Annotated in this window: 54 protein-coding genes and 1 other RNA gene (2 of these 55 running past the window's edge); 29 read left to right on the plus strand and 26 right to left on the minus strand. The window is 52.7% G+C overall.

Annotated features, from left to right (window positions below; all coding sequences use genetic code 11):
* From BBW69_RS09045 to BBW69_RS09060, 4 genes are all read right to left on the minus strand, one after another.
* Window positions 1–141 carry the start of a DUF2063 domain-containing protein gene (locus BBW69_RS09045; RefSeq protein WP_188211086.1) on the minus strand. It extends 606 nt beyond the left edge of the window, so the window shows 141 of its 747 coding nt (coding positions 1–141); it begins with the start codon at window positions 139–141; the stop codon falls past the left edge of the window.
* Window positions 131–973, minus strand: coding sequence for a DUF692 domain-containing protein (locus BBW69_RS09050; protein WP_188211087.1), 843 nt, complete (start codon window positions 971–973; stop codon window positions 131–133). The genes BBW69_RS09045 and BBW69_RS09050 overlap by 11 nt, the downstream gene beginning before the upstream one ends.
* A 240-nt stretch (window positions 974–1,213) precedes the next feature.
* Window positions 1,214–1,462, minus strand: a complete 249-nt coding sequence (locus BBW69_RS09055) for a hypothetical protein (RefSeq protein WP_188211088.1) — start codon at window positions 1,460–1,462, stop codon at window positions 1,214–1,216.
* A gap of 70 nt (window positions 1,463–1,532) precedes the next feature.
* Window positions 1,533–1,982, minus strand: a complete 450-nt coding sequence (locus BBW69_RS09060; RefSeq protein ID WP_188211089.1) for a DoxX family protein — start codon at window positions 1,980–1,982, stop codon at window positions 1,533–1,535.
* 226 nt (window positions 1,983–2,208) lie between these two features.
* Between BBW69_RS09060 and BBW69_RS09065 the strand changes: the two genes are divergently transcribed.
* The 3 genes from BBW69_RS09065 (at window position 2,209) to rnpB (ending at window position 4,747) form a co-directional block, all read left to right on the plus strand.
* Window positions 2,209–3,102: a patatin-like phospholipase family protein gene (locus BBW69_RS09065; RefSeq protein WP_188211090.1), complete on the plus strand. Its 894-nt coding sequence runs from the start codon at window positions 2,209–2,211 to the stop codon at window positions 3,100–3,102.
* A 103-nt stretch (window positions 3,103–3,205) separates the two neighbouring features.
* On the plus strand, window positions 3,206–4,309 hold the full coding sequence (gene prfB, locus BBW69_RS09070; RefSeq protein ID WP_188211091.1) for a peptide chain release factor 2: 1,104 nt from the start codon (window positions 3,206–3,208) through the stop codon (window positions 4,307–4,309).
* A gap of 78 nt (window positions 4,310–4,387) precedes the next feature.
* Window positions 4,388–4,747, plus strand: an RNA gene (rnpB, locus tag BBW69_RS09075) — RNase P RNA component class A.
* 181 nt (window positions 4,748–4,928) lie between these two features.
* Here rnpB and BBW69_RS09080 read toward each other — a convergent pair.
* The 3 genes from BBW69_RS09080 to BBW69_RS09090 form a co-directional block, all read right to left on the minus strand.
* Window positions 4,929–6,386: an oligopeptide:H+ symporter gene (locus BBW69_RS09080; protein ID WP_107860359.1), complete on the minus strand. Its 1,458-nt coding sequence runs from the start codon at window positions 6,384–6,386 to the stop codon at window positions 4,929–4,931.
* A 254-nt stretch (window positions 6,387–6,640) separates the two neighbouring features.
* The gene (locus tag BBW69_RS09085; RefSeq protein ID WP_188211092.1) at window positions 6,641–10,795 is read right to left on the minus strand and encodes a translocation/assembly module TamB domain-containing protein; all 4,155 of its coding nucleotides are present in this window, start codon (window positions 10,793–10,795) and stop codon (window positions 6,641–6,643) included.
* A 53-nt stretch (window positions 10,796–10,848) separates the two neighbouring features.
* Entirely contained in the window at window positions 10,849–12,675 is a 1,827-nt protein-coding gene (locus BBW69_RS09090; protein WP_223170001.1) for an autotransporter assembly complex family protein, read from the minus strand.
* 279 nt (window positions 12,676–12,954) lie between these two features.
* Here BBW69_RS09090 and sstT point away from each other — a divergent pair, with 279 nt between their 5' ends.
* Complete coding sequence (gene sstT / locus BBW69_RS09095) at window positions 12,955–14,175, plus strand: serine/threonine transporter SstT (RefSeq protein WP_188211094.1); 1,221 nt, start codon at window positions 12,955–12,957, stop codon at window positions 14,173–14,175.
* Between the two features lie 124 nt (window positions 14,176–14,299).
* Here the strand turns inward: sstT and BBW69_RS09100 are convergent, their stop codons facing one another.
* From BBW69_RS09100 to argG, 3 genes are all read right to left on the minus strand, one after another.
* On the minus strand, window positions 14,300–14,929 hold the full coding sequence (locus BBW69_RS09100) for a DUF421 domain-containing protein (protein WP_111727475.1): 630 nt from the start codon (window positions 14,927–14,929) through the stop codon (window positions 14,300–14,302).
* A gap of 12 nt (window positions 14,930–14,941) precedes the next feature.
* Entirely contained in the window at window positions 14,942–15,391 is a 450-nt protein-coding gene (locus tag BBW69_RS09105) for a DUF3290 domain-containing protein (RefSeq protein WP_107960979.1), read from the minus strand.
* A gap of 98 nt (window positions 15,392–15,489) precedes the next feature.
* Window positions 15,490–16,833 (minus strand): argininosuccinate synthase, encoded by a 1,344-nt coding sequence (gene argG, locus BBW69_RS09110; protein ID WP_188211095.1) that lies wholly within the window; start codon window positions 16,831–16,833, stop codon window positions 15,490–15,492.
* Window positions 16,834–16,957: 124 nt separating this feature from the next.
* Between argG and BBW69_RS09115 the strand changes: the two genes are divergently transcribed.
* From BBW69_RS09115 to BBW69_RS09205, 19 genes are all read left to right on the plus strand, one after another.
* Entirely contained in the window at window positions 16,958–17,758 is an 801-nt protein-coding gene (locus BBW69_RS09115) for a competence/damage-inducible protein A (protein ID WP_188211096.1), read from the plus strand.
* A 39-nt stretch (window positions 17,759–17,797) separates the two neighbouring features.
* A complete protein-coding gene (locus BBW69_RS09120; protein ID WP_188211097.1) occupies window positions 17,798–18,784 on the plus strand; it encodes a S49 family peptidase in 987 nt (328 codons plus the stop codon).
* A gap of 251 nt (window positions 18,785–19,035) precedes the next feature.
* Window positions 19,036–19,392, plus strand: coding sequence for an NADH-quinone oxidoreductase subunit A (locus BBW69_RS09125; RefSeq protein ID WP_002215607.1), 357 nt, complete (start codon window positions 19,036–19,038; stop codon window positions 19,390–19,392).
* On the plus strand, window positions 19,383–19,865 hold the full coding sequence (locus BBW69_RS09130) for an NADH-quinone oxidoreductase subunit B family protein (protein WP_002215610.1): 483 nt from the start codon (window positions 19,383–19,385) through the stop codon (window positions 19,863–19,865). The genes BBW69_RS09125 and BBW69_RS09130 overlap by 10 nt, the downstream gene beginning before the upstream one ends.
* Before the next feature lie 12 nt (window positions 19,866–19,877).
* Window positions 19,878–20,471: an NADH-quinone oxidoreductase subunit C gene (locus tag BBW69_RS09135; RefSeq protein WP_107860368.1), complete on the plus strand. Its 594-nt coding sequence runs from the start codon at window positions 19,878–19,880 to the stop codon at window positions 20,469–20,471.
* A complete protein-coding gene (nuoD, locus tag BBW69_RS09140; protein WP_188211098.1) occupies window positions 20,461–21,717 on the plus strand; it encodes an NADH dehydrogenase (quinone) subunit D in 1,257 nt (418 codons plus the stop codon). The genes BBW69_RS09135 and nuoD overlap by 11 nt, the downstream gene beginning before the upstream one ends.
* On the plus strand, window positions 21,717–22,190 hold the full coding sequence (gene nuoE / locus BBW69_RS09145; RefSeq protein WP_049332996.1) for an NADH-quinone oxidoreductase subunit NuoE: 474 nt from the start codon (window positions 21,717–21,719) through the stop codon (window positions 22,188–22,190). The genes nuoD and nuoE overlap by 1 nt, the downstream gene beginning before the upstream one ends.
* A 57-nt stretch (window positions 22,191–22,247) precedes the next feature.
* Complete coding sequence (gene nuoF, locus BBW69_RS09150; protein WP_188208939.1) at window positions 22,248–23,543, plus strand: NADH-quinone oxidoreductase subunit NuoF; 1,296 nt, start codon at window positions 22,248–22,250, stop codon at window positions 23,541–23,543.
* A gap of 58 nt (window positions 23,544–23,601) precedes the next feature.
* A complete protein-coding gene (gene nuoG / locus BBW69_RS09155; RefSeq protein ID WP_188211099.1) occupies window positions 23,602–25,863 on the plus strand; it encodes an NADH-quinone oxidoreductase subunit NuoG in 2,262 nt (753 codons plus the stop codon).
* A gap of 2 nt (window positions 25,864–25,865) precedes the next feature.
* Entirely contained in the window at window positions 25,866–26,942 is a 1,077-nt protein-coding gene (gene nuoH, locus BBW69_RS09160; protein ID WP_070829753.1) for an NADH-quinone oxidoreductase subunit NuoH, read from the plus strand.
* 75 nt (window positions 26,943–27,017) lie between these two features.
* A complete protein-coding gene (locus BBW69_RS09165) occupies window positions 27,018–27,413 on the plus strand; it encodes a GFA family protein (protein ID WP_003676990.1) in 396 nt (131 codons plus the stop codon).
* Between the two features lie 55 nt (window positions 27,414–27,468).
* Entirely contained in the window at window positions 27,469–27,948 is a 480-nt protein-coding gene (gene nuoI, locus BBW69_RS09170) for an NADH-quinone oxidoreductase subunit NuoI (protein WP_003747878.1), read from the plus strand.
* Between the two features lie 11 nt (window positions 27,949–27,959).
* A complete protein-coding gene (locus BBW69_RS09175; RefSeq protein ID WP_188211100.1) occupies window positions 27,960–28,631 on the plus strand; it encodes an NADH-quinone oxidoreductase subunit J in 672 nt (223 codons plus the stop codon).
* Complete coding sequence (gene nuoK / locus BBW69_RS09180) at window positions 28,628–28,933, plus strand: NADH-quinone oxidoreductase subunit NuoK (protein ID WP_003747881.1); 306 nt, start codon at window positions 28,628–28,630, stop codon at window positions 28,931–28,933. The genes BBW69_RS09175 and nuoK overlap by 4 nt, the downstream gene beginning before the upstream one ends.
* 2 nt (window positions 28,934–28,935) lie before the next feature.
* A complete protein-coding gene (gene nuoL, locus BBW69_RS09185; RefSeq protein WP_188211101.1) occupies window positions 28,936–30,960 on the plus strand; it encodes an NADH-quinone oxidoreductase subunit L in 2,025 nt (674 codons plus the stop codon).
* Between the two features lie 98 nt (window positions 30,961–31,058).
* Window positions 31,059–32,222, plus strand: a complete 1,164-nt coding sequence (locus tag BBW69_RS09190; protein WP_150540567.1) for a phospholipase D family protein — start codon at window positions 31,059–31,061, stop codon at window positions 32,220–32,222.
* Window positions 32,223–32,334: 112 nt separating this feature from the next.
* Window positions 32,335–33,831, plus strand: a complete 1,497-nt coding sequence (locus tag BBW69_RS09195) for an NADH-quinone oxidoreductase subunit M (protein ID WP_188211102.1) — start codon at window positions 32,335–32,337, stop codon at window positions 33,829–33,831.
* A 9-nt stretch (window positions 33,832–33,840) separates the two neighbouring features.
* On the plus strand, window positions 33,841–35,283 hold the full coding sequence (gene nuoN / locus BBW69_RS09200; protein WP_188211103.1) for an NADH-quinone oxidoreductase subunit NuoN: 1,443 nt from the start codon (window positions 33,841–33,843) through the stop codon (window positions 35,281–35,283).
* 115 nt (window positions 35,284–35,398) lie between these two features.
* Window positions 35,399–35,698, plus strand: coding sequence for a DUF2818 family protein (locus tag BBW69_RS09205; RefSeq protein ID WP_188211104.1), 300 nt, complete (start codon window positions 35,399–35,401; stop codon window positions 35,696–35,698).
* Window positions 35,699–35,750: 52 nt separating this feature from the next.
* Here the strand turns inward: BBW69_RS09205 and BBW69_RS09210 are convergent, their stop codons facing one another.
* From BBW69_RS09210 to BBW69_RS09250, 9 genes are all read right to left on the minus strand, one after another.
* Window positions 35,751–36,647 carry a polyprenyl synthetase family protein gene (locus tag BBW69_RS09210; RefSeq protein WP_188211105.1) on the minus strand — a complete coding sequence of 299 codons (897 nt, stop codon included), beginning with the start codon at window positions 36,645–36,647 and terminating at the stop codon, window positions 35,751–35,753.
* Window positions 36,631–36,939 (minus strand): exodeoxyribonuclease VII small subunit, encoded by a 309-nt coding sequence (locus BBW69_RS09215; protein ID WP_308019497.1) that lies wholly within the window; start codon window positions 36,937–36,939, stop codon window positions 36,631–36,633. The genes BBW69_RS09210 and BBW69_RS09215 overlap by 17 nt, the downstream gene beginning before the upstream one ends.
* Before the next feature lie 27 nt (window positions 36,940–36,966).
* The gene (gene rsgA / locus BBW69_RS09220; protein ID WP_223169994.1) at window positions 36,967–37,833 is read right to left on the minus strand and encodes a ribosome small subunit-dependent GTPase A; all 867 of its coding nucleotides are present in this window, start codon (window positions 37,831–37,833) and stop codon (window positions 36,967–36,969) included.
* 63 nt (window positions 37,834–37,896) lie between these two features.
* A complete protein-coding gene (locus BBW69_RS09225; protein WP_188211106.1) occupies window positions 37,897–39,753 on the minus strand; it encodes an ABC transporter ATP-binding protein in 1,857 nt (618 codons plus the stop codon).
* A 35-nt stretch (window positions 39,754–39,788) separates the two neighbouring features.
* Window positions 39,789–40,373 (minus strand): Holliday junction branch migration protein RuvA, encoded by a 585-nt coding sequence (ruvA, locus tag BBW69_RS09230; protein ID WP_188211107.1) that lies wholly within the window; start codon window positions 40,371–40,373, stop codon window positions 39,789–39,791.
* Window positions 40,374–40,454: 81 nt separating this feature from the next.
* On the minus strand, window positions 40,455–40,781 hold the full coding sequence (locus BBW69_RS09235) for a PepSY domain-containing protein (protein WP_107961028.1): 327 nt from the start codon (window positions 40,779–40,781) through the stop codon (window positions 40,455–40,457).
* Between the two features lie 65 nt (window positions 40,782–40,846).
* Window positions 40,847–41,566: a septal ring lytic transglycosylase RlpA family protein gene (locus tag BBW69_RS09240; RefSeq protein WP_188211108.1), complete on the minus strand. Its 720-nt coding sequence runs from the start codon at window positions 41,564–41,566 to the stop codon at window positions 40,847–40,849.
* 129 nt (window positions 41,567–41,695) lie between these two features.
* On the minus strand, window positions 41,696–42,160 hold the full coding sequence (gene trmL, locus BBW69_RS09245) for a tRNA (uridine(34)/cytosine(34)/5-carboxymethylaminomethyluridine(34)-2'-O)-methyltransferase TrmL (RefSeq protein WP_107960961.1): 465 nt from the start codon (window positions 42,158–42,160) through the stop codon (window positions 41,696–41,698).
* A gap of 64 nt (window positions 42,161–42,224) precedes the next feature.
* Window positions 42,225–42,950, minus strand: coding sequence for a ComF family protein (locus BBW69_RS09250; protein WP_223169995.1), 726 nt, complete (start codon window positions 42,948–42,950; stop codon window positions 42,225–42,227).
* On the opposite strand from BBW69_RS09250, the gene bioH reads away from it, so the two are divergent.
* The 3 genes from bioH (at window position 42,949) to BBW69_RS09265 (ending at window position 45,066) form a co-directional block, all read left to right on the plus strand.
* Window positions 42,949–43,692: a pimeloyl-ACP methyl ester esterase BioH gene (gene bioH, locus BBW69_RS09255; protein ID WP_305080173.1), complete on the plus strand. Its 744-nt coding sequence runs from the start codon at window positions 42,949–42,951 to the stop codon at window positions 43,690–43,692. The genes BBW69_RS09250 and bioH overlap by 2 nt on opposite strands.
* Window position 43,693: 1 nt before the next feature.
* Complete coding sequence (locus tag BBW69_RS09260; RefSeq protein WP_188211111.1) at window positions 43,694–44,482, plus strand: class I SAM-dependent methyltransferase; 789 nt, start codon at window positions 43,694–43,696, stop codon at window positions 44,480–44,482.
* A 164-nt stretch (window positions 44,483–44,646) separates the two neighbouring features.
* On the plus strand, window positions 44,647–45,066 hold the full coding sequence (locus BBW69_RS09265) for a hypothetical protein (RefSeq protein ID WP_188211112.1): 420 nt from the start codon (window positions 44,647–44,649) through the stop codon (window positions 45,064–45,066).
* A 47-nt stretch (window positions 45,067–45,113) separates the two neighbouring features.
* Here the strand turns inward: BBW69_RS09265 and recQ are convergent, their stop codons facing one another.
* The 5 genes from recQ to murJ all read right to left on the minus strand — a co-directional run bounded on the left by recQ (window position 45,114) and on the right by murJ (window position 51,454).
* Window positions 45,114–47,414 (minus strand): DNA helicase RecQ, encoded by a 2,301-nt coding sequence (gene recQ, locus BBW69_RS09270; RefSeq protein ID WP_188211113.1) that lies wholly within the window; start codon window positions 47,412–47,414, stop codon window positions 45,114–45,116.
* A 64-nt stretch (window positions 47,415–47,478) separates the two neighbouring features.
* The gene (trpC, locus tag BBW69_RS09275; RefSeq protein WP_050894788.1) at window positions 47,479–48,261 is read right to left on the minus strand and encodes an indole-3-glycerol phosphate synthase TrpC; all 783 of its coding nucleotides are present in this window, start codon (window positions 48,259–48,261) and stop codon (window positions 47,479–47,481) included.
* A gap of 50 nt (window positions 48,262–48,311) precedes the next feature.
* Window positions 48,312–49,268 (minus strand): YheT family hydrolase, encoded by a 957-nt coding sequence (locus BBW69_RS09280; RefSeq protein WP_188211114.1) that lies wholly within the window; start codon window positions 49,266–49,268, stop codon window positions 48,312–48,314.
* Window positions 49,265–49,912, minus strand: coding sequence for a phosphatase PAP2 family protein (locus BBW69_RS09285; protein WP_223169997.1), 648 nt, complete (start codon window positions 49,910–49,912; stop codon window positions 49,265–49,267). Before BBW69_RS09285 ends, BBW69_RS09280 begins: the two co-directional genes overlap by 4 nt.
* 3 nt (window positions 49,913–49,915) lie before the next feature.
* Entirely contained in the window at window positions 49,916–51,454 is a 1,539-nt protein-coding gene (gene murJ / locus BBW69_RS09290; protein ID WP_188211138.1) for a murein biosynthesis integral membrane protein MurJ, read from the minus strand.
* A 203-nt stretch (window positions 51,455–51,657) separates the two neighbouring features.
* Here murJ and BBW69_RS09295 point away from each other — a divergent pair, with 203 nt between their 5' ends.
* Window positions 51,658–52,356, plus strand: coding sequence for a thiol:disulfide interchange protein DsbA/DsbL (locus tag BBW69_RS09295; RefSeq protein WP_188211115.1), 699 nt, complete (start codon window positions 51,658–51,660; stop codon window positions 52,354–52,356).
* A 56-nt stretch (window positions 52,357–52,412) separates the two neighbouring features.
* On the opposite strand, the gene amgK is transcribed toward BBW69_RS09295, so the two are convergent.
* Window positions 52,413–53,417 (minus strand): N-acetylmuramate/N-acetylglucosamine kinase AmgK, encoded by a 1,005-nt coding sequence (amgK, locus tag BBW69_RS09300; RefSeq protein ID WP_188211116.1) that lies wholly within the window; start codon window positions 53,415–53,417, stop codon window positions 52,413–52,415.
* A 69-nt stretch (window positions 53,418–53,486) separates the two neighbouring features.
* Between amgK and BBW69_RS09305 the strand changes: the two genes are divergently transcribed.
* Window positions 53,487–55,895 carry an LPS-assembly protein LptD gene (locus BBW69_RS09305; protein WP_188211117.1) on the plus strand — a complete coding sequence of 803 codons (2,409 nt, stop codon included), beginning with the start codon at window positions 53,487–53,489 and terminating at the stop codon, window positions 55,893–55,895.
* Between the two features lie 101 nt (window positions 55,896–55,996).
* Window positions 55,997–56,992: a peptidylprolyl isomerase gene (locus BBW69_RS09310; RefSeq protein WP_188211118.1), complete on the plus strand. Its 996-nt coding sequence runs from the start codon at window positions 55,997–55,999 to the stop codon at window positions 56,990–56,992.
* Between the two features lie 367 nt (window positions 56,993–57,359).
* On the opposite strand, the gene BBW69_RS09315 is transcribed toward BBW69_RS09310, so the two are convergent.
* Window positions 57,360–57,671, minus strand: partial view of a ribonuclease catalytic domain-containing protein gene (locus BBW69_RS09315; RefSeq protein ID WP_188211119.1) — the 3' end only. The gene runs 1,569 nt beyond the window's last position; the window shows 312 of its 1,881 coding nt (coding positions 1,570–1,881); the start codon falls outside the window, past its right edge — the gene reads right to left on this strand; its stop codon occupies window positions 57,360–57,362.

The raw sequence follows: 57,671 nt of genomic DNA on the forward strand, positions 1-57,671 counted from the left end.
GTCGATAAAGCTGTGAATGTTGTTTCGTATCAGTCGGATATAGACGTTCAAGCGGTCTTGTGGCAATCCGTCGGCGGCTTCGCCTTCGCGTATGGCTTGGGCAAAGCGTTGTTGGTATTGGGCGGAGGTTTCAGGCTGCACGGCGGTATTCCTTTCCGGCACGCATTTGATAGTCGGCGATTTTGGCGACTTCGGCTTCGAGTTCGGCAAAAGGCGGGAAGTTGAAATCGCGTTCCAACAGAGTGGGCGGTATGGTCGGCAGCTTGATGTAGGCAAGTTCGAGCAAGTCCCAAACGGTTGGCAAAACTGCTGCGCCGTGGGTATCAATCAACAATTCGGGCGTTTCAACATCGTGTCCGGCAATATGGATATAGCACACGCGCTCTGCGTCCACATTTTCTAAAAAGGCTTCAGGCGACAACAGGCCGTGATTGACGGCGTTGACGTAAATATTGTTCACGTCCAAATGAATGCCGCAGTCGGCTTCACGGGCAACGGCGTTGAGGAATTCAACCTCGTTCATCTCGGCAAGCGGAGAATGCAGGTAGTAGGACGTGTTTTCCACACCAATACGGCAGCCCAACCGATCCTGTACTTCGCGGATACGGCGTGCCGTGTGTTTCACCATCTCATCAGTGAAAGGCAGCGGTAACAAATCGTAAAGGTGACCGCCGTCGTGGCAGTAACTCAAATGGTCGGAGAAAAACGTGCAGTCATAACGGCGCATCATTTCTTTGATGCCGTCTATCAAATCGGTATCTAGCGGGGCTTGTCCGCCCAACGACATGGATAATCCGTGCAACGCCAGCGGCAGCCGTTCCGCCACGCGGTCAAACTGTTTGCGCGCCCTGCCGCCCATTTTCAGCCAGTTTTCGGGGGCGGCTTCGATAAAGTGTATCGGGCTGTCGTCTGAAAGTGAAAGAAAGTCTTCCGCCAAGTCGCGGCGGTATCCTAAGCCTGCATGTTGAATCATGATTTCATCCGGAGGCAGTATAAAGAAATTTGATGATGATGAAAAAAGCAATGTTTTAAAATGCTGTCGATTTGGTAACCTAAACTTAATAAATCAGCTGTAATTATTTTAAATTACAAAACAATTACTTTGCATCATAATGCAAAATCAACAGAATATTAAAAAATAGCCTGTAACAACCTTTATTTGTTGTTAAAAAGCCGCATTTATCGTTAAAATGCGGCTTTTCAGAATACGGTGTTATTTAGAACCGCATTTACCTTCGCCGCATTTACCTTCTGCTGCTTTGGTAGCTTTTGCTTGCTTGGCAGACGCTTTTTTTGCACTTGCCCCGCATTTGCCTTCAGTAGCTTTTGCAGATCCGCAAGTACCTTCTGCTGCTTTAGCAGCAGGTTTTTCTGCTGTAGCAGGTTTGTCGGCGGCAACTGCCCCGGATGCTAAAGACAGGGATAATGCGCCGGCCAGGGCTGCTGCTACGGTTTTTTTCATGGTAATTCCTTTCTAAATAAAAAATAGGCAGTTAAGTTGGAAGTTTTTAAAGTCGCCTTCCTCGACCGAATCAATTGTTTTTCAGACGGCATTTGGCGTGAAAACGGTGTTTGATCAGTTGGTCAAGCGACCAAGTACCCGCTCCTTGAAGCAGTAGGGGAATCAAAACCACGATATAGATTAAAGCCATTTTATAGCCGTTGTCGCAGACATTGTAGCCCAAACCGGCATGAACTGCAGCCCATGCGACAGCAGTAACTATTATCAGTCCTAATGCTGAAAGGCGTGTTGCCAGTCCTAAGAGTAATAAGACAGGTAACAAGAGCTCTGCATACATGGCGAGATTCCAGTTTAAGCTGTCAGGAAAGATGTTAAATGGGAAAGGGAATTGGCTGTTAATTTCTGAAAACCAGTTTTCCCCGTTCCATTTTTGCAAACCTGATTCTAAAAATTCATATGCGGCAAACAAACGTAAAATCAGCATGGACAATGCCGTCTGCCAGATTGTTCCGTTTTTCATAAAATTTCCTGTTTCTATTGATATGTTATTAGACGATACTTATATGTAAAACTTACACTGAATCATTAAAATTTTAGTAACATATTGAATATATATAATAAATATTCTACTAATAGAGTAAAGGGAATGAGGTTGATGTTTAGGGAATGGGGCCGTTATGAGATAATTCCTAATATTGGAAAATGTGTAGAATGCAGTGACTGTATCAGGTAAAGGAATAATAAATATGTTAAATTTTTCAAAAATAAAACAGTTTTGGGCTGTGCCGGCAATTTTGCTGTTTACTGCATGCGGTACGACAGGGAGCCAAACTGCACGCAAACCCGTACAAACCTCTAAACCTACTGCAGTGGTCGGTTTGGCTCTCGGTGGTGGGGCATCCAAAGGATTTGCCCATATAGGGATTATTAAGGTTTTGAAAGAAAATGGTATTCCTGTTAAGGTTGTAACCGGTACATCGGCAGGTTCGATAGTCGGCAGTCTTTATGCATCAGGAATGTCTCCAGACCGCCTTGAATTGGAAGCCGAGATTTTAGGTAAAACGGATTTAGTCGATTTAACCTTGTCCACCAGTGGTTTTATCAAAGGTGAAAAACTGCAGGCTTATATCAACCAAAAGGTCGGCGGATTGCAAATCCAGCAGTTTCCCATTAAATTTGCCGCCGTTGCCACTGATTTTGAAACCGGCAAAGCCGTCGCTTTCAATCAGGGGAATGTCGGACAGGCGGTTCGTGCTTCCGCAGCAATTCCCAATGTGTTCCAGCCAGTCATCATCGGCAGGCACAAATATGTTGACGGCGGTCTGTCTCAGCCAGTACCTGTCAGTTCGGCCAGGCGGCAGGGGGCGAATTTTGTCATTGCCGTCGATATTTCCGCACGTCCGAGCAAAAATGTCAATCAAGGGTTCTTCTCTTATCTCGATCAGACACTGAACGTAATGAGCGTTTCCGCACTGCAAAACGAATTGGGGCAGGCAAATGTCGTCATCAAACCGCAGGTGTTGGATTTGGGGTCTGTTGGCGGATTCGATCAGAAAAAACGCGCCATCCGGTTGGGTGAAGAGGCCGCACGTGCCGCATTGCCTGAAATTAAACGTAAACTGGCGGCATACCGTTATTGACAGTCATGCCGTCTGAACGTGTTTCCAGAAGGCTTTATCCATAGAAAAAAATACCCGAATCCCGTACAATACGCCCCTAAAATTTTGAAAGAACAAAAGAATCATGGAAGCCGAAGTAATCAACCAGCTCAACAATACCTTGAACGATTTGGAAAAGCGCAGCGAAGACATCCGCGTTTATATGGATTATCAGGGTAAGAAAGACCGATTGGAAGAAGTCATCGGCCTTTCTGAAGACCCTGAGCTGTGGAACGACCCGAAACGCGCCCAAGAAATCGGCAAAGAGCGCAAAATCCTCGAAGGCATCGTGTTGACGCTCGATAACATCGCGTCGGGCATCGAAGACAACCGCATGCTGATTGAAATGACCGTCGAAGAAAACGACGAAGAAGGTTTCGCCGCCGTGCAGGAAGACGTGTCGGAACTGGAAAAACAGATGGCGGATTTGGAGTTCAAACGGATGTTCAACCAGCCCGCCGACCCGAACAACTGCTTTATCGACATCACCGCAGGCGCGGGCGGTACGGAAGCGGAAGACTGGGCGGGTATGCTGTTCCGCATGTACAGCCGCTACGCCGAGCGCAAAGGCTTCAAAATCGAAATCCTCGAAGAAGACGACGGCGAAATCGCGGGCATCAACCGCGCGACTATCCGAGTGGAAGGCGAATACGCCTACGGTTTGCTGCGTACCGAAACTGGCGTTCACCGCTTGGTGCGTTACTCGCCGTTTGACTCGAACAACAAACGCCATACTTCGTTTGCTTCCGTGTTTGCCTATCCCGAAGTCGATGATTCCATCGAAATCGAAATCAACCCCGCCGATTTGCGTATCGACACCTACCGCGCATCGGGTGCGGGCGGCCAGCACATCAATAAAACCGACTCCGCCGTGCGCATCACCCACGAGCCGACGGGGATTGTGGTGCAGTGTCAAAACGACCGTTCGCAACACGCCAACAAAGCCGCCGCGATGGAAATGTTGAAATCCAAACTGTACGAATTGGAAATGCGCAAACGCAACGAAGAGAAACAGGCATTGGAAGAAGGTAAATCCGATGTAGGTTGGGGCAGCCAAATCCGCTCATACGTTTTGGATTCCTCACGCATTAAAGACTTGCGCACAGGCTACGAAGTCGGCAACACCAAAGCCGTATTGGACGGCGACTTGGACGGCTTTATCGAAGCCAGCCTGAAACAAGGCGTGTAGTTTAGACTGTATGCCGTCTGAAACCTGTACCGTTTCAGACGGCATTTTTGCGTTTCGTGTTATAATCCGCGCCGCACACGGGATGGGCAGACAGTCGCCGCGTATCGCGTAAGGCATACGGGGAGGAAAGTCCGGGCTCCGCAGGGTAGAATGCCGGTTAACGGCCGGGCGCGGTAACGCGACGGAAAGTGGAACAGAAAGCAAAACCGCCGATGGCTGCTTTGGCAGCACAGGTAAGGGTGAAAAGGTGCGGTAAGGGCGCACCGCGCATTTGGTAACAATATGCGGCAGGCCAAACCCCATTCGGAGCAAGACCAAACAGAACGCAATGACGCTGCCCGCCGAGCGTTCGGGTAGGTTGCTTGAGCATACCGGCAACGGTATGCCTAGAGGAATGACTGTCCGAGACAGAACCCGGCTTACCGCCTGTCCGGTGTGCATCCGACATAAAAGTGCCGTCTGATACAACGAATGTTTCAGACGGCATTTTATTTCGGTATATCGGAAAGGAAATAGGCATCCTAAATAATGTCGGGTTGCAATACGAATGGTATTGGGGATTATATGAAGAATGCCGTCTGAAGGTTTTCAGACGGCATTTTTGTGGCAAAAACAGGCTTCAGTCTATACCTTTCAGCATTTTATTTAAAACAGGGATAAGCAGCAGGAGTAATGTGCCTGTTGCTGCACCGATGTAGAAGAGCAGTTGGTAAAATCCGATGTCGTTACCGGCATGATAACCTTTTTCAAACAATACTCCTCCCAAAGTAAAACCTAATGAAAAAGCAAGAAAGTTGAGGGCGACCATTTGTGTTTTGAATAAAGGAGGGGCAATTTTGGTGGAAATGGATAGCGCAATCGGGGAAATCATCAATTCGCCTATCGTGATGGCAAGGATAATCAGTGAGAAAACCATAATAGGCATCGGGGTGCCTGATGAGATAAAGGGAATGAAACAGAGAAAGGATGCGCCGGTTACAAATACCGCCATAGCAAATTTAAGGGGGGTTTTAGGCTGTTTACGCCCCATTTTGGTCCAAATAGCCGCCATTACGCCGGAAAAGAGGATAACCCACATGCTTTGTATGGAGTCTTTCCATGAGACCGGTATGGTAAATGATCCTATGGTGCGGTTAACGGTTTCGTCAAAATAGACTGTGGCGACCGTATAGACTTGAAACCAGACCGCCCAAAACATACAGATGGTCAGGAAAAGGGGCATATAGGCGATGATGTGCCGTTTGTTGTCGGAACTAACGTGGGGATTGGTTAGCAACCGGGTAAAATAGACGATTACGGCAAGGATGATGGTAGACAGTAGGACGGTGGAGAAATTGTCGACGTTGATAAGCCCGGTTTTGATAGCGGTTGCAAGTGCGGCAATAAAGGCAATGCCGATGGCGGCCGCAGTTTTGCCTTGTCCTTTTGAAAGCGGATGGGGAACTGTGGGATGTGGGAGGTTTTTACGGCCCAAGGAATAACGCCACAAGCCGAATGCCATACCGACCGCTGCTGCGCCAAATCCATAATGGAAACCGATGTTTTCTTGAAGCAGTCCGGTCAATAAGGGGCCTAAGAAGCCGCCGATGTTGATGGCAATGTAGAAGATGGAGAAACCTGCATCGCGTAGCGGGCGCATTTCGTCTTGTTCGTATAATGCGCCCACCATTGAACTGGCCGTAGATTTCACGCCGCCGCTGCCCAATGCGATGAATATCAGCCCGATTAAAAGGCCGTACAGGCCCGGTGCTGCGGCAAGGACGATGTGTCCGAGCATCACGACGATGCCCGAGAGGAAGAGGGTTTTTTCCGCACCCCATACTCGGTCGGCAAACCACGCGCCCAAAATGGTGGACAGGTACACGCTGCCGCTGTATGCGCCGACAATACCGCCTGCAAGGGTTTTGTCTATCCCCAAACCTCCTTTGTCGGCAGTGTAGTAGAGGTAAATCAGCAGGATGCCCTGCATTCCGTAGAAGGAAAAACGTTCCCACAATTCAATATGGAAGAGGGTGGAAAGCTGGAAGGGATGCCCAAAGAATTTTTTTTCTTCGGAGCAGGAGGAGTGTTGGGACATGTGGATTCTCCTAAAAGATTTTCTCGTAATGCCGTCTGAAACGGTTGCAGACGGCATCGGTATTTTTCTTGTATCAAATCCGGTTGTAACCGATATTTTTATGTATTGTCAAATAGATTATTACGGTTTTTTGTACTAAATTCATTTAATAATCGTTTAAATTCAATAAATTGTATTTAAGTAAAAGCTCTTTTTGACGGTGTGATTTGCAGACGGCGCAGCTTGAATCGTTGGCTTTGCCGTCTGAAATCCGACTATTTTTCTTTGCCGTTTTCCGCGGAGTCTTTTTTGTCTGAACCGAAGAAACGGTCGAAACGTATGGTGTATTTCAGCTCGCCGCCCGACGAACGGCTGCCGATACGGGCAACCGCCTGTATGGCACGAGTCAACTGGTAAACCATTTTGATGGACTGTTCTGCACTGGAAATGCCGTATTCGTATCCGATGTAGAGATCGCCGGTGAGTTGTTTGCCGATAGTCAGTACCTGTTCGGCGGGATTAAGTTCGCCGGTTTGCGCGTTTCTGCTGCGTTTGCTGGTAAATCCCAAATCATCCACCAGTCCGATTCGGTCGTTGATTTGTCCGGCAAGTAGTGCGCCTGCGGCGGCAGACAGGGTATCGTTGTCGCTGCTGCTGCCGCTGCTGGCACGGTTGAGGACGAGCCATGAGAGCTTGTCTTTTTCACTCATCGGTTCGTTTGCAGTCAGGGTAACGCGCGGACTGTTGAGGCTGCCTAAAATTTCTACACCCGCCCCCACAGGGGAAAGGCGGCGTTCGGCACGAATGTTGAGGTTGGGGGCATTGAGCGGTCCGACAAAGGAAACCCTGCCTTTGGTGATGTCCAAATCCTGCCCGTATGCTTTATAACGTCCTTTGACAATGTGCACCGTACCTATTCCCTGTACGCTCTCTCCAGGATGCGAGGTCAGGGTCAGCTTGCCGCCTGCGGTAACGTCTGCACCATAACCGACGAAGCGGATATTGTCGTTTAAATCCAAGGTAAGGTTCATGCTGACGGGGAGGGTTGTGGCAGCTTCTTTTTTGGGTTCTCCTAATACGACGACATCATCCCCGACAGACGGCATTGAGGATTTTTGTGAGCCGAACAATCCTTGATCTGTTTTAATCATACCGGTAACGGATATGCCTTTTTGCGGAGAATAGAGCAGGCGCGTATTGCCGGAAACCAGAAGGCGGCGGTTAGGGCGGGACAGGATGCGGTATTTGTCGAATACCGCGCTGATATCGACATCGGGTTCGCTGTTTTCCATACTGACCGTGCCGGAGAGTTCCGCCGTCCCTTCATGACGGAATTTCAAGCTGTCAATTATCCATTTCCTACCCTCTATATGGGAGCGCAGTGAACCGTTATCCAAGATGATGCCTTGGGATTGGTTGCGGTAGTAGAGTTTTTCGCCGTTGATGCTGCCGCCCAAGTGCGGATTGGCAATGTTACCGCCAAGGGTTACGGCGGCATTCAGGCTGCCTTTGACGGTTTGTCCGACCGGTAGGAAGTTGCGGAATACTTCGGCATCGGCAACAGTCAGGTTGAGTTTCCCGCCCAGGGGCGAGGTACTGAAAGAATTACTTTGCCCGATTGTGATGTTGCCGTTGATTTTCCCGTAGTTGCTGCTACCGTTGACAGCGGCGTTGACGGACGGAGAGCTTACCCGTCCGCCGATATGCGCGTCGGCGTTCAGGTTGCCGGTGATATTTTGTACGGTAGCGGGCAGAAAGGGTTTGAATGCACCGAAATCGGGAAGAGAAACGGTAATCCTCCCGCCAATCGGGGCGGCAGCCATATTACCGCCGAAGGCGTTGCCGATATCCAAATCGGCATTAATCCGTCCGAAACGCGTGCCGCTGTCAAGCAGGGTTTCGATGCGGTTGTTTTGGAAACGGGTTTTTAAGGAAAGCGCATTCAAGCCCAAAGCATGTTTCCCGTCTAATACGACATCCCCGCTTTGGCGGCTGATGTTGAGGTAGCCGTGCGCATTATGCCCGTAGGCGACATCCCAATCTCCGTCCAAAACCAGATTATGTTCGACAGGCGGTTTGTAGAAATTGTGCAGCTCGGCAATGTGCAGGCTGTGTGCGTTGCCTTTTGCCGATATGCCGCTTTTTTTATCCCAAGAAAAGTGTTGCAGATTCAGGCTGCCGCCCATAGCTCGCCAGTTTGCCGTACTCATGGCCACACGTTCCGCGCCGGCTTCAAGCATCATACGGTTTTGTAACTTGAGGTTGAATGCGCCGCCGATGTCGAAAACACTAATACTGCCTTTCCATAGGGTAAGTGCCTTGTTGATACCGCCTGAAGCGTCCAAGTCAAATTTGAACGGTTTGCCGTTCAGTGTCATGGAGGCATGCGTACGGATACGGTGTTGCGCGCCCGTGCCGTCCAGTGTCAGGTCGGCAGTGTCGATAACTGCCGACCCGCCGGATACGGAGAGGCTGCTGCCTTTTATGTCGGCATGGAGCGGACGGTTTATATCGGGCGAACCTTTGAGCGTGAAATCGAGGGAACGGATGTTTGCCGCTTTGCCGATATGCAGGCCGCGTGCCGTACCGGAAAGGTTGGTTTCAAATGTTTTGATGCCTTCGGACGGGTCCCCGGAAAGATGGCCGTGTATGTTTAACAAGCCTTCCAGTCCGAAACCGAAACGGGATAAATCGGGGGCGGTGATATTGAGGTTGAGACGGTCTCCTTTTTTACCGAAGCTGCCGTCTGTTTTAATAATGTTCTGCCCCAGACGCAAATCAATCAGGGCACGCGGAAGGTGGCGGGATTCGTAAATAATATCGGCATGGCCGTTAAGCGGTACACCGTTGAGTATGCTGGGAGAAAACCGCATTTTGCCTGAAAACTGCTCTTTTGCGAGTTCTCCTGCAAGGTTTATTGAGCCGTTGATATTACCTGATGGAAACTTCGGGTCGATATGTGCGGGGTTGAATGCTTGGGAGCGGATATCGAGTTTGAGCAGGCGGTCTTTAAACAGTTCGAGGTAGCCTTGCGCGGTCAAGCTGCCTTGCCCTGCTTCAATGCTAACGGTGTCGAACACCAGTTTTTGCTGTCCGTTTGCGGGGTCGCTTTCAATACCCAGACTGCCGTGCGTGCGTGCCGTACCGTTGCTGAGTTTCCAAGTGATGCCGGGTGAGGCGGTTGGGCCTTTGATGCCGATATTTCCGTTCAACCTGCCGTTGATTGCGGTTTGAATCACATCATCCGAGCCGACAGAGTCTATGCCTATATCCAGTTGCAGGATGTTTTTTCCGGTATCGATATCGCCGGACAGGTTGATATTTCCCCGTTCGAGCAGGGCAATGCCCGCATCATCAATATGTACCACACCATCCTGACCGATGACGAAGTCTCCCAAAATCTGTCGGACGGGGATGCTGTTGCGGTCGGCAAAACCGGCCTCGGTATTTTCCAGGTCGAGAGAACCATCCAGTGCGATGCCGTCTGAAAAAGACGGAATGGCGGTCAGGTCAAAGTTAAGCCTTGCTTTGGGTAGGGAGGGCAGGAAGGCGGACGGATTGATGTTGAATCCTTTAATCAGCACTTCTTCCAATGTTTTATCCAATGATTCGGCAAACGGGTGGATGATGGATTTCCCCGATAAATGGATATTGTCGCCATCCAGTATCAGGTCGGTGTGCATATCCTGCAAACTACCCCACAGGCGCGCCGTACCGTGTATGGTTTCGCCTTCCAGTTCGCCTTTGGTGTAGATGGCGGTGTTGAGGACAAAAGGTTTTTTCAGACCGATTACGACTGCACCGGTCGATTTGCTCCACGGGGTGTCGGCGGTTTTCAGGTCGAGGCGGTGTCCTTTGATGTCATAACGGTATGAAGCATCCAGCCTTTCGAGATAGACGGTTTGTTTGTCAAAGGCTTTGCCCACGCTGATTTTACCTGTTTCAAAGCGGTCGACGGATACGGCGGCAGGCAGGTCTATACTGTCCGGCAGCCCTTGTGCCGGACGCTCTTCTTTAGGCGGGGTCGGTTTGGTAACGATGGAAATGTCGCCGGCGGATATTTCGGTAATGTGCAGGCGGCGGCGTATCAGCTCGGACGGTTTCCAATCGAATCGGAAACGGCTGACGGTGATGTCGGCACCTTCGGTTTCTATCGACCAGTTGTCGCCGTCAAATCCGGCTATCAGCGTACCTTTGAGGTTTTTGGAAGAGATGTTTACGCCGAACCATGACGGAATCTTGTACAGACCGAAGCGTAAACCGGATTCCGTACCGGCAAGCCAGCCGGCAAACGACGTTATCAGGATGAGGATGCACAGCAATACCGCTGCCGATTTACGGAACAGTTTGCGTTTTTTTACCGGCGGGGTAGGGCGGTTTTCAGACGGCATTTGTCGTGTGTCGTTGACGGTCGGTGAAGTATCGGTCATGGTGTCTGTTTCAAAATAGTTGCGTCGGTGCCGTCTGAAACGGCTATACCGGTTTAGAAGCGTGTTCCCAGGCTGATGTGCCAACGGATTTTTCTATCGCTGTGCCCGTAGGCAATATCGAAGGAAAACGGTGCGAGCGGACTGAACCAGCGCACACCCAAACCGGAGCCGTGTTTCAGCGTCATGTGTTTGAAATTGGTGGAGACATCGCCCATATCGTGGAACACCGCGCCGGAAAGGGTGCGCGTAAACGGCAGTTGGTATTCCAGGCTGCCCACAAAGACGGCACGCTCGGGCAGAACCGATCCGTTCGGACCTGCAAGTCCGATACTGTCGAGTTCGTAACCGCGTACGGAGGACGCGCCGCCGCTGCGGAACATCAACCCTGAAGGAACTTCGGCATCTTTGCGGGCAACGGTGTACCCTGCCTGACCGCGTATGATGAACGTACCGATTTTTTTGTTTTCGGGCGTGAAGAAATAGCCGGCACGGGCGGAGGCACGCGTCAGAACGGTAGAGGACAGGAATTTGCCCAAAGTCGTACCGATTTTGCCGTCCAGGTAATAGCCGTTTTCAGGGTGCAGTTCGCTGTTGAGCAACTGTCGTTTCCATGATGCGGTCAGCATGGTGGCATGGCTTTTTCCCAAATCGTAATCCGTATCGGGAATTTTTCGGTCTTCTACAAGGAATTCCACACCCAGCCGCGCATCGATGCCGTTACGGTCGCGTACATGCCATATGCCGCTGGAGAGGGAGCGTTTTTCGAGGTTTTGAGTGGTCGAACGGTTGTAGGAAACGTTGGTTGTCCAGTATTTGCCCCTGTAGTTGCGGGGTTGGCTGATACCGGCGGCAAGCGTGGTTTCGTATTTGTCCATATCCCAAACGACCGAACCGATATAGCCTTTGTTGAAGAGGTTGTAATGGTCGTAGGCGATCCTGCCGCCCAAACCGTATTCCGAATCAAGCCGTACGCCGGTTTCGAGTTTGTGGCGTTTGACTTCGGTTACGTTGACTTTGACGGGAACGCGGTCGTCTTGAAGGTGGTCGAAGTCTGCTTGTACGGATGCGCCGGAATAATGTCCGTTTTGTTCGAGGGCCTGTTGGAGGTCGAGTAACAGGTCTAGGTCGTACGGCATACCGGGCTGGAAACGCGCAAGGCCGGAAACGATTTGTTCAGGGTAACGCTGTGTGCCGGTGATTTCAAAGTTGCCGAATAATATGGGGCGGTTGCTGTCTACAATGACGTTCAAATCGGCGGTGGCGGTATCCGGGTTGACGGTAGCCTGCGTATTGCCGAGTTTGGCCAGGGGATAACCTTTGCGCGTTACCGCGCTGAGAACGGATGTTTTGCTGCTTTCCCAGTCGTCCTGATTAAAATCGCTGCCCACCGGCTGCTGCCAGTTTGACATGGCGTTGCGGTAGTATTCGGCAAGGTTGCCGTCTGAAAGGATGTCGCCGAGGATGGCGACGCTGACATTGCTGATTTTGGTGCGCGGGCCGGGTATGATATGTACTGTGTAGCCGCCGTTTTTTTCCGTCAGGCTGACTTTGCTGTTGAAATAGCCTTTGCTGCGGAGCATGGTTTTGACGTTGTCCGGTGCTTCTTCGGCAAGGAAGCCCACCTGTTCCTTATCCAAAACCTCTTCCTGCTGCTGTGTGATGAGCGGCAGGTGTTCTTCTATCATATCTTTAATTTCACTGTCTTGCGTATCGATACTGATGGGAAATTTGGGTTTTAATTTGACCGATTCAGTGTCTGTATTTTTATTTTTCGTCAGTATCGAACCCTTTGCCTTATCTTCGGTATGGTCGGCAGCAAGCGCATGTGCGGATGGGAAGAAAGATAGAGCCAGAAGGAGCGGGGTGGTCAGTTTGATCATAATGGTATGCGTGTCGGGCGGTAGTGTCGGTCTTTTTGATTCTAACATCGTTTCTACTGGGTTTTGAACGGCTGCCTTATATTGTTTGAAAGGGATAAGGTATTTCAGACGGCATATAAATTTCGGGCATTTTAACGGTTGTGGTTTGTTGTGTCTTTATTTATTTGTTTGATGGTATTTTGTTTTAAATCGGCATGCGGAAAAAATAAAAAAACACGGGAGATGAGATTTCTTTTAAAATACAACGTTTCTTAACATATAACAACATAAGGAAGAATAATGGCATTCGGCAGATCCTTACTTAATGCGATTAACAGTGTCAGCCTGGTCAAACAGATTGCCGTCGGTTTGGTGTTGGGTATTGTAATCGGTTCGGTTTCACCGCAACTGGGTTTGGCGGCAGGTCTTTTTGGCAGCCTGTTTGTCGGTGCGCTTAAAGCCGTTGCCCCTGTTTTGGTTTTTGTTTTGGTCGCAGCAGCCGTTGCGCAGCATCAAAAAGGCAATGAGGCGTTTATCAAGCCTATTATCATTTTATATTTGATTGGAACATTTGCCGCCGCCGTCGTGGCGGTAGTGGCCAGCATGGTGTTTCCCGTACACATCGTATTGGCGGGTGCAGGCGAGGTATCCAATGCGCCTCCTTCCGGTATTGTGGAGGTTTTGAAATCCCTGCTGATGAGTTTGGTTGCCAACCCGGTTAATGCGATTGCCAATGCCAACTATATCGGTATTTTGGCTTGGGCTTTGGTTTTGGGTGCGGCATTGCGCAATCATGGTTCGGACGTAACGCGGCAGGTCGTCGCCGATTTGGCGGAAGCGGTTTCTACTGTTGTGAAATGGATTATCCGCTTTGCCCCTCTGGGTATTTTTGGTTTGGTATCGTCCACGATTGCGGAAACAGGTTTCGGCGCGCTTTCCGGTTATGTGAAGCTGCTTGCTGTCTTGCTTGGCTGTATGGTGTTTATCGCATTGGTGGTCAATCCGGTCATCGTGTGGTGGAAAATCCGCAGCAATCCTTATCCACTGGTGTTTACCTGTTTGCGCGAAAGCGGCGTATATGCTTTCTTTACCCGTTCTTCTGCTGCCAATATTCCTGTCAATATGGCTTTGGCGAAAAAGTTGGGTTTGCATGAAGATACTTATTCGATTTCCATTCCTTTGGGTGCAACCATCAATATGGCGGGTGCGGCGATTACGATTACCGTATTGGCAATGTCGGCCGCGTACACTCAAGGGATTCATGTTGATTTTGCCACTGCGTTGCTTTTGAGCCTGGTGGCAACCGTCAGTGCGTGCGGCGCATCCGGCGTGGCAGGCGGTTCCCTTCTGCTGGTTCCTTTAGCGTGCAGCCTGTTCGGTATCAATAACGATGTCGCCATGCAGGTGGTTGCAGTCGGCTTTATCATCGGCGTGATTCAGGATTCGGCAGAAACGGCGTTGAATTCCTCAACCGATGTTTTGTTTACTGCCGCCGCCGATATGGGCAGACAGAGGAAATAGGCTTGGATATGGAATGCCGTCTGAAACAGTAAAGTTTCAGACGGCATTTTTTTAGGTGTTTGACGGTTGTCCGCACTACTTGCTTGGGAAAGCGGGAGATAAATCCGTTATGGATTCCCGGAGGTTACGGATAAGGATGTGCCACCAGTTTCCCGTCGATGTATTCGCCGATATAGACTTGCACGGCAGTGAGCTTGAGGCGGTCGAGTTCCTGTTGCAGCCACGCTTCATCGCGGTTGATGATTTCGAGGATGTCGGGATCGACTTGACCGTCTGTAATCAGCGGATAGCGCAGGCTTTCGTCGCCGTATTGGATGACGGTAAGTTGCCCGTTTTGTTCCATCACGGCGCGTTTGACGGCTGAGATTTCGTAGATGCCGGCGGCGCGGAGTTTGAACATGAGATCGTGTGCGCTGATGCCGTTTTTCATACATTCTTCTGCTTGGATTTTACCGTTGATGATGACCCAAACAGATTTGCCGTCAATTACGGATTTGATCCAGCGGTTGTGGTTTTTGATGAATTTCAGGCTCAAGACCAACAGCGTCCACAAAATCAGCACGAGGAAAAATTGCAACAGCCCGACGCTGTCGCTGTAAATCACGCCGCCGATGATGCCGCCAAGCACATAGTTTTGTACTTGGTCCATAGCGGAAGTGGGGGCGAGGTTTCCTTTTCCTAAGATATTAATTTGAAAGACCAAACCTAAAATACCCATGAGGAGTTTGAGGGCAAGGAGGGAGTATGCTTCCATGAGTGTGTCCTGTTATTCTTTGTCGATGAGTTCGATGTTGTTGTTGACCAGATTGGTGGGGGTCAGGGTGTAGGCGGAGAAGTCTTGATTGAAATGGACTTCGTAATATTGGCTTTTGATGCCGATAATCATGCCGTTGTATAGGTGCGTGCTGTTGACAATGATGTCGCGTTTTTCCACTTTTTGGTTTTCAATCAGGGCATTGAGAAAACCGACCATGCGCGAGGTGTCGGCGGCGAAGTTTTGGCGTTCGCTGTATGAGAGGTATTGGATGCCGCTGATGAGGATGAGCAGCAGTAAGGCGATAATGCTCAGGTCGCGGTATTTGGTATCCATGCGGTGGCGCAGGTATTGTGATACGGCGAGCAGTAGGATGACAAGAGCGGCGAAAATCAGGACGTATTTCAAGTAGTCGTTGAAATACATATGGTTTTCAAGATAAAAGTGGGAAAAGAATTTCATGATTTCAAATGATTTGAGGAAAAAATAGAAAGGTCGTCTGAAAACTGAATTTTAGACGACCTTTCCCGTTTGCAACAGTCTCAAATGACAGGGCTGCTTTATTTCTTATTGCCCAACTGCGGTAATACCGAACCTTCACCCAATGCCAACAAACCGCTTTGAGAGTAGATACCCAGTTTGGCGCGGGTGTCGGTGATGTCGAGGTTGCGCATGGTCAGTTGGCCGATGCGGTCGAGCGGAGTGAACGCGGCGTCTTCGACTTTTTCCATGCTCAGGCGTTCCGGTTGGTAGGTCAGGTTAGGCGATTCGGTGTTCAGAATCGAGTAGTCGTTGCCGCGACGCAGTTCGAGGGTGACTTCGCCGGTGATGGCTTTGGCGACCCAGCGTTGGGCGGTTTCGCGCAACATGAGGGCTTGGCTGTCGAACCAGCGGCCTTGGTAGAGCAGGCGGCCGAGGCGCAGGCCGTTGATGCGGTATTGTTCGATGGTGTCTTCGTTGTGGATGCCGGTAACCAAGCGTTCGTAGGCGATGTGGAACAACGCCATGCCCGGGGCTTCGTAGATGCCGCGCGATTTGGCTTCGATGATGCGGTTTTCGATTTGGTCGCTCATGCCCAAGCCGTGACGGCCGCCGATGCGGTTGGCTTCGAGGAAGAGTTCGACAGGATCGGCGTATTCTTTGCCGTTTAATGCAACCGGCACGCCTTCTTCAAAGCGTACGCTGACTTCTTCGGGTTTGACTTCGACGTTTTCGTCCCAGAAGGCAACGCCCATGATGGGCTTAACGATTTTGATGCCGCTGTTGAGGAATTCCAAGTCTTTGGCTTCGTGGGTGGCGCCGAGCATGTTGGAGTCGGTAGAATAGGCTTTCTCAACCGACATTTTGTAGTTGAAACCGTTGGCAATCAGAAATTCGCTCATTTCGTGACGGCCGCCGAGTTCGTCGATAAATTGTTGATCGAGCCAAGGTTTGTAGATTTTCAGTGCGGGATTGGTGAGCAAACCGTAGCGGTAGAAACGCTCGATGTCGTTGCCTTTGTAGGTGCTGCCGTCGCCCCAGATATTGACGTCGTCTTCTTTCATGGCGGAAACGAGCATGGTGCCGGTCACGGCGCGGCCCAGAGGCGTGGTGTTGAAATAGGCGATGCCGCCGGTGGAAACGTGGAACGCGCCGCATTGGATGGCGGCGATACCTTCGTGTGCCAACTGCGCGCGGCAGTCAATTAGGCGGGCGTTTTCCGCACCGTACTCCATCGCTTTTTTGGGAATGGCATTGTAGTCGTCTTCGTCGGGCTGGCCGAGGTTGGCAGTGTAGGCATAAGGCAGCGCGCCTTTGAGTTTCATCCACAACAGCGCGGCAGAGGTATCAAGACCGCCGGAGAAGGCGATGCCGACTTTTTGACCGACGGGGAGATTTTGTAAAATGGTATGGTTTTGGCTCATGAAAAAATCCTCGATAGCTTGAAAAATCAAAGCCATTATCTTATAAATAGAAAATATTGTCAGCCATCATGCCGTCTGAACGGGTATTCTGCCGTTTCAGGCGGTATTTAAAACCGAAAACATTATGAATGCGTTCAACCTTATCATCATCGGCGACGAAATCCTGCACGGCAGCCGTCAAGACAAGCATTTCGCCTTTTTTAAATCCTTATTGGAATCGCACGGACTGAAGCTCAATCAGGTGCAATATCTGCCAGACGAACCTGATTTGTTGGTCAAACAACTGCGCCGCAGCTTTTCAGACGGCATGCCGACTTTCGTTACCGGCGGTATCGGCGCCACGCCCGACGATCACACCCGCCAAGCCGCAGCCGCCGCTTTGGATTTGCCCATCGTCCGCCATCCTGAAGCCGCCAAGTTCATCGAAGGCGTGACCCTTAAACGCGGCGAGCCGCTCGATTCGCCCGAACACGCCCAACGCCTGAAGATGGCGGATTTTCCTGAAGGCGCGGAATTGGTGCCCAATCCGTTTAATAATATCGCCGGATTTTCCATCTGCGAGCATTATTTCTTCCCCGGCTTCCCTGTGATGGCGCACCCGATGGCCGAATGGGTTTTGAATACTTATTATGCCGACCGCTTCAACCAAACCGAACGCGGCAGCCGCAGCGTGTATGTGTTCGAGCAGCCGGAATCACGGTTGACGCCGCTTATGGAGTATATCGAACAAACTTATCCCGGCGTGCGTTCTTACAGCCTGCCCAGCGTCGGCTGGAGCAATGCGGACGGAACGGCAGTCAGGCCGCATATCGAGTTCGGCATTAAGGCAGAGGGTGAGGCGGTGCAGCTTCTGGATGCGGCGTGGAAAGAGGTGTCCGACAACTTGGACGCAATGGGCGTAGAACGGAAAAATCGGGCAGAATGAACAGTTCTGCCCTTCGGGATATTTTAAGAAAGGTCAAGTATGCAATATCGGATTAGGAGGGAAAACGAAGCCTCCGAAGCCCAAAATACCATGGAAACTTCTTGGGAGCGCGACATCATGCGTGAAGTGCTGCTGTCTGCCTATCGGGACAGGCGCAGGGAACGGATGTGGAAAAACATTTGGCGTGCCGTCAGCACCCTGATTTTGATTGCCCTGCTTGCCGGCATTTTCCGTAAAGATGAAACGGCGTTGCGGCTGGAAGGCAATACGCCGCATACGGCAGTCGTCAACCTGTACGGAGAAATCGGCAACGGCGTCGAAGATCAGGTCAAGAAACTGAAAGACGGCATGGAAGCTGCCTACAAAAACCCGCAAGCAAAGGCCATTATCATCCGCGCCAACAGTCCGGGCGGCTCTCCTGTCGTATCCAATACTGCCTTTGAGGAAATACGCCGCCTGAAAGCGCAACATCCCGACATTCCCGTTTATCTCGTGGCGGAGGATATGTGTGCATCCGGCTGCTACTATATTGCGGCGGCGGCAGACAAAATTTATGCAGACCCGTCCAGCATCGTCGGCAGCATCGGCGTTATCGGCAGCAGTTTTGATGCTACTGAATTAATGGAAAAAATCGGCGTGAAACGCAGGGTTAAAATTGCAGGCAGCAACAAGGGTATGGGCGATCCGTTTTCTCCCGAAACGCCCGAACAGTCGAAAATCTGGGAAGAAATGCTGACCGGCATACACGGAGAATTTATCAAAGCTGTTAAAGCAGGACGTGGCAGCCGACTTAAGTTCCAACAGTATCCCGATGTGTTCAGCGGTCGGGTGTACACGGGTGCGGATGCGCAGAAAGTCGGATTGATAGACGGTCTCGGCAATGTCTACAGCGTGGCGCGCAATGTCGTCAAAGCTCCGGATTTGGTCGATTACACACGGCAGGACGATTTCGGCACACTATTGGGCAGGCGTTTTGGGGTGGAACTTAAAGCCGGCGTGCGTGAAGTCTTGCAGACTGTCCGATAGTTTTACCATACATTATCCCATGCCGTCTGAAGCTTTCAGACGGCATTGTCGTATGCGGGTAAGGAAGAATGCGAGGGGTAAGCGGAAAAGGGAAAATCAGATAGGGTATTTACAAAACTCAAATAATAATCGTTATCATAAAATAATTGTATTTATTGGACTTTTTTGCCTGTTTTCCTTTTAAAGGTTTTTGAAATTCGCTAAAATACGAAATTATTGTAGAAATTTTGTTAACGGATTTGGGTGTAACCATGTTGTCCGCTTACTTTCCCGTCTTTGTCTTTATTCTTGTCGGTCTTGCAGCCGGCGTGCTGTTTATCCTGCTCGGCACGATTTTAGGCCCGAAACGCCATTACGCCGAAAAAGACGCGCCTTACGAATGCGGTTTCGAAGCCTTTGAAAACGCAAGGATGAAGTTCGACGTGCGCTATTACCTCGTCGCCATCCTCTTCATCCTTTTTGATTTGGAGGTCGCGTTCATGTTGCCGTGGGCTGTCGTGTTCAAAGATTTGGGCGCGTACGGCTTCTGGTCTATGCTGGTGTTTATCGTTGTTCTGACGGTAGGCTTTATTTACGAATGGAAAAAAGGTGCGCTGGAATGGGAATAGAAGGCGTTTTGAAAAAAGGTTTCATCACCACCAGCGCAGATACGGTGCTGAACTATATGCGTACCGGTTCATTGTGGCCGGTTACTTTCGGCTTGGCCTGCTGCGCCGTAGAAATGATGCATGCGGGCATGGCGCGTTACGACCTTGACCGCTTTGGCATCATTTTCCGTCCGTCCCCACGTCAGGCCGACCTGATGATTGTGGCAGGTACGCTCACCAATAAAATGGCACCAGCCCTGCGCCGCGTATACGACCAGCTCGCCGAGCCGCGCTGGGTATTGTCTATGGGTTCGTGTGCCAACGGCGGCGGCTATTATCACTATTCTTATTCCGTTGTGCGCGGTGCTGACCGCGTCGTGCCGGTAGACGTTTATGTGCCGGGTTGTCCGCCAACTGCGGAAGCCCTGATTTACGGCCTGATTCAGCTCCAACAAAAAATCAAGCGCACTTCCACCATCGCGCGTGACGAGTAAGGAGAGGACGATATGGCAAGCATTCAAAACTTATACGAGACCGTTGTCGGTGTGCTTGGCGATCAGGCAAGCAAAATCATTTCAGCTTTGGGCGAGATTACCGTCGAGTGTCTGCCCGAACACTATATTTCAGTCATGACCGTATTGCGCGACCATGAAGAGCTGCATTTCGAGCTTCTGGTTGACTTGTGCGGTGTCGATTACAGCACTTACAAAAACGAAGTATGGCAGGGCAAACGCTTTGCCGTCGTCAGTCAGCTGCTTTCCGTTAAAAACAATCAACGCATCCGCGTACGTGTCTGGGTTTCAGACGACGACTTCCCCGTAGTCGAATCCGTAGTCGATATTTACAACAGTGCGGATTGGTACGAACGCGAAGCCTTCGATATGTACGGCATTATGTTTAACAACCACCCGGACTTGCGCCGCATCCTGACCGATTACGGTTTCGTCGGACATCCGTTCCGCAAAGACTTCCCGATTTCCGGCTATGTGGAAATGCGTTACGACGAAGAGCAAAAACGCGTGATTTACCAACCTGTTACCATTGAGCCGCGCGAGATCACGCCGCGTATCGTCCGTGAGGAGAACTACGGTGGCCAATAAATTAAGAAACTACACCATCAACTTCGGCCCGCAACACCCTGCGGCGCACGGCGTATTGCGTATGATTTTGGAGTTGGAGGGTGAAACCATCGTCCGCGCCGACCCGCATATCGGCCTCCTGCACCGCGGTACTGAAAAACTGGCCGAAACCAAAACCTATCTGCAAGCCCTGCCCTATATGGACCGCTTGGACTACGTTTCCATGATGGTCAACGAGCAGGCGTATTGCTTGGCGGTAGAAAAACTTGCCGGTATCGATGTACCTATCCGCGCCCAGTATATTCGCGTGATGTTTGCCGAAGTAACGCGCATCCTCAATCACTTGATGGGCATCGGTTCGCACGCCTTCGACATCGGCGCGATGACCGCCATTCTTTACGCCTTCCGCGACCGCGAAGAGCTGATGGACTTGTACGAAGCCGTGTCCGGCGCGCGTATGCACGCCGCCTACTTCCGTCCCGGCGGCGTTTACCGCGACCTGCCCGACTTCATGCCCAAATACGAGAGCAGCAAATTCCGCAATGCCAAAGTATTGAAGCAGCTCAACGAATCCCGCGAAGGCACCATGCTCGACTTTATCGATGCCTTCTGCGAACGTTTCCCGAAAAACATCGACACACTCGAAACCCTCCTGACCGACAACCGTATTTGGAAACAGCGTACCGTCGGCATCGGCGTCGTCTCCCCCGAACGCGCCATGCAAAAAGGCTTTACCGGTGTGATGTTGCGCGGTTCTGGCGTGGAATGGGACGTACGTAAGAAACAGCCGTATGAAGTGTACGACCAAATGGATTTCGACATCCCCGTTGGCGTCAACGGCGACTGCTACGACCGCTACCTCTGCCGTATGGAAGAAATGCGTCAATCCGTGCGCATCATCAAACAATGTTCCGAGTGGTTGCGTGTCAATCCGGGTCCGGTCATTACCACAAACCACAAATTTGCTCCGCCCAAACGTACCGAAATGAAAACAGGTATGGAAGACCTGATTCACCATTTCAAACTCTTTACCGAGGGTATGCACGTTCCCGAGGGTGAGACCTACACCGCTGTCGAACATCCGAAAGGTGAGTTCGGCGTTTACATCATTTCAGACGGCGCAAATAAACCCTACCGCCTGAAAATTCGCGCACCCGGCTTCGCCCACCTGCAAGGCATGGACGAAATGGCAAAAGGCCACATGCTGGCCGACGTTGTTGCCATCATCGGTACGCAGGACATCGTATTCGGGGAGGTTGACCGATAATGTTATCCGCAGAATCTTTAAAACAAATTGATATTGAGTTGGCAAAATATCCTGCCGACCAACGCCGCTCCGCTATTATGGGCGCATTGCGTATTGCCCAAACCGAAAAAGGCTGGCTTGCTCCCGAGACCATCGCCTTTGTCGCAGACTATATCGGCATCTCGCCTGCACAAGCCTACGAAGTCGCTACTTTCTACAATATGTACGACCTTGAGCCTGTCGGCAAATACAAACTGACCGTTTGTACCAACCTGCCCTGCGCCCTGCGCGGCGGTATGGCAACCGGCGAATACCTCAAACAAAAACTCGGTATCGGCTACGGCGAAACCACGCCTGACGGCAAATTTACCCTTGTCGAAGGTGAATGCATGGGCGCATGTGGCGACGCTCCGGTTATGCTGGTCAACAACCACAGCATGTGCAGCTTTATGACCGAAGAAGCAATTGACAAGAAACTTGCCGAACTGAAATAAAAGGCCGTCTGAAAACAACGGCTGCAACCGATACGAAAACGAACAGGCACACCCAAAATGGCTATTTACCAATCAGGCGTGATTTTTGACCAAGTGGATACCGCCAATCCCGATTGCTGGACATTGGACGAATACGTCAAACGTGGCGGTTATACCGCCCTGCGTAAAATCCTGTCCGAAAACATCTCGCAAACCGACGTGATTGACGAAGTCAAAACCTCCGGCTTGCGCGGTCGTGGCGGTGCGGGCTTCCCAACCGGTTTGAAATGGAGCTTTATGCCCCGTTCCTTCCCGGGCGAAAAATATGTGGTTTGCAATACCGACGAAGGCGAGCCGGGTACATTTAAAGACCGCGACATCATCATGTTCAATCCGCATGCCCTGATTGAAGGCATGATTATTGCCGGTTACGCGATGGGTGCGAAAGCCGGCTACAACTACATCCACGGCGAAATTTTCGAAGGCTACCAACGTTTTGAAGCCGCTTTGGAGCAGGCCCGTGCCGCAGGTTTTTTGGGTAAAAATATTTTGGGTTCGGATTTTGAATTTGAACTCTTCGCCCACCACGGCTACGGCGCATATATTTGCGGCGAAGAAACCGCATTGCTCGAATCGTTGGAAGGCAAAAAAGGTCAGCCGCGCTTTAAACCACCATTCCCTGCTTCGTTCGGCCTGTACGGCAAACCGACTACCATCAACAATACCGAAACGTTCTCCTCCGTCCCCTTCATTATCCGTGACGGCGGACAGGCGTTTGCAGATAAAGGTATTCCGAATGCAGGCGGTACCAAATTGTTCTGTATTTCCGGTCATGTCGAGCGTCCGGGCAACTATGAAGTGCCATTGGGTACGCCGTTTGCCGAAATCTTGAAAATGGCAGGCGGTATGCGCGGCGGCAAAAAACTCAAAGCCGTTATCCCCGGCGGTTCGTCCGCGCCCGTGTTGCCTGCCGATATCATGATGCAGACCAATATGGACTATGACTCGATTTCCAAAGCAGGCTCGATGCTGGGTTCCGGAGCGATTATCGTCATGGACGAAGACGTGTGCATGGTCAAAGCCCTTGAGCGCCTGAGCTACTTCTACTATGACGAGTCTTGCGGCCAATGTACGCCTTGCCGAGAAGGTACCGGCTGGCTTTACCGTATCGTCCACCGCATCGTAGAAGGCAAAGGCCGCATGGAAGACTTGGATTTGCTGGATTCCGTCGGCAACCAAATGGCAGGCCGCACTATCTGCGCCCTTGCCGATGCCGCCGTCTTCCCTGTCCGCAGCTTTACCAAGCATTTCCGTGATGAGTTTGTGCATTACATCGAACACGGCGGACCGATGAAACCGAATAAATGGTGCTAAGTTTTCAGACGGCCTCTAAAAGAATTATTTATTAAATACCCGTAACTAGGAACGAACCATGTTACAAATCGAAATCGACGGCAAACAGGTATCTGTGGAGCAGGGCGCGACGGTGATTGAAGCCGCGCACAAGCTCGGTACTTATATCCCGCATTTCTGTTACCACAAAAAACTTTCCATCGCCGCCAACTGCCGTATGTGTCTGGTGGACGTGGAAAAAGCCCCCAAGCCCCTGCCCGCCTGTGCCACGCCGGTTACAGACGGCATGATTGTACGTACGCATTCGGCAAAAGCCCGAGAGGCGCAAGAAGGCGTGATGGAGTTCCTGCTCATCAACCATCCGCTTGATTGTCCGACCTGCGACCAAGGCGGCGAATGCCAGTTGCAGGATTTGGCGATGGGCTACGGCAAAACCACCAGCCGTTATACTGAAGAAAAACGTTCCGTCGTCGGCAAGGACATGGGTCCTTTGGTTTCCGCTGAGGAAATGAGCCGTTGTATCCACTGTACCCGTTGCGTCCGTTTTACTGAAGAAATCGCCGGCGTGCAAGAAATCGCCATGGCCAACCGCGGCGAGCATTCCGAGATTATGCCTTTTATCGGCAAAGCGGTGGAAACCGAATTGTCAGGCAACGTCATCGATTTGTGTCCTGTCGGCGCATTGACCAGCAAACCGTTCCGCTTCAACGCGCGCACTTGGGAATTGAACCGCCGTAAATCCGTTTCCGCCCATGATGCTTTGGGCAGTAATCTGATTGTACAGACCAAAGACCATACCGTCCGCCGCGTGTTGCCGTTGGAAAACGAAGCCATCAACGAATGCTGGCTGTCCGACCGCGACCGTTTCGCCTACGAAGGCCTGTATCACGAAAGCCGTCTGAAAAACCCGAAAATCAAACAGGGCGGCGAGTGGATGGACGTGGATTGGAAAACCGCGTTGGAATATGTCCGCAGCGCGATTGAATGTATCGCCAAAGACGGCAACCAAGACCAAGTCGGTGTTTGGGCCAATCCGATGAATACGGTTGAAGAGCTGTATCTGGCTAAGAAACTTGCCGACGGCTTGGGCGTTAAAAACTTTGCAACCCGTTTGCGCCAACAAGACAAACGTCTTTCAGACGGCATTAAAGGTGCGCAATGGTTGGGACAAAGTATCGAATCTTTGGCTGACAACGATGCCGTATTGGTAGTCGGTGCGAACTTGCGCAAAGAACAGCCACTCCTGACCGCCCGCCTGCGCCGCGCCGCCAAAGACCGTATGGCCTTGAGCGTATTGACCAGCAGCAAAGAAGAATTGTTTATGCCGCTTCTGTCTCAAGAAGCCGCACATCCCGACGAGTGGGCATGCCGTCTGAAAAACCTGTCTGCCAATGCGGAACACGCCGTTACCGCCAGCCTGAAAAACGCTGAAAAAGCAGCGGTGATTTTGGGTGCGGAAGTGCAAAACCATCCCGATTACGCCGCCATTTATGCCGCCGCGCAAGAGCTGGCAGACGCGACCGGCGCAGTGCTGGGCATTTTGCCGCAAGCCGCCAACAGCGTTGGTGCGGATGTCTTGAAGGTAAACTCCGGCGAGAGCGTTGCCGAAATGGCAAACGTGCCGAAACAGGCAGTCTTGTTGCTCAATGTCGAGCCTGAAATCGATACGGTTGACGGTGCAAAAGCCGTAGCCGCGTTGAAACAGGCGAAAAGCGTGATGGCGTTTACACCGTTTGTCAGCGAAACGCTGCTGGATGTATGCGATGTATTGTTGCCGATTGCGCCGTTTACCGAAACATCAGGCAGCTTCATCAATATGGAAGGCCGTCTGCAATCCTTCCACGGCGTGGTACAAGGCTTCGGCGATTCGCGTCCGATGTGGAAAGTGTTGCGCGTATTGGGCAACCTGTTTGACCTGAAAGGTTTTGAATACCACGATACCGCTGCGATTCTGAAAGATGCGCTGGATGCAGAAAGCCTGTCGTCCAAACTGGACAACCGCAGTACATGGACAGGAGAGGGCGTTCAGACGGCCTCAGACCGCCTCGTCCGTGTCGGCGGCGTCGGTATTTATCACACTGATTCTATCGTGCGCCGTTCCGCGCCGCTGCAAGCGACCAGTCATGCCGCCGTGCCTGCCGTGCGTGTAAATCCAAACACATTGGCACGCTTGGGCCTGCAAGACGGACAAACTGCTGTCGCCAAACAAAACGGCGCAAGCGTATCGGTTGCAGTCAAAGCCGATGCCGGTTTGCCTGAAAACGTGGTGCATCTGCCGCTGCATACCGAAAATGCCGCGCTGGGTGCGTTGATGGACACTATTGAACTGGCGGGAGCTTGATCATGCAAGAATGGTTCCAAAACCTCTTTGCCGCAACGCTCGGTCTGGGCGATTTGGGTATCACCGTAGGTTTGGTGGTATCCGTCATCGTCAAAATCGTGATTATCCTGATTCCGCTGATTCTGACCGTTGCCTACCTGACATATTTCGAACGTAAAGTCATCGGCTTTATGCAGCTTCGTGTCGGCCCGAACGTAACCGGCCCGTGGGGTCTGATTCAGCCGTTTGCCGACGTGTTCAAACTCTTGTTTAAAGAAGTAACCCGTCCGAAGCTGTCAAACAAGGCCCTATTCTACATCGGCCCGATTATGTCGCTCGCCCCGTCTTTCGCAGCATGGGCAGTGATTCCGTTCAACGAAGAATGGGTGCTGACCAACATTAATATCGGCCTTTTGTACATCCTGATGATTACCTCGCTGTCGGTTTATGGCGTGATCATCGCGGGCTGGGCTTCCAACTCCAAATATTCGTTCTTGGGCGCAATGCGTGCTTCCGCACAAAGCATTTCCTACGAGATTGCCATGAGTGCTGCGCTGGTGTGCGTCGTGATGGTGTCGGGCAGCATGAACTTCTCCGACATCGTTGCCGCTCAAGCCAAAGGTATTGCCGGTGGTTCGGTATTCTCTTGGAACTGGCTGCCGCTCTTCCCCATCTTCATCGTCTATCTGATTTCCGCCGTTGCCGAAACCAACCGCGCGCCGTTTGACGTGGCAGAGGGTGAATCTGAAATCGTTGCCGGTCACCACGTTGAATACTCCGGCTTCGCATTCGCGCTGTTCTTCCTTGCCGAATACATTTTCATGATTCTGATTGCCGCGCTGACATCGCTGATGTTCCTCGGCGGCTGGTTGTCTCCGTTCCCGCAAAGCTGGGGCTTTGTCGGTACGCCTTCCGCATTCTGGATGTTCGTGAAAATGGCGGCGGTGCTGTACTGGTACCTGTGGATCCGTGCAACTTTCCCGCGCTACCGTTACGACCAAATCATGCGTTTGGGCTGGAAAGTGCTGATTCCGATCGGCTTCGCCTACATCGTGATTTTGGGCGTGTGGATGATTTCACCGCTGAATTTGTGGAAATAGGGCAGGGAGGCCGTCTGAAAGTTTTCAGGTAGCCTGAACCCCAAATTTTTAACCGTTTCAAACCGAGAGAAACCGATGAAAGCTCAATGCCTGTGCGGCGCAGTATCACTGGAAACCGCTGAAAACCGCGAACTCCACGCCTGCCATTGCGGGAAATGCCGCACATGGGGCAGCGGCGCGTCTTTTACTTTGGCCGCCCGGTCGCCCGAAATCACAGGCAGCGAGCACATCGCGCATTATCAGTCGTCCGAATGGGCGCAACGCTGTTTTTGCAAACACTGCGGCACACACCTGTTTGTGCAGGTTGGCAACGATTATTACATCAACGCCGGGCTGTTTGCCGACAACGCGGGCTTTGAAACTACCTCACAAATCTTTATTGATTGCAAAGCTCCGTATTATGACTTGGCCAACGATACCCCGAAGCTGACCGAAGCCGAGTTTTTAGAAATGGTGGGCGCGGCAGGTTAAAAAAACCGCTTTCAGACGGCCTGTAAACAGAACAATCCGAAAAGAGCATCCGAAAATGGCTAATTTAGTAAAAACCTTCCTGCTGGGCGAATTGGTGAAAGGCATGGGCGTAACGCTCAAAAACTTCTTCGCCCGCAAAGACACGATTTACTTCCCCGAAGAAAAAACGCCGCAATCCGTGCGTTTCCGCGGCCTGCACGCGCAGCGCCGTTATCCGAACGGCGAAGAGCGCTGTATTGCGTGTAAATTGTGTGAGGCAGTTTGTCCGGCAATGGCGATTAACATCGAATCGGAAGAACGCGAAGACGGCACCCGCCGCACCAAGCGTTACGACATCGACCTGACCAAGTGCATCTTCTGCGGTTTCTGCGAAGAGGCCTGCCCGACCGATGCGATTGTGGAAACCCATATTTTTGAATACCACGGCGAGAAAAAAGGTGACTTGCACATGACCAAGCCGATTCTTTTGGCCATTGGCGACAAATACGAACCCGAAATCGCCAAACGCAAAGCCGCTGACGCGCCGTATCGTTAAGGAGCAGACGAATGACTTTTTCCGCGATTCTGTTCTATATCCTTGCCGCCATCGTTTTGTACGGTGCGGTTCGTACCGTTACCGCTAAAAACCCTGTGCACGCCGCTTTGCATCTGGTGCTGACCTTCTGCGTGAGCGCGATGCTTTGGATGCTGATGCAGGCCGAATTCTTGGGTGTGACGCTGGTGGTGGTTTATGTCGGCGCCGTGATGGTGTTGTTCCTGTTTGTCGTGATGATGCTGAATATCGACATCGAAGCCATGCGCGCCGGTTTCTGGCGTCATGCGCCTGTTGCCGGTGTGGTCGGCACATTGTTGGCGGTTGCCCTGATCCTGATTTTGGTCAACCCGAAAACCGACCTGGCCGCATTTGGTCTGATGAAAGACATTCCGGCTGATTACAACAACATCCGCGATTTGGGCAGCCGTATTTATACTGACTACTTGTTGCCGTTTGAATTGGCGGCGGTATTGCTGCTGTTGGGTATGGTAGCCGCGATTGCGCTGGTTCACCGCAAAACTTTCAATCCGAAACGTATGGACCCTGCAGACCAAGTTAAAGTACGCGCCGACCAAGGTCGTATGCGTCTGGTGAAAATGGAAGCGGTCAAACCGCAAGTTGAATCTGCCGAAGAAAGCGAAGTTTCAGACGGCCTCAAGCCGGAAGGGGAGGGCAAAGCATGATTACCTTGACGCATTATCTGGTATTGGGTGCGCTCCTGTTCGGTATCAGCGCAATGGGTATCTTTATGAACCGCAAAAACGTGCTGGTATTGCTGATGTCCATCGAGCTGATGCTCTTGGCGGTGAACTTCAACTTTATAGCTTTCTCCCAATATTTGGGTGATACTGCCGGACAGATTTTCGTATTCTTCGTACTGACCGTTGCCGCTGCCGAATCCGCCATCGGTTTGGCGATTATGGTATTGGTGTACCGTAACAGAAAAACAATCAACGTTGCCGATTTGGATGAGTTGAAAGGGTAATCATGAACGATATGACTTTATATTTGATAATTGCCCTTGTTCCGTTGGCAGGCTCGCTGATTGCGGGTTTGTTCGGCAATAAAATCGGACGTGCCGGCGCGCATACCGTAACAATACTCGGTGTGGCGGTGTCTGCCGTGCTGTCAGCTTATGTGCTGTGGGGCTTTATCGACGGCAGCCGCGCCAAGTTTGACGAGAACGTCTATACCTGGCTGACAATGGGCGGCTTGGATTTCTCCGTCGGCTTCTTGGTCGATACGATGACGGCGATGATGATGGTCGTGGTTACCGGCGTGTCGTTGATGGTACATATCTATACCATCGGCTATATGCACGATGAAAAAGTCGGCTACCAACGCTTCTTCAGCTATATTTCTTTGTTTACTTTCAGCATGTTGATGCTGATTATGAGCAACAACTTCATCCAGCTCTTCTTCGGCTGGGAGGCTGTGGGTTTGGTGTCGTACCTTTTGATCGGTTTCTATTTCAAACGTCCGAGCGCAACATTTGCCAACCTGAAAGCCTTTTTGATCAACCGTGTCGGCGACTTCGGCTTCTTGCTCGGTATCGGCTTGGTGCTTGCCTATTTCGGCGGCAGCCTACGCTATCAAGATGTATTCGCTTATCTGCCTAATGTTCAGACGGCCACTATCCAACTGTTCCCCGGTGTGGAATGGTCTTTGATTACCGTAACCTGTTTGCTCCTGTTTGTGGGTGCGATGGGTAAATCGGCGCAATTCCCGCTGCACGTTTGGCTGCCTGATTCGATGGAAGGCCCGACACCGATTTCCGCATTGATTCACGCCGCAACCATGGTTACCGCCGGTCTGTTCATGGTATCGCGTATGTCTCCGATTTATGAGATGAGCAGCACTGCGCTGTCTGTCATTATGGTAATCGGTGCGATTACTGCCCTGTTTATGGGTTTCTTGGGCGTGATTCAAAACGACATCAAACGTGTGGTTGCGTATTCCACCCTGTCGCAACTGGGCTACATGACCGTGGCTCTGGGTGCGTCTGCCTATTCCGTGGCGATGTTCCATGTGATGACCCACGCTTTCTTTAAAGCCTTGTTGTTCTTGGCCGCAGGTAGCGCGATTATCGGTATGCACCATGACCAAGATATGCGCCACATGGGCAACCTGAAAAAATACATGCCGATTACTTGGCTGACCATGCTGATCGGTAACTTGTCGCTGATCGGTACGCCGTTCTTCTCCGGCTTCTATTCCAAAGATTCGATTATCGAAGCAGCGAAATACAGCACCCTGCCGGGCAGCGGCTTTGCCTATTTTGCCGTCCTTGCCAGCGTGTTTGTTACTGCGTTTTACGCGTTCCGCCAATACTTTATGGTGTTCCACGGCGAGGAGAAATGGCGTAGCCTGCCTGAACATCATGACGATCATCATGGCGAAGAACATCACGGCTTGGGCAAAAACGACAATCCGCACGAAAGCCCGCTGGTCGTTACCTTGCCGCTGATTCTGCTTGCCATTCCGTCCGTCATCATCGGCTATGTTGCCATCGAGCCTATGCTTTACGGCGATTTCTTCAAAGACGTGATTTTCGTCAATACCGACGCGCATCCAACCATGCACATCATGAAGGAAGAGTTCCACGGCGCATTGGCAATGGTGTCACACAGCCTGCATTCGCCTGTACTCTACCTTGCTATCGCAGGCGTGTTGAGCGCATGGCTCTTGTACGTAAAACTGCCGCACCTGCCTGCGAAAATTGCACAGGCGTTCCGTCCGGTTTACGTTTTGTTTGAAAACAAATACTACCTCGACGCCCTGTATTTCAATGTTTTCGCCAAAGGCACGCGCGCATTGGGTACTTTCTTCTGGAAAGTCGGCGATACCGCCATTATCGACAACGGTATCGTCAACGGCTCCGCCAAACTGGTCGGCGCGATTGCCGCGCAGGTACGCAAAGTCCAAACCGGCTTTATCTACACCTACGCTGCCGCTATGGTATTTGGCGTATTGGTACTGCTCGGCATGACCTTCTGGGGATTGTTCCGATAAGAATAAGGTTTCAGACGGCCTGTCTATAGTTTGTGTATAGGGCCGTCTGAAAAGAAGGTTTCAGGCTGCAATGGAATTGTAGGTTGGAGTAAGAAGAGATGACCCAGTTGTTTTTACATTCAGATACATCAAATGATAAGAAACTGATTTCAATATATGAGAAAGCTGTTTCAGAGGCAGTAGAGCTGTATATTTTCTCTGCGTATCTCACTCATTGGGATGTAAAAAATAAGCTTAATAGCAAATTACAAGAGTTCAAATTTATTTTTGGGCAGGATTTCGGATTGTCTAAAAAAGAGGCTATTCAGAAAGTATTGAAATGGCTTCCGTCCCATTTGAAATTTACATTGATGGTAGCTCAAGGCATTCAGGGTTTTCATCCTAAAGCTGTATTTTGGAAGAATGATAAGAATGAATATTATGCTTTAATTGGTTCTTCAAATTTGACTCATGCTGCGTTTAATAGCAATTATGAAGCAAATATTTTGACTAAAATTTCTGAGCAGGATTTTATAAAAGCTAAATCTTGGGCTAATGAAATTGTGATGAAATCTATCCCGGTATCGGAAGATTGGCTTGAGGAGTATCAGGAAGCTGAAATTAACTATAAGAAATCAACTGTTAGACAATCAGTGATGGATAAGTTATTTATGGAGATGCCAAATTATAATCAAGAATTGATTGCGGCACGGAGAAAGCAGATGAGAAACCATCAAACTGTGTGTAATCAATTAAAAAATCTTATTAAGCTATGCGCAGCAGGAAAAATAGACAATAATGATTTTTATGGGGAATTTAATAAATTATGGTCTTGGAAAAGCGAAAATAAAGGAGAAGGGGTAGGCAATCGTTTTCAAGATAAAACGTGGAAAAGGACGGGTAAGTCTTCAGATTTTAGAAAATTATGCATTGCCATCCAATCAGTTTTTGATGCTCCACTTACTGAGAGAGATAATGTGGTTGCCAAGCAAATTGATTGGCTAAAAGAATGTGGGGTTTCCACTCGTGGTTCAGTTTTTTCTGAAATGCTTTGTCAAGAATATCCAGATAGATATCCTGTTTTAAATGCTCCCATTAAAAAATTTTTAGAAGAAAATAAATTTAAGTCTGCAAAAGGAGCAAGCGAAGGCTCCAAATATATTGATTTAAGTATGAAGTTAAGAGCTTTACTAGCTATGCAGTCAGAAATAAAAGATTTGGCTGAATTAGATGTTTTAGTACAGGCAGAATATCGCAATCGTACAGATATTGATTGGGAGTAAGTAAAGAAGGGGGAGAGTATTCATCCCTTCTTTCAGACGACTTCCTAAAACGCTGTCTGTAAAGACCAACCCATACAACTATATTTTTTATTTTAACCACAGGTTAACCACTATGTTTTCCAACTACCTACTCAGCTTGGCAATATGGATACCCATCGCCGCAGGTGTGCTGGTTTTGGCGACCGGTAAAGACAGCCGTGCGCCGCTGGCGCGTGTGCTTGCCTTCATGGGTGCGCTTGCCGGTTTCTTGGTAACGCTGCCCCTGTTTACCGGTTTCGACCGTTTGAGCGGCGGCTATCAGTTTACCGAGTTCCACGAGTGGATTCCGCTGCTGAAAATCAACTACGCATTGGGCGTGGACGGTATTTCAGTGCTCTTTATCATCTTGAATGCGTTTATTACGCTGTTGGTGGTATTGGCCGGTTGGGAAGTTATTCAGAAACGTCCGGCGCAGTATATGGCCGCTTTCCTGATTATGTCGGGTTTGATTAACGGCGCGTTTGCCGCGCAGGATGCGATTCTGTTTTATGTGTTCTTCGAGGGTATGCTAATTCCGCTGTACCTGATTATTGGTGTATGGGGTGGTCCGCGCCGCGTCTATGCGTCGGTCAAGCTGTTCCTCTATACGCTGATGGGTTCGCTTTTGATGCTGGTTGCCATGGTTTACCTGTACTATCAAACAGGCAGCTTCTCTATTGTCGATTTCCAAAACATCAAACAGATTCCGTTGGGCGTACAACAGCTTTTGTTTGTAGCGTTCTTCCTGTCATTCGCTGTAAAAGTGCCGATGTTCCCTGTGCACACTTGGTTGCCGGATGCCCACGTTGAAGCGCCGACCGGCGGTTCGATGGTATTGGCGGCAATTACGCTGAAACTGGGTGCATATGGTTTCTTGCGCTTTATCCTGCCGATTATGCCGGATGCGGCACGCTATTTTGCCCCCGTGATCATCGTATTGAGCCTGATTGCCGTGATTTACATCGGTATGGTGGCTTTGGTGCAAACCGATATGAAAAAACTGGTGGCGTACTCTTCCATCAGCCATATGGGTTTTGTCACTTTGGGTATGTTCCTGTTTGTGAACGGCCAATTGAATGACTGGGCATTGAAAGGTGCAATCATTCAAATGATTTCCCACGGTTTTGTGTCTGCCGCGATGTTTATGTGTATCGGTGTGATGTACGACCGCCTGCATACTCGCAATATTGCCGACTATGGCGGCGTGGTCAATGTGATGCCTAAGTTTGCGGCGTTTATGATGTTGTTCGGTATGGCCAATGCCGGTTTGCCTGCAACTTCCGGCTTCGTGGGCGAGTTTATGGTGATTATGGGCGCGGTTAAAGTGAATTTCTGGGTAGGCGCGTTGGCCGCCATGACCTTGATTTACGGTGCGTCTTATACCCTGTGGATGTACAAACGCGTTATTTTTGGTGCGATCCACAATCCGCACGTTGCCGAAATGAAAGACATCAATTGCCGCGAATTTGCGATTTTGGCGATTTTGGCGATTGCTGTTTTGGGCATGGGTCTGTATCCGCAAGCGTTTATCGAAGTGGTGCATCAAGCGGCAAACGATTTGATTGCCCATGTGGCACAAAGCAAGATTTGAGGTGTGTAAATGAACTGGTCTGATTTGAATTTAATGCCCGCCATGCCCGAAATCGTGCTGCTTGCGCTATTAGGTGTCGTATTGCTGGCAGACTTGTGGATTTGCGATAAAAACCGCTATTTGACCCATCTGATGAGTTTGGGAACGGTCATTATTGTGGCCGTCACTCAATTGGCAGTATGGGAGCAGGGCAGTGTCGATGCCTTTCACGGTATGTATATTGCAGACGGCATGTCCCGTTTGGCAAAACTGGTGCTGTATGCACTGACGTTTGGTCTGTTTATTTACAGTAAACCGTACAACCAAGACCGCCAAATTTTTAAAGGCGAGTTTTATACCCTGTCACTGTTTGCTCTGTTGGGTATGAGCGTCATGGTCAGCTCGGCACATTTCTTGACTGCGTATATCGGTTTGGAATTGTTGTCTTTATCGCTGTACGCTATGATTGCCCTGCGCCGCGATTCCGGCCGCTCTGCCGAGGCTGCGCTGAAATACTTCGTATTGGGCGCGTTGGCCTCCGGTTTGCTACTCTATGGTATTTCTATGGTTTACGGCGCCACTGGTTCTCTTGATTTTGCTTCCGTCTTGGCTTCTGCTTTCAATGAGCAGGCCAATGAATGGTTGTTGAAATTGGGTATGGTATTTATCGTAGTCGCCATTGCATTTAAATTGGGTGCGGTTCCATTCCATATGTGGGTGCCCGACGTGTACGATGGCGCGCCGACCTCTGTTACCGCCTTTGTGGGTACGGCTCCGAAAATTGCCGCCGTTGTCTTCGCATTCCGTATCCTTGTTACTGGCATGGGTACCATACATTCAGACTGGGCGCCGATGTTGGCCATCCTTGCCGTTGCATCTTTGGTAGTCGGTAACCTTGCCGCCATCATGCAAACCAATATCAAACGTATGCTTGCCTATTCCACCGTATCGCACATGGGCTTTATCTTGTTGGCGTTTATGGCAGGCGCAGTCGGCTTTACCGCAGGTTTGTATTACGCCATTACCTATGCTTTGATGGCGGCAGTCAGCTTCGGCGTTTTGATGGTATTGTCCACCAAAGACATTGAATGTGAAAACATCAAAGACCTCGCAGGCCTTAATCAACGCCATGCATGGTTTGCCTTCCTGATGTTGCTGTCTATGTTCTCCATGGCGGGTATTCCGCCGCTGATGGGCTTTTACGCCAAATTCGGCGTGATTATGGCACTCTTGAAACAAGGCCATGTTTGGTTGTCCGTATTTGCCGTCATCATGTCGCTGATTGGTGCGTTCTACTACCTGCGCGTGGTCAAAGTCATCTACTTCGATGCACCTGACCATGACCAGCCGGTCGGCAGCAACTATGCCGCCAAATTTGTCCTGACGGTCAATGCCTTCCTGCTGCTCCTCTGGGGCATCATGCCGCAAACCGTTATCGACTGGTGCGCCAAGGCGCTGGAAAATACGCTGTAATATTCGGTATCATCACGGCAGCCGTATCAGAGGTTGCCGTTTTATTTGAGGTTGCCGCCGTATTTCAGACTGCATGGGAAACGGCTATGCCGTCTGAAAGCGGAGAAAGAAGATTATGACCGCATCTATGTACACGCTCTTGCTGCTTGCCTTAATTTTTGCCAATGCTCCGTTTCTTACGGTCAGGTTGTTCGGTATTGTTCCGCTCAAGCGCAAACATTTCGGATATCACCTGATCGAGCTGGCGGCAGGTTTCGCACTGACCGCCATTCTTGCCTATATTCTTGAATCCCGTGCAGGATCGGTACACGATCAGGGTTGGGAGTTTTACGCCACAGTCGTCTGCCTGTACCTAATTTTTGCGTTTCCATGTTTTGTGTGGCGGTATTTCTGGCATACGCGCAACAGGGAATAGGGTAACAATAATGCCGTCTGAAGCCTTGTTCAGACGGCATATCCGAGTTTGCTCAGTATTTGCGCGCAATCGTAAATTCGGCAAGCTGCCTGAGCCGTAATGCCTTATTGCCGAAGGGTTCGAGCAGCGAGACTGCTTCGTCGGTCAGTTGGTACGCGTATGCCCGCGCACCGTCCAAGCCCATCAGTTTTACATAAGTCGGCTTGTCGTTGTCTGCGTCTTTGCCCGCTGTTTTCCCCAAGGTCGCCGTGTCTGCCTCGCAGTCCAACACATCGTCGATGACTTGGAACGCCAGCCCCAGTTTTGCCGCATAATCATCCAATACCGCCAGACTGTTTTCAGACAGATTCGGGCAAGACATTGCCCCCAATAAAACCGCGGCACGAATCAACGCCCCTGTTTTCAGGCTGTGCATCTGTTCCAAATCGGTTTGGGCCATCTGCTTGCCGACATTGGCCAAATCGATAGCCTGACCGCCCGCCATGCCCCTGCTTCCGCCTGCTTTTGCCAAAACCGACAACATCGCCAGCTGCCGCGAAGCAGGCAGGCCGGACGGACGCGCCAATACATCGAAGGCCTGGGTCTGTAAAGCATCGCCGACCAGTAGTGCGGTTGCTTCGCCATATTTCACATGGCAGGTCGGTTTGCCCCGGCGCAGGCTGTCGTTGTCCATTGCCGGCATATCGTCGTGAACCAACGAATAGGCATGGATCATTTCGATTGCCACCATTGCCTGTTCTACTGCTTCATGCACGGCTTCGCCTAATTCCGAAGCTGCCAGAACCAGCATCGGCCGCAGACGTTTGCCCCCGTCCAAAACCGCATAACGCATGGCTTCGTGCAGTGTGTGCGGTATTTCCCCCTCAGACGGCAAAAACCGTTCAAGCAGCAGCTCCGTTTGTGCCTGCGCCCTCTGTTGCCACGTTTTCAAATCATTCGTCGGATTCAAGGTTTAACTCCTTCAGCCCGTCTGTGTCTAAAACCTGTAGCTTTTGTTCGACTTGGGCCAACTTGGTTTGGCAGTATCTGACCAGTTCGTTGCCTTCCTGATATGCCGCCAGTGCATCCTCCAACGGCATTTCCCCCTGCATGGACTGGGTCAGTGATTCAAGGCGCGACAGTGCCTCTTCAAACGATTTCGGGGTAGTTTTCTTCATGGTGTCGGGAGTTTCTGTAAAAACGGAATTGTAGCATTTCTGAAAACCGGATGCCGTCTGAAACAGCAGGATTTCAGACGGCATGGTTTTTGTCCTGCAAACGGCAAGAGGTTATTTGAGCAGATCGTCGGTAATGCGTTGCAGGAAGGTCAGCCGTTCGGTGCGGATTTTACCAGTTTGCGCGGCAGCTTTGACGGCGCAGCCGGGTTCGGCGCGGTGGGTGCAGTTGTGGAAGCGGCATTGCCCGATGAGATGGCTCAGGTCGGGGAAGTATTGCAGCAGGTCGGCGGCTTGGAGGTGGTGCAGGCCGAATTCTTGCAAACCGGGGGAGTCGATTAATTGGGTTTCTTCGCTTAAATCGTAAAGCTGGGCGTGGGTGGTGGTGTGTTTGCCGGAATCGAGCGCGGTGGAAATGTCGCCGGTGCGGGCGGTTTGGTTGCCCAAGAGGGCGTTGGTCAGGGTGGATTTACCCATGCCGCTTTGTCCGAGCAGGATGTTGCGATGCCCTTGCAGGACGGGGCGCAGGATGTCGGCGTTTTCCAGCGCGCAAGTTTCGATGACGGGATAACCGAGCGTTTCGTAGAATTTGAGTTTTTCGCGCCAGAGGGCGGTTTCGGGCAGGTCGGCTTTGTTCAGGATGATGACGGCTTGGATGCCCGCGGCTTCGGCGGCAAGGAGGGCACGTTGCAACAAGGCTTCGCTGGGTGAGGGAACGGCGGCGGTAACGATAAGGAGCTGGCTGACGTTGGCGGCGATAAGTTTGGTTTTCCAAGCGTCTTGGCGGTAGAGCAGACTTTCGCGCGGCAGGTAGTCTTCGATGACGGCCTGTTCGGCGTTGATGTTTTGGATATGCACGCGGTCGCCGCAGGCGAAATCGACCCGCTTTTTGCGCGTGCTGGCTTCGTAGGTTTTGCCGTCGGGCGTGCGCACGATGTAGCGGCGGCCGTAGCTGGTGATGATTTGGGCGGTATCGGTCATGGTTTTGACGGGTAGGGGAACGGGAATGCCGTCTGAAAACGGCGGTTTCCAGACAATAAGGTTTCAGTCATGCTGCCACTCGACATGCTCACTCAAGAAGCCGCCGCTTTGGTGTGCCCAAAGTTTGGCGTACAGGCCTTGTTTCTCGAGCAACTCGGTGTGGCTGCCTTCTTCGATGATGCGGCCTTTGTCCAAGACGATGAGGCGGTCCATTGCGGCGATGGTGGAGAGGCGGTGGGCGATGGCAATCACGGTTTTGCCGTCCATCATTTTGTCGAGGCTTTCTTGGATGGCAGCTTCGACTTCGGAGTCAAGCGCGCTGGTGGCTTCGTCGAGCAGCAGGATCGGTGCGTCTTTGAGCATGACACGGGCGATGGCGATACGCTGGCGCTGGCCGCCGGAGAGTTTCACGCCGCGTTCGCCGACGTGCGCGTCATAGCCGCGCCGTCCTTTGGCGTCGGAAAGGTTGGGGATGAAATCAGCGGCTTCGGCGCATTCGGCGGCGGAAATCATTTCGGCATCAGTCGCATCGGGGCGGCCGTAAACGATATTGTCGCGCACGGAACGGTGCAGCAGCGAGGTGTCTTGCGTGACCAAACCGATTTGGGCGCGCAGGCTTTCTTGGGTTACGCTGTCCACGGTTTGACCGTCGATCGAAATCGTGCCGCTTTGCGGTTCGTAGAAGCGCAGGAGCAGGTTGACGATGGTGGATTTGCCCGCGCCGCTGCGTCCGATCAAGCCGACTTTTTCGCCCGGGCGGATGGTGAGGTTGAAGCCGTTGAGTAGCGGTTTGCCGGCTTCGTAGGAGAAATCGACGTGTTCGAACTTGATTTCGCCTTGCGACACTTTCAACGGCAGGGCGTTCGGCTTGTCGAGGATGGTGTGCGGTTTGGACAGGGTTGCCATGCCGTCGCCGACGGTGCCGATGTTTTCAAACAATCGGGCGGATTCCCACATGATGTATTGCGACAAACCGTTGACGCGCAAAGCCATGGCGGTGGCGGTGGCAACCGCGCCGACGCCGACTTGCCCGTGATACCAAAGCCAGATGCCCAGCGCGGTCGTGCCGGCGGTCAGCGAGCTGTTGACGATGAAGCTGCAGGTGTGCAGAAGCGTCGCCAAACGCATTTGGGCGTGTACCGTCACCATAAATTCTTCCATCGACTGCTTGGCGTAGGCCGCTTCGCGCGCGCCGTGGGAGAAGAGTTTGACGGTGGTGATGTTGGAATAGGCGTCGGTAATGCGGCCGGTCATCAGCGAACGCGCATCCGCCTGACGCGCTGCGGTTTTGCCGAGCTTGGGAATCAGGAAGCGCATAATCAGGGCGAATCCAATTATCCATCCGATAAAGGGCAGCAGCAGCCAGCCGTCGAACGAAATCAGAATCACGCCGGAAGTAATGAAATACACCAGTACATAAACAACCATGTCAGCGACGGTCATCACCACGTCGCGCAGCGCCAGTGCGGTCTGCATGACTTTGGCGGACACGCGTCCTGCAAATTCGTCCTGATAGAAGCCGAGGCTCTGCCCCAGCATCAGGCGGTGGAAGTTCCAGCGCAGGCGCATGGGGAACACACCTTGCAGGGTTTGCAGGCGCACGTTGGACGCGAGGAAGGTCCAGAGAGCGAAAAACACCATCATCGCCGCCATCGCCGTCAACGCCCAGCCTTTTTCGGCAAACAGGGTCGCGGGCGTGTATTTACCGAGCCAGTCCACGACTTTGCCCATAAATTGAAACAGCAGGGCTTCCATGATGCCGATGCCTGCGGTAAATGCCGCCAAAACGGCAATCCATTTGCGTAATCCCCTGATGTTGCTCCAGATAAAACGCCACAGCCCTTTTTCAGGCGTTTTCGGGGCGGCTTCGGGATAGGGGTCGATTCGGGATTCGAACCAAGAAAAGATTTTGTTTAACATTGTTTTCGATTTCAGTAGGCCTGTTTCAGACGGCATTATTTCAGCAGATTTTTCAGGGCGAGGCGCACACCTTCGCCCACATCTGTCCCTTTAGGGATGCCTTTAACTGCAGCTTTTGCCTCGCGTTCGCTGTAACCGAGGGCAAGAAGCGTGCTGACGATGTCATTGGTTTCGTCATTCTCGGACGGGGCGGCAAACAGCCCGTCCGTTACGGTATGGGTTATCAGTTTTCCGCGCAGTTCCAAAACCATGCGTTCGGCGGTTTTTTTACCGATTCCCGGGGCGGAGGAGAGGCGTTTGACATCTTCTTCTGCAACTGCCTGTGCCAGTTCGTCGGCAGTCATTGCCGATAAAATCCCCAAGGCGGTTTTTGCCCCGATGCCGCTGACCTTGATTAGTTGGCGGAATGTTTTGCGCTCTTCCGCAGTGGCAAAACCGAAGAGCAGGTGTGCGTCCTCACGGACGACGAGTTGGGTGAAAACCTGTACGGTTTCGCCCAATGGCGGCAGGTTGTAGAAGGTCTGCATGGATACGTCCGCTTCATAGCCTACGCCGTTGACATCGATGACGATTTGAGGAGGGGTTTTCTCAACCAGTTTGCCGGTCAGTTTGCTGATCATGTATGAAGGATCCTGAAGTGTCGGGTGCAAAATGCCGTCTGAAACCGGTTGGGGCTTCAGACGGCACGGATTGTATCAAATTCAGTCGTCCCGGCGGGAGGAAATCACGCGACCGGTACGGGCATCGACGACAACTTTGTATTCCTGTCCGTTTTTGACGATTTCGACATCGTAGTGCGGACGGCCGTCGTCTCGGTCGAGGTCGATATCGGTAACGCGGCCGCCGATACGTGCCAAAGCCGCTTTTCTCGCCTGTGCCTGGCTGATCAGACCGGCTTGTGCTTTGTGTTCATGCATAGCGTGCGGATGATCGTCGTCGTCATGGCCGTCGTGGTGGGCGAGTGCGGGAGAGGAAATGCCCAACAGTGCGGTTGCGGCGGCGCTTAAGAGAAGGTGTTTGAAGTTCATGTTTTGCTCCTGTAAAGTTTCAAGCATGATAGCCTCTGAAGATTAGCCCTGCATTAGGGGACGTGTCAACCGGCAGTCAATGCCGTCTGAATCATACCGCGTGCCTGAGCTTCGGCTTCGGCGGCACGTTCCTGCGAGGAAAACGGCCCCATTTTGACGACATATTCGTAATGGCGTTTTTCAACCGATAGGTTCGGGTTTGATGCCGATGAAGCCAGGTTTTGGGCGGCATGGTTCAGATATGCCTGTGCTTCGCGTTCGGTACCGAAGGATTTCAAGTCGATGAAGATGTCTTTGTTTTCGGCAGTCGTTGAGGATTTGCCCGGGACAATCTGTTCGATTTTGACATGTGCCGTACCTTGGCTGACAAAGCCCAATTGTTGGGCCGCCGCTTTGGATACGTCGATGATGCGGTTGCTGTGGAAGGGGCCGCGGTCGTTGATGCGGACGACGACGCTTTTCCCGTTACGGGTATTGGTTACGCGGACGTAGCTGGGAATGGGCAGGGTTTTGTGTGCGGCGGTGAAGGCGTTCATGTCGTATCGTTCCCCGCCGGAAGTTTTGCGGCCGTGAAATCTGCCGCCATACCATGAGGCGTTGCCGGTTTGTGTAAATGCGGCAACTTGGTTTATCGGCGTGTAGCGTTTGCCGGCTACTTTGTAGCTGCGGTTGGCGGAGGCGTGCAGTTTTTCTGCTTTGAACACTGCGTCGGCGGATGCCGTCTGAAAGGAATGTATGCCGAATGCGGCCGTGAGGAGGAAAAGGGTTTTTCGGGTTAAAGTCAAAACGTGTTCCGTTCTTGAGTTGAAGACGAATGGGCATCATGCCCGCCGGATACGTTCCGAACCGCCGCACAGTGCGGACGGCGGTTCGGAATGTGTCCGGATGGGTTTTCAGACGGCATGAACTTGTGTTCAAACGCCGCCTGAGTAACCGTGTTGCCGCCATGCTTCGAAGAGAATCACGGCAACGGTATTGGAAAGGTTCATACTCCGGCTGCCGGGCTGCATGGGCAGGCGGATTTTTTGCGCGGCGGGCAGGCTGTCGAGAATGTCGGCGGGCAGCCCGCGCGTTTCCGGCCCGAACAATAAAACGTCGCCTTTTTGAAACGCCGTTTCATCGGGGCGCGCCGTGCCTTTGGTGGTCAGTGCGAAAATACGTCGGCCTGCCAGCGACTTGAGGCAGTCGTCGAAGTTTTCGTGCACCGTCAGGCTAGCGAACTCGTGGTAGTCGAGCCCGGCGCGTTTCATTTTGGCGGAATCCAATGGGAAGCCGAGCGGCTTGATCAGGTGCAAATCCGCGCCGGTATTGGCGCACAGGCGGATGATATTGCCTGTATTCGGTGGGATTTCCGGTTGGTATAAAACGATGGTAAACATAAATATCAATCACTTATAGGCGCATAACCTTGCCATAAGGCGGCATGGGTGTCAAAAAATTTAGTTATTTTTTCATTGGCGTGCGTGCCAGCGTCCAGCAGCAGATGCGGTTTGCGCCTGACTTTTTCAGCATCTTCGCCAGCTCGCCCAGCGTCGCGCCGGTGGTAAAGACATCGTCGATTAACAGAATATTACAGTTTTCCGGTATCGGTGTGCGGATTTTAAAGGCATTTTTGATGTTTTTCAGTCGGTCGCTGCCTTTGAGCGTGCTTTGAGGAGGCCGGTGGCGGCGGAAAACGGTATGTCGCGGCAGTGTGCGCCAACCGTAGCGTTGCGCCAGCAGCCCGACGATACTTTCGCTTTGATTGAAGCCGCGTTGAAGCAGCCGTTCTTTGCCCAGCGGTACGGGCAGGACGAAATCGAAACATTCGTCTGAAAGCCAGTCGGGCGGGTTTTGTACCATCAGGTTTGCCAACGGGCGAACCATGCCCAAGTCTGCCAAGTGTTTCAACGTACGTATCATGTTGCTGACGGGTGGTTCGTAATGCAGCGAGGCCCACATCCGGTCGAATGCGGGCGGTTTCTTTTGGCAAATGCCGCACGCCGATCCGCCTTGGATGTGTCTGAAACACAGGGGGCAGCTGTTTGCCGCGTCGGTGTGGAAACTTGCCAAATCGGTATTGCAGCCGGCGCAGATGCCGTCTGAAACGTCTGATGAATCGTGGCATAATACGCAGTGTCTGACTGCGGCCGCGTCTGCGATGCGCCGCCAACAAGAGAGAAAATTCATGCCTGATGCTGCCAAAAAAGTTTACCTGATACACGGGTGGGGGGCGAACCGCCATGTGTTCGACGACCTGATACCCCGTCTGCATGCGGAATGGGCGGTGTGCGCGCCCGATTTGCCCGGACACGGGGACGCTCCGTTTGTCCAACCTTTCGACATTGCGGCTGCGGCCGACGGCATTGCCGCTCAAATTGACGCGCCGGCCGACATTCTCGGCTGGTCGCTCGGCGGATTGGTTGCGCTGTATCTGGCGGCCCGCCATCCCGGAAAAGTCCGTTCGCTCTGCCTGACGGCGAGTTTCGCCCGACTGACGGCTGACGAAGACTATCCCGAAGGGCTTGCCGCGCCTGCATTGGGCAAAATGGTCGGCGCGTTCCGAACGGATTATGCCAAATATATCAAACAGTTTCTACAATTACAGCTTTTGCATACGCATGATGCGGACGAAATCATAGGCAGAATCCTGCCCGATTTGGCGCGCTGCGGCACACCCTCCGCCTTACAGGAAGCTTTGGACGCGGCGGAAAGGGCGGATGCGCGGCATTTGTTGGACAAGATAGATGTTCCGGTACTGCTGGTGTTCGGCGGCAAAGACGCGATTACGCCGCCGCGCATGGGTGAATATCTGCACCGACGTTTGAAGGGCAGCAGGCTGGTTGTGATGGAAAGGGCGGCGCATGCGCCGTTTTTGAGCCATGCGGAAGCGTTTGCCGCGCTGTACCGCGACTTTGTCGAAGGGGTTTGACATGAATCCGCAGGACAAATGCTGGCAGGTTCACCGCCATCTCGCCGAACATGCCGACCAACGGCTGACACTCGTCCGCAATGCGCCCAAGCATATCCTGCTTGCCGGGGCGGATGCGGACATCAGCCGCAGCCTGCTGGCGAAACGCTATCCGCAGGCGGTATTTGAAGAGTACGATTCCCGTGCGGATTTTTTGGCGGCGGCGGCTGCCGCCCGCAAAGGCGGTTTTTGGCAAAGGTTTACGGGTAAGGGCGTGGTGCAACACTGCCAATCCCCGACCGTGCCGCTGCCCGAAGCGTGTGCCGATATGTTGTGGTCCAACCTCGGTTTGACGGAGGCGGAAAGCATCGTCCCCGTGCTGCAAAATTGGGCGCGCGCGCTGAAGACGGACGGGCTGCTGTTTTTCACCTGCTTCGGGCGAGATACCTTGGCGGAACTGAAATGCCGTCTGAAAGAAAACGGTATTGAGAGCCGCAGCGCGCTTTTCCCCGATATGCACGACTTGGGCGATATGCTTGCCGAAAACGGCTTTTACGACCCCGTTACCGATACGGCGAAGCTGGTGTTGGATTACAAAAAGGCGGAAACGTTTTGGGCGGATATGGACACGCTGGGCATCTGGCGGGCGATGGCGTGGAACGATGAAAACGCCGCGCGTTCGTGTGTCGGGACAATATTTGAGTGGGAAGGCGGTTTAAGCATTACGCTGGAAACGGTGTACGGACACGCTGTGAAAAAACTGATGCTGCCGCAGGGAGAGAACGTGGTACAGTTTTTTCCGAGGAAATGAGCGTGTCGGGGTGAAAATGTGCGGATGCCGTCTGAAACGGAAGCGTTCAGACGGCATTTTATCTGACAGGGTACTTCGTGCCTGCATTGTACAATGCAACACAGGTTATTGATGTAACCTGTGTTTTTCTTTTTGCAGACAAGATTTGGAGGATGTGGAATATTATGATGAATTGGTTGAAAGGGCAGAAAACAGTTACCCTGAAATTTTACAGTTTGGAAGAAATCGCAGAATTGCTGAGGGATGAAGGCTACCGTAAGGTTGAAATGACCGATTTCTTTGGGACGGAAATGGTTCGGGTTTCGATAGACGGCAGGAAGATATTGATTGGGCAGGAAGACAATGGCGATTTGCAGTTGATGGAAATACTGACAGGTGTGCCAAACAGCAGTGAAGCTATGAATGAAATTAATGTAAATGTCAGGGGGCTTAAAGCCCATCAGAATGAATTGCTTACTTTTTTGAGCATAACTTTATTTGTTGTCGAAGGATATGGTATCAGCAAGGAACACATTCTTCAGATGCTGAAAACGTTTCTCGGGTGTTGTGGGGCAGCTGGCCGGATTTTAATCAAATATGCGTAAACGGCTTGAAATGATTTATTTGACGGCGTAACCGACATATTCCCTTTTCAGACGGCATCCCGTTCCAACACCGCCAACACCGCCGCACCGTAACGTGCGGCTTTTTCTTCGCCTACGCCGTATACGGCGGCAAGCTCCGCCAAACCTTCCGGCTGTTTGGCGGCAATGGCGCGCAGGGCGGCTTTGCTGAGAATGCGGTAGGGTTCGGACTGTTCGTGTTTTGCGGTTTCGTTGCACCATTGAATCAGGGCGCGCATCAGGCGGCGTTTGTGTTTGGCGGTTTCATCGATGCCGTCTGAAAACGGACGGCAGACGGCGAGGATATCCCATCCGTATTTGGCGGCGCGTACGCTGCCCAAGCCGTGTACACCTTCGAGGTCGGTTTCGGTTTCGGGCGTGGCGGCAAGCATATCGGCAAGGCTTTCGTCGGAGAGGATGGCATGCAGGGCGCAGTTTTCCGCCCTTGCCCGTTCATACCGCCAGGCTTCGAGTTTTTGACGCAGTTGCTGTTCGCGTTCGGTTTGCGGGCGGATGACGGCATTGTGGCTAAAGTCGGCAGCGTTTTGGCAGACTTTGAGTATGCCGTGTCCGAAACGGTCGATTTTGGCTTCGCCCAAGCCGTAGATGTCGTGCAGCCCGTTGAGGTTTTGCGGCATTTTTTCGACAAGGTCGCGCAGGGTTTTGTCGCCGAAAATCATATAGGCGGGGATGCCTTCGGCTTCTGCCTGTTTCATACGCCAAACGCGCAATGCCTGCCACAGGCGTTCTTCGCGTTCGGTACGCAGCCAGTTGTCTTTGAGGGTGCGGACGGCGGGCTTGTCGCGCTTGAGCGGGCGCAGCATCACTTCGGTTTCGCCTTTGAGGACTTTTTTGGCGGCTTCGGTCAGTTGCAATGCCTGATATCGGGTAATGTTGACAGTGAGGTAGCCGAGGCTGATGCACTGGCGGATGACGCTGCGCCATTCTTTGTCGGACAACTCCGTACCGATGCCGAATGTGGACAGTTGTTCGTGCCGGTTGCCGTGTATCCAATCGTCGCTTTTGCCGCGCAAAAGGTTGGTGATGTAACCGGCGGCAAAACGTTGTCCGGCGCGGTACACGCAGCTGAGTAATTTTTGCACCAATACCGTGCCGTCAAACCGTACGGGCGGATGCAGGCAGTTGTCGCAATGGCCGCAGGGTTCGGATTCTTCGCCGAAATGTTTGAGCAGCAGTACGCGGCGGCAGGCGGCGGTTTCGCAGACGGAAAGCATGGCATCGAGTTTTTGCATTTCGATTTGCTTTTGCACCTCGTCGCTGTTGCCTTCGGCAATCCGTTCGCGCAGCAACACCCAATCGTTCAAACCGTAACACAGCCAGCTCACGGCTGGTAGCCCGTCCCGGCCGGCGCGCCCCGATTCCTGATAGAAATGTTCGACACTCTGGGGCATATCGAGATGGGCGACAAAGCGCACGTCGGGTTTGTCTATGCCCATGCCGAACGCCACGGTCGCCACCACGATAATATTGTCTTCATGCGTAAAGCGGCGTTGGTTTTCCTCGCGCACGTCCATGCTCAAACCGGCATGATACGGAATCGCGTTTAATCCGTTTTCACGCAAAAACTGCGCCACATCTTCAACCTTTTTGCGGCTTAAGCAATACACAATGCCGCTTTGCCCCGTCATTTCTTTACGGATGAAATCCAGCAATTGTTTTTTGCCGTTGTTTTTTTCGATAACCTGATAATAAATATTCGGGCGGTCGAAGCTGGAGACAAATTCGGGCGCATCGTCCAAGTGCAGATAATGCTTGATGTCGGCGCGCGTAGCCGCATCGGCGGTAGCGGTCAGGGCGATGCGCGGGACGTTCGGATAGCGTTCGGCAAGCATGCCGAGCTGTTGGTATTCGGGGCGGAAATCGTGTCCCCATTGGCTGACGCAATGCGCCTCATCAATGGCAAACAGACTGACGGTTTGTTGGTCGAGAAAACGTAAAAAGCGGTCGGTAACCAAGCGTTCCGGTGCGACATAAAGCAGTTTCAGACGGCCTTGGGCAAGCTTGTCGGCAATCTCGCGCGCCTCATCTGCCGATGTGCCGCTGTTGACTGCCGCCGCTTCAATCCCGGCCACATGCAGGCTGGCCACTTGGTCGTTCATCAGCGCAATCAGCGGCGATACGACAACCGCCACGCCTTCGCGCATCAGCGCCGGAATCTGGTAACACAAAGACTTGCCCCCGCCCGTCGGCATCAGCACCATCAAACTCTCGCCACCGGCCAAAGCATTGACGATAGCCTCCTGCCTGCCGCGAAATTCGGGATAACCGAATACTTCGTGCAAAATCTGTTTGGCGGTCGGTCGGTGCATGATGGTTCCGTGCTCGGTAAGGATGTTGATCGGTCGGCGGCAATATGCCGTCTGAAATCGGGATTTAGAAGAGTTTACCCACTTCCGCCTCAATATCGTCGGCACGCATGAACGTTTCGCCGATCAGGAAGGTGTGCACGCCGCGCGCCCGCATAAATTCCACATCCGCCTTACCCGTAATGCCGCTTTCGGTAACGACGGTTTTGCCTTCCAGTGCGGGCAGCAGCGACAGGGTTTGGTCGAGGGAGACTTCAAAAGTCCTCAGGTTGCGGTTGTTTACGCCCCACAACGGCGTGGTCAGGTTGCGGCATTTTTCCAATTCGGTTTCATCGTGCAGCTCGAGCAGGACGGTCATGCCCAATTCGTGCGCCACCGCTTCAAAGCGTTCCAATTGTTCCTGTTCCAGTGCTGCGGCAATCAGCAGGACGGCATCCGCCCCCCATGCGCGCGCCTGATAAACCTGATATTCGTCGATGATGAAGTCTTTGCGCAGCACGGGCAGCGATACGGCTTCGCGCGCCTGTTTGAGGTATTCGGGCGAACCTTGGAAATAGGGTTCGTCGGTCAGTACGGACAAACACGCCGCTCCGGCGTTTTCATATGCGCGTGCAATCTCGGCCGGTCGGAAGTCCGGACGGATCAGGCCTTTGCTCGGGCTTGCCTTTTTGATTTCGGCAATGACGGCGGGCAGGTTTAGGCGGTGTTTGCCGCGTATCGAATCGATGAAGCTGCGGACGGGCGCGGCTTCTGCAGCAAGTGCGCGGATGTGTTCGGCGTTGACGGCGGCTTTTTGGGCGGCAACTTCCTGTGCTTTGGTGGCAAGGATTTTATTGAGGATGTCGGTCATGTCGTGTTCCGTATTTGTCCGGGGAAAGGGGGAATATTAGCATCAAACCGTTAACGACTGTTTGTGCGGAAGCTGTCGAAATAGGACAGGACGGTCTGCGGCAGCCATTGCAGGTTCAGCCTGCCGCCGGTGCTGCTGACAAAGCCGACATGACCACCGTGTGCCGGCTGGAACAGGGTAACGGCTTCGGACACTTCGTCCGGTGTCGGCAGCACTTCGGGCGGCAGGAAGGGGTCGTTGGCGGCGTTGAGCAGGAGCAGCGGTTTGGCAACGTGTTTGAGCAGCGGTTTGCAGGAAGTTTGGCGGTAGTAGTCGTGCCGATCGGCAAAGCCGTGCAGCGGTGCGGTGAAACGGTCGTCAAACTCGCCCAGTGTTTTGCACCCTGCGGCAAATGCCGTCTGAAAACCTTGGAGCGAACGTGCTTTGGGTATCAGTGTGCGGAGGAAGTAGCGCGTGTAGAGCAGCCGCGTGATGCCGCTGTCGAAGCGGCTGCCTGCCGCCTCTGCATCGACGGGGGCGGAGATGACGGCGGCGGCTTGCGGCAGCGCGTTTTCGCCCTGTTCACCCAAATATTTTGCCAGCGCGTTGCCGCCCAGCGATACGCCGACGGCGTATATTTCACGGTAACGCGCGGCGAGCGTGTCCAAAGTAAAGGCGATTTCGGCGGTATCGCCCAAGTGGTAGAACACCGGGGCGGTGTTCGCTACGCCGCCGCAGCTGCGGAAATGGACGACTACGCCGTTCCAACCCCGATCGCGTACCGCGAGCATCAGTTCGACCGCGTAATGGCTGCCACTGCCGCCCTCCAACCCGTGAAACAGCACGACCAGCGGCGCATCGGGCGAAATGCCGTCTGAAAAGTCGTAGGCGACTTTGGTTTTACCCGTGCTGTCGGGAAGCAGCTCGCGGCGGTATGCGGGTGCGGGGCGTTGCAGGAATTTGGCGGCCAGCGTGTCGGCATTGCCGTTGCGGAGGAAAAACGGTGTGTCCGGCGGTGTCAAAATCATAAGGTATCGGTTTTTCTGTTTTCAGACGGCATGATGATGCAATAGGCGGTCAGCGCGCACAGCAGCCCGTTTATCCAACCGGCCCAAACGTCCGAGGGATAATGTACGCCCAAATATATGCGCGAGAACCCTGTCAGCAGGGCAAACAGGATGCCGACGGACAGTACGGCGCGGCGGTAGGGCGTATGCCGGAAGCAGACGGTCAGCATGACGGCGACGGTGGCGGAAAACGTGCTGTGTCCGCTGGGGAAGGAAAAATTGCCCTCTTCGACAAGGTGCGTCCAGAGCTGCGGGCGCGGACGCGCAAACCATGCTTTCAGCAGCAGCATATTCAGCGTGGGCAGCAGGGCGGACAGGGCGCAGAACACCGCTTCGCGCCAACGCCCCAAGCGGCAGAGGCACGCGCAGGCGAATGTAACCAGCGGTACGGCGACGGCGGTTTTGCCCAAATAATGCAGTACGAGCGCGACAGGGTAAAACGTATTGGGCGTAACGGCACGAACCTGCCTCATCAGCGTTTCTTCATACGGGAGCATGCCGTCTGAAGCGACGGTGCGGGCAATGAGCGCAAAAATCGGCAGCAGTACGGCGGCAGGCAGGAAGGATACGCGGAAAAAGCGTTTTCCAAAAAAGGATATCGGCATCGGTCAGCTTTCCACCCGTTTGAAATGGCGCGGACGGAAGCCCAGTGCCGCCAGTGATGCGAAATACAGACAGCCTCCGATGACAATTAGGATGAAGAGCCGGGCGGCCTTTTGCATTCCGCCGGCGTGTGTCCAGTCGAACGGCAGCCAGATTTGGGCGGCATACAGGCCGCCTCCCATCACGGCGAGCGAGAGCAGCATTTTTGCCAAGAACGCCGCCCAATCCTTGCCGGGCCGGTAAATACCATGTTTGCGCAACAGGAAGAACAACAATCCCGCATTGATACACGCTCCCAGACCGATGGCAAGCGAAAGTCCGACGTGTTTCAGTGGGCCGATAAAGGCAAGGTTCATCAACTGCGTGCAGATGAGCGTGAAGATGGCGATTTTGACGGGCGTTTTGATGTTTTGCCGCGCATAGAAGCCGGGTGCCAACACTTTAATCATGATCAAACCGATTAAACCGAAAGAATAGGCAATCAGCGCATGTTGCGTCATCTGCGCGTCAAACAGCGTGAATTCGCGGTACATGAACAAGGTTGCCACCAGCGGGAACGACAACACCGCCAGTCCGACTGCCGCCGGCAGCGTCAGCAGCATGCACAGGCGCAAACCCCAGTCGAGCAGGGCGGAAAACTGTTCCGTATCTTGGTTTGCCGAGTGTTTGGACAAAGTCGGCAGCAAAATCGTACCGAGTGCAGCCCCCAGCACGCCGCTGGGCAGCTCCATCATGCGGTCGGCGTAATACATCCATGAAACGCTGCCAGATTGCAGATAAGACGCGAAAATCGTGTTGATAACCAAAGAAATCTGCGCCACGCTCACGCCCAAAATTGCAGGTGCCATTTGTTTCATGACGCGGTTGACCGCCGCATCTTTGAAATTCAGTTTGGGCAGTTTCAAAAAACCCAGTTTCGCCAGCCAGGGCAGTTGGAAGCCGAGTTGCAAAATGCCGCCGACAAAAACCGCCCAAGCCAGCGCGGTAACAGGAGGATCGAAATACGGCACGAAAAACAGCGCGAATACGATAAACGACACGTTCAGGAACGTGGGCGTAAACGCCGGAATGCTGAATTTATGATAGGAATTGAGTACCGAGCCGACAAAAGAGGAAAGTGAAATCAATAAGATATAAGGAAACGTAATCCGCAGCAAATCGATGGAGAGCTGAAATTTATCGGCATCTTTGGCAAAACCGGGTGCGGAAACATAAATCACCCAAGGTGCGGCAAGTATGCCCAGCGCGGTAACGATGACCAGCACAAACGACAGCATCCCCGCCACATGGCGGATAAAAACCTCCGTCGCCTCTTTAGAACGCGTTTCCTTATATTCCGCCAAAATCGGCACAAACGCTTGGGCAAACGCCCCCTCCGCAAACACGCGGCGAAGCAGGTTGGGCAGTTTGAACGCGACAAAAAACGCATCCGTCGCCATGCCTGCACCGAATGCGCGCGCAATGACCGTATCGCGCACAAATCCCAAAACGCGCGACACCATCGTCAGGCTGCCGACTTTTGCCAAAGCTCCCAGCATATTCATCATTGTTCCTCAACAGTCGTACCCGTTTGGGGCAACGGCGCGTATTGTACGACAGAAACCGGTTCAGACGGCATAGGGTTTCATGCCGTCCGAACCGGTTTCCCGATACGAAAGCTTCCTTTTCCAGAGACAAACTGTATCAACACGCGAAAATACAATAAAATACCAATATCCGATTTATTTCCAACATCACGGAGAGCCGTATGAAATCCAGACACTTTGCCCTCGGCGTTGCCGCCCTGTTCGCCCTTGCCGCGTGCGACAGCAAAGTCCAAACCAGCGTCCCCGCCGATAGCGCGCCTGCCGCTTCGGCAGCCGCCGCCCCGGCAGGGCTGGTTGAAGGGCAAAACTATACCGTCCTTTCCAACCCGATTCCCCAACAGCAGGCAGGCAAGGTTGAAGTCCTTGAGTTTTTCGGCTATTTCTGCCCGCACTGCGCCCACCTCGAACCTGTTTTGAGCAAACACGCCAAGTCTTTTAAAGACGATATGTACCTGCGTACCGAGCATGTCGTCTGGCAAAAAGAGATGCTGCCGCTCGCCCGCCTTGCCGCCGCCGTCGATATGGCTGCCGCCGAAAGCAAAGATGTGGCGAACAGCCATATTTTCGATGCGATGGTTAATCAGAAAATTAAGCTGCAAGAGCCGGAAGTCCTCAAAAAATGGCTGGGCGAACAAACCGCCTTTGACGGCAAAAAAGTCCTTGCCGCCTACGAATCTCCCGAAAGCCAGGCGCGCGCCGACAAAATGCAGGAGCTGACCGAAACCTTCCAAATCGACGGTACGCCCACAGTTATCGTCGGCGGCAAATATAAAGTCGAATTTGCCGACTGGGAGTCCGGTATGAACACCATCGACCTTTTGGCGGACAAAGTACGCGAAGAACAAAAAGCCGCGCAGTAAGCCCGTTTGAAAAATGCTGTCTGAAACTTGGTTTTCAGACGGCATTTTGATTGGGTTTAAAACGTAAAGCCCGTTTCCAGTTCTTCATCGCCGACCAGTTCGACCAAGAGCGCGTAGAGCGGGGCGAGTTCGGCATAACGGCGCGATACGCGGCGCAGATAGTTTAAGAAACGCGGGATTTCCGGACGGTATTTGTCTTTGCCGTCGCGGTAGTACAGGCGTGCGAAGATGCCTGCAACCTTCAAGTGCCGCTGTACGCCCATCCATTCGAACCAGCGGTAAAACTCGTCAAACGCTTCGGGGACGGGCAGCCCGGCAGCCCGCGCCTTTTCCCAGTAGCGGATAACCAAGTCCAAGACAAATTCTTCTTCCCATTCGATAAAGGCATCGCGCAACAGCGACACCAAATCGTAGGAAATCGGGCCGTAAAGCGCGTCTTGGAAGTCTAAAACGCCCGGCCTGCCGCGCGTCAGCATCAGGTTGCGGACGATAAAGTCGCGGTGCACATAGACTTTGGGCTGCGCCAACAGGGGCGGCAGCAGCGTATCGATGGTTTGCTGCCAAAGTTGGCGTTGTTTGAATGTTAATTCGCGCCCCAATTCTTTTGCGACAAACCATTCCGGGAACAGGTTGATTTCGCGCAACATCGTTTCACGGTCATATTCGGGCAAAACCCCTTCACGGCTTGCCTTCTGCAATTCGACCAGCTCGCCGATGGCCTCCAGCAGCAGCGCTTTGTGCGCCGTTTCGCCCTGTTCCTGAAGCATCGCGGTTAAAAACGTCGTATTGCCCAAGTCGTTCAATACCACAAACCCCAAATCCGTGTCCACGTGCAATATCTGCGGCACATTGACCATGTCAAACAGTTTCTGCACTTTCAAATAAGGTGCGACACTCATCTTGTCGGGCGGCGCATCCATGCAGACGACGCTGCTGCCGTCTGAAAACGTTGCACGGAAATAGCGGCGGAAATCAGCATCCGCCGCCGCAAAGGCCAGTTCGAAACTGCGGTCGGGATAGACGGTCTGAAGCCAATTTTTCAGTTCGATTTGTCGTTGCATAACAGTACTAAAGCATTTCAGGTTACAATAAACGCTATTCTAACTGGCAAACCGACTTGAGGGGCAATTTTGGCTCGTTTATTTTCACTCAAACCACTGGTGCTGGCATTGGGCTTCTGCTTCGGCACGCATTGCGCCGCCGCCGATGCCGTTGCGGCGGAGGAAACGGACAATCCGACCGCCGGAGGAAGCGTTCGGAGCGTGTCCGAACCCATGCAGCCTGCCGGCCTGAGCCTCGGTTCGACCTGCCTGTTTTGCAGTAACGAAAGCGGCAAACCCGAAAAAACCGAATCTGCCGTCAAAGGAAGCGGCGAAGGGCCTGTGCCCGAAAACCACACGCGAATTGTCGCCGACAAGGTGGAAGGGCAGTCGCAGGTCAAGGTACGCGCGGAGGGCGACGTCGTTGTCGAACGTAACCGGGCAACCCTTAATGCCGACTGGGCGGATTACGACCAGGCCGGCGAAACCGTTACCGCGGGAGACCGTTTCGCCCTCAAGCAGGACGGTACGTTGATTCAGGGTGAAACGCTGACCTATAACCTCGCCCGCCAGACCGGTGAGGCGTACAATGTCCGCATGGAAGACGAGCGCGACGGGCGGCGGCTGCAAAGCGTCAGCCGCACGGCCGAAATGGTGGGCGAGGGACATTACAAACTGACGGAAACCCAATTCAACACCTGTTCCACAGGCGATGCCGGCTGGTATATCAAGGCCGCTTCCGTCGAAGCCGATCAGGAACAGGGTGTGGGCGTTGCCAAGGATGCCTCGTTCGTATTCGGAGGCGTTCCCCTTTTCTATACGCCTTGGGCGGACTTCCCGCTGAACGGCAACCGCAAAAGCGGCCTGCTCATTCCCTCCCTGTCCACCGGTTCAGACGGCATTTCCCTTTCCGTCCCCTATTATTTCAACCTTGCCCCCAATTTCGATGCCACCCTGTCCGCCGGCGTAATCGGCGCGCGGGGCGCGGTATTTGACGGACAGTTCCGCTACCTGCGGCCGGATTACAGCGGACAGTCCGACCTGACCTGGCTGCCGCACGACAAAAAAAGCGGTATGAGCAACCGTTATCAGGCGAAATGGCAGCATAAGCATAAGATTTCCGAAACAACCCAAGCAGGCGTAGATTTCAACGGGGTTTCCGACAGCGGCTACTACCGCGACTTTTACGGCAGCGAAGAAATAGCCAGCAACATCAACCTCAACCGGCAGGTATGGCTGGATTACAGCGGCAAGGCGGCTGGCGGCATTTTGAACGTCGGATTGTCGGCACAAAAATTCCAGACGCTGGCCAACCAAAACGGCTATAAAGACGAACCGTATGCCCTCATGCCGCGCCTTTCGGCCGAGTGGCGTAAAAATACAGGCAGAGCGCAAGTTGGCGTATCCGCACAATTTACCCGCTTCAGCCACAACAGCCGTCAAGACGGCAGCCGCCTAGTCGTGTATCCCGGTGTCAAATGGGAGTTCGGCAGCAGCTGGGGTTATATCCGGCCCAAGCTTGGGCTGCACGCCACCTATTACAGCCTTAACCGCTTCGACGGCAAAGAGCCGCGCCGCGTCAGCCGCGTGCTGCCCATTGTCAATATCGACAGCGGCGCAACCTTCGAGCGGAATACGCGGCTGTTCGGCGGAGAAGTCCTGCAAACCCTCGAACCGCGCCTGTTCTACAACTATATCCCGGCCAAATCACAAAACGACCTGCCCAATTTCGACTCATCCGAAAACAGTTTTGGCTACGGTCAGCTGTTCCGTGAAAACCTCTATTACGGCAACGACAGGATTAACGCCGCAAACAGCCTTTCCGCCGCCGTGCAGAGCCGTATTCTCGACAACGCGACCGGAGAAGAACGGTTCCGCGCCGGCATCGGTCAGAAGTTCTATTTCAAGAACGACGCAGTCATGCTTGACGGCAGCATCGGCAGGAATCCGCGCAACCGTTCCGACTGGGTGGCATTCGCATCCGGCGGCATAGGCGGCCGTTTCACCTTCGACAGCAGCATCCATTACAACCAAAACGACAAACGCGCCGAAAATTACACCGTCGGCATCAGTTACCTGCACGAGCCTGGCAAAGTATTGAACGCCCGTTACAAATACGGGCGCAATGAAAAAATCTACCTGCAGGCCGACGGTTCCTATTTTTACGACAAACTCAGCCAGCTCGACCTGTCCGCACAATGGCCGCTGACGCGCAACCTGTCGGCCGTCGCCCGCTACAACTACGGTTTTGAAGCCAAAAAACCGATAGAAATGCTGGCGGGTGCCGAATATCGGAGCAGTTGCGGCTGCTGGAGCGCCGGCATGTATGCGCAACGTTACGTTACCGGAGAGAACACCTACAAAAACGCCGTCTTCCTTACCCTGCAATTAAAAGACTTAAGCAATATCGGCAGGGTTCCCAAAGGCACGATGGACATTGCCGTACCCGGCTATATCCCGAATCTGGACCTTTCAGGCAGGCGCAAAACGCAGCCGTAAACAGACCGAATCCCCGTCCTGTTCCAACGAACCTGCCGTCCGACGAACAACCCCGATTCCGCCGAACCCAAGTGCGGAATCCAACCGATAAGGAAATATCGATGAAGATAAAAACCCTGATGATAGCCGCCGCACTGCTGAGCGCCTCCTACAGCCAAGCGGCACCCCGTGTGGCAAAACCCGCACCTGCCGCCAAAGCCGCCAAGCCGGCGGAGACGGCACGCCAAGAAACCGCGCAACAGGAAGGCGGCATACACTTTTCAGACGGCATCGCCGCCGTTGCCGACAACGAAGTCATCACACGCCGCAGGCTGGCACAGGCTGTTGCCGATGCCAAGGCCAACCTGCCCAAAGGCGTACAAATCAGCGATACGGCATTGACCGAACAAGTACTGATGCAGCTGGTCAACCAATCCCTGATCGTACAGGCGGGCAAACGCCGCAACATTCAGGCAAGTGAGGCAGAAATTGCCGCCGTCGCCGCGCAAAACCCCTCGCTTAAGAACCTGTCTGCCGAACAACGCCGCGAACTTGCCGACAGCATTATTGCTGAAAAAGTCCGCCAGCAGGCAGTGATGCAGAACAGCCGGGTAAGCGAGGCAGAGGTTGACCACTTTATCGAACAAGCGCAGAAACAGGGCGTTACCCTGCCCGAAGGCGAGCCGATGCGCCAATACCGCGCCCAACACATCCTGATTAAGGCCGACAGCGAAAACGCCGCCGTCGGTGCAGAAAGCACCATCCGCAAAATCTACGGAGAGGCACGCAGCGGCACAGACTTTTCCAGCCTGGCGCGCCAATATTCGCAAGACGCGAGCGCGGGCAACGGCGGCGACTTGGGCTGGTTTGCCGACGGCGTAATGGTTCCCGCCTTTGAAGAAACCGTCCGCAGCCTCAAACCCGGCCAAGTCAGCGCGCCCGTACGCACCCAGTTCGGCTGGCACATCATCAAGCTGAACGAAGTACGCGAGGCCGGCACGCCTCAGGAACGTGTCCGCAACGCCGTGCGCCAGTATATTTTCCAACAGAAAGCGGAGCGTGCGACCGCCGACCTGTTGCGCGACCTGCATTCTGGTGCCTACGTGGACATCCGCTGAAACGGTCGTGACTGAAAAGCCGTGCCGTCCCGACAACCTTCGGGCGGCACGGCTTTTTCAAACTGCGGCGGTAGACAGGCGGACGAAGCGGTGGAACATATTAAAAAAAATAAACAAACGCCGTAAAAGTTTTCCGGTGGACGGCGAAAAGACCGTTTCCCGGCTGCTCTTTAAGTTAAGGTTCCGTCAAATAATGTTTTGATTGTTAAGAAAAAATTTAACCTTTTTAACTTTTAAACATTTGAAAATAATGGGATTTTTTGACAGGATGCGTCGGAAAACTTGCCCCATAAATCGGGGATGAAAGTAAAAACGGACGGCATATTTGCCGTCCGTTTTTTGTTGCCGGAGTTTGCCGTATCGGGGTTCAGACGGCATTGCCTGCCGTTGTACCCGCGGGTGCGACTGCCTTGATGTAGTTGAGCGAGACAAACTGCTTCTCGGCATCCAATTCAGTGATTTTGAACAATGCCTGCGATTTAGGCAGCGCGTCAAACGGAATACCGGTCGCGCGCGTGACCAGCGGCAGGCCTTCGATGCGGACGAGGTCTTCTTTGAGGATGGTCGCGGTCAGCTCGCTTGTGCCTTGCTGTTGCAGATAGACGAGGCTCCAGTAGGCTTCCATTTGGCGTTGGAAGTCGGCGTAGGCTGTATAGGCGGCATCAAAGTCGCGCAGCGC

Origin of the sequence: Neisseria sp. RH3002v2f (assembly GCF_014596375.1) — a bacterium.
GTDB lineage: Bacteria > Pseudomonadota > Gammaproteobacteria > Burkholderiales > Neisseriaceae > Neisseria > Neisseria cinerea.

Bases quoted from the DNA above. Each gene is read 5' to 3' on its own strand.
- BBW69_RS09050 (WP_188211087.1), bottom strand. From the start codon at position 973: ATGATTCAACATGCAGGCTTAGGATACCGCCGCGACTTGGCGGAAGAC.
- BBW69_RS09055 (WP_188211088.1), bottom strand. From the start codon at position 1,462: ATGAAAAAAACCGTAGCAGCAGCCCTGGCCGGCGCATTATCCCTGTCT.
- BBW69_RS09060 (WP_188211089.1), bottom strand. From the start codon at position 1,982: ATGAAAAACGGAACAATCTGGCAGACGGCATTGTCCATGCTGATTTTA.
- BBW69_RS09065 (WP_188211090.1), top strand. From the start codon at position 2,209: ATGTTAAATTTTTCAAAAATAAAACAGTTTTGGGCTGTGCCGGCAATT.
- prfB (WP_188211091.1), top strand. From the start codon at position 3,206: ATGGAAGCCGAAGTAATCAACCAGCTCAACAATACCTTGAACGATTTG.
- BBW69_RS09080 (WP_107860359.1), bottom strand. From the start codon at position 6,386: ATGTCCCAACACTCCTCCTGCTCCGAAGAAAAAAAATTCTTTGGGCAT.
- BBW69_RS09085 (WP_188211092.1), bottom strand. From the start codon at position 10,795: ATGACCGATACTTCACCGACCGTCAACGACACACGACAAATGCCGTCT.
- BBW69_RS09090 (WP_223170001.1), bottom strand. From the start codon at position 12,675: ATGATCAAACTGACCACCCCGCTCCTTCTGGCTCTATCTTTCTTCCCA.
- sstT (WP_188211094.1), top strand. From the start codon at position 12,955: ATGGCATTCGGCAGATCCTTACTTAATGCGATTAACAGTGTCAGCCTG.
- BBW69_RS09100 (WP_111727475.1), bottom strand. From the start codon at position 14,929: ATGGAAGCATACTCCCTCCTTGCCCTCAAACTCCTCATGGGTATTTTA.
- BBW69_RS09105 (WP_107960979.1), bottom strand. From the start codon at position 15,391: ATGAAATTCTTTTCCCACTTTTATCTTGAAAACCATATGTATTTCAAC.
- argG (WP_188211095.1), bottom strand. From the start codon at position 16,833: ATGAGCCAAAACCATACCATTTTACAAAATCTCCCCGTCGGTCAAAAA.
- BBW69_RS09115 (WP_188211096.1), top strand. From the start codon at position 16,958: ATGAATGCGTTCAACCTTATCATCATCGGCGACGAAATCCTGCACGGC.
- BBW69_RS09120 (WP_188211097.1), top strand. From the start codon at position 17,798: ATGCAATATCGGATTAGGAGGGAAAACGAAGCCTCCGAAGCCCAAAAT.
- BBW69_RS09125 (WP_002215607.1), top strand. From the start codon at position 19,036: ATGTTGTCCGCTTACTTTCCCGTCTTTGTCTTTATTCTTGTCGGTCTT.
- BBW69_RS09130 (WP_002215610.1), top strand. From the start codon at position 19,383: ATGGGAATAGAAGGCGTTTTGAAAAAAGGTTTCATCACCACCAGCGCA.
- BBW69_RS09135 (WP_107860368.1), top strand. From the start codon at position 19,878: ATGGCAAGCATTCAAAACTTATACGAGACCGTTGTCGGTGTGCTTGGC.
- nuoE (WP_049332996.1), top strand. From the start codon at position 21,717: ATGTTATCCGCAGAATCTTTAAAACAAATTGATATTGAGTTGGCAAAA.
- nuoF (WP_188208939.1), top strand. From the start codon at position 22,248: ATGGCTATTTACCAATCAGGCGTGATTTTTGACCAAGTGGATACCGCC.
- nuoG (WP_188211099.1), top strand. From the start codon at position 23,602: ATGTTACAAATCGAAATCGACGGCAAACAGGTATCTGTGGAGCAGGGC.
- nuoH (WP_070829753.1), top strand. From the start codon at position 25,866: ATGCAAGAATGGTTCCAAAACCTCTTTGCCGCAACGCTCGGTCTGGGC.
- BBW69_RS09165 (WP_003676990.1), top strand. From the start codon at position 27,018: ATGAAAGCTCAATGCCTGTGCGGCGCAGTATCACTGGAAACCGCTGAA.
- nuoI (WP_003747878.1), top strand. From the start codon at position 27,469: ATGGCTAATTTAGTAAAAACCTTCCTGCTGGGCGAATTGGTGAAAGGC.
- BBW69_RS09175 (WP_188211100.1), top strand. From the start codon at position 27,960: ATGACTTTTTCCGCGATTCTGTTCTATATCCTTGCCGCCATCGTTTTG.
- nuoK (WP_003747881.1), top strand. From the start codon at position 28,628: ATGATTACCTTGACGCATTATCTGGTATTGGGTGCGCTCCTGTTCGGT.
- nuoL (WP_188211101.1), top strand. From the start codon at position 28,936: ATGAACGATATGACTTTATATTTGATAATTGCCCTTGTTCCGTTGGCA.
- BBW69_RS09190 (WP_150540567.1), top strand. From the start codon at position 31,059: ATGACCCAGTTGTTTTTACATTCAGATACATCAAATGATAAGAAACTG.
- BBW69_RS09195 (WP_188211102.1), top strand. From the start codon at position 32,335: ATGTTTTCCAACTACCTACTCAGCTTGGCAATATGGATACCCATCGCC.
- nuoN (WP_188211103.1), top strand. From the start codon at position 33,841: ATGAACTGGTCTGATTTGAATTTAATGCCCGCCATGCCCGAAATCGTG.
- BBW69_RS09205 (WP_188211104.1), top strand. From the start codon at position 35,399: ATGACCGCATCTATGTACACGCTCTTGCTGCTTGCCTTAATTTTTGCC.
- BBW69_RS09215 (WP_308019497.1), bottom strand. From the start codon at position 36,939: ATGCCGTCTGAAATCCTGCTGTTTCAGACGGCATCCGGTTTTCAGAAA.
- rsgA (WP_223169994.1), bottom strand. From the start codon at position 37,833: ATGACCGATACCGCCCAAATCATCACCAGCTACGGCCGCCGCTACATC.
- BBW69_RS09225 (WP_188211106.1), bottom strand. From the start codon at position 39,753: ATGTTAAACAAAATCTTTTCTTGGTTCGAATCCCGAATCGACCCCTAT.
- ruvA (WP_188211107.1), bottom strand. From the start codon at position 40,373: ATGATCAGCAAACTGACCGGCAAACTGGTTGAGAAAACCCCTCCTCAA.
- BBW69_RS09235 (WP_107961028.1), bottom strand. From the start codon at position 40,781: ATGAACTTCAAACACCTTCTCTTAAGCGCCGCCGCAACCGCACTGTTG.
- trmL (WP_107960961.1), bottom strand. From the start codon at position 42,160: ATGTTTACCATCGTTTTATACCAACCGGAAATCCCACCGAATACAGGC.
- bioH (WP_305080173.1), top strand. From the start codon at position 42,949: ATGCCTGATGCTGCCAAAAAAGTTTACCTGATACACGGGTGGGGGGCG.
- BBW69_RS09250 (WP_223169995.1), bottom strand. From the start codon at position 42,950: ATGAATTTTCTCTCTTGTTGGCGGCGCATCGCAGACGCGGCCGCAGTC.
- BBW69_RS09260 (WP_188211111.1), top strand. From the start codon at position 43,694: ATGAATCCGCAGGACAAATGCTGGCAGGTTCACCGCCATCTCGCCGAA.
- BBW69_RS09265 (WP_188211112.1), top strand. From the start codon at position 44,647: ATGATGAATTGGTTGAAAGGGCAGAAAACAGTTACCCTGAAATTTTAC.
- recQ (WP_188211113.1), bottom strand. From the start codon at position 47,414: ATGCACCGACCGACCGCCAAACAGATTTTGCACGAAGTATTCGGTTAT.
- trpC (WP_050894788.1), bottom strand. From the start codon at position 48,261: ATGACCGACATCCTCAATAAAATCCTTGCCACCAAAGCACAGGAAGTT.
- BBW69_RS09280 (WP_188211114.1), bottom strand. From the start codon at position 49,268: ATGATTTTGACACCGCCGGACACACCGTTTTTCCTCCGCAACGGCAAT.
- BBW69_RS09285 (WP_223169997.1), bottom strand. From the start codon at position 49,912: ATGCCGATATCCTTTTTTGGAAAACGCTTTTTCCGCGTATCCTTCCTG.
- murJ (WP_188211138.1), bottom strand. From the start codon at position 51,454: ATGAATATGCTGGGAGCTTTGGCAAAAGTCGGCAGCCTGACGATGGTG.
- BBW69_RS09295 (WP_188211115.1), top strand. From the start codon at position 51,658: ATGAAATCCAGACACTTTGCCCTCGGCGTTGCCGCCCTGTTCGCCCTT.
- amgK (WP_188211116.1), bottom strand. From the start codon at position 53,417: ATGCAACGACAAATCGAACTGAAAAATTGGCTTCAGACCGTCTATCCC.
- BBW69_RS09310 (WP_188211118.1), top strand. From the start codon at position 55,997: ATGAAGATAAAAACCCTGATGATAGCCGCCGCACTGCTGAGCGCCTCC.